This window comes from uncultured Ruminobacter sp., from assembly GCA_902764345.1.
Taxonomy (GTDB): domain Bacteria; phylum Pseudomonadota; class Gammaproteobacteria; order Enterobacterales; family Succinivibrionaceae; genus Ruminobacter.
This window is the reverse complement of the sequence record CACWVT010000021.1, coordinates 1-52,822: the sequence shown is the minus strand read 5'-3', so window position 1 is coordinate 52,822 and position 52,822 is coordinate 1. Positions and strand designations below refer to the sequence as shown.

The window sequence follows — 52,822 nt, the reverse complement described above, 5'->3', positions numbered from 1 at the left end:
TGGCTGACTTAAATAAGAATCAGCTGGCAAATCTGGCGATGAAGGCTTAATTTGGTAAAAAATTTATTTTATAGGTTTTTATAGATCCAAAATAGCGGAGGTTATTCCTACCTTGCGGTAAAGGACGGTGTGGAGTATGTTCTTAAACAGATCCATCACGAACCATGCTCATACTATCAGTTCGGTGACAAGATTCAGTCGGAAATTAATGATTATCGCAGACTGTCTGATATTGGCATCAGAATACCGAAGATGATTGAGGTTGACGTTCAGAATGAAAGAGTCCTTAAGGAATACATAGAAGGCGATACTATCTATGATCTGGTATGCAGGGATGAAATGAAGGACGACTATGTGAGTCAGGTAAAGGACATGTGCCGTCTTCTTTATCCTTCAAATACAAATATTGATTACTTCCCTACAAATTTCGTGGTGCGTGACGGGCTCATTTATTACATCGATTTTGAATGCAATAATTACATGGATGAATGGAATTTTGAGAACTGGGGCATTAAGTACTGGTCAAAGACTCCTGAATTCATGGAATACTGGAACTCCCACAGGTAAGTGCGTTTTCTGAAGGTTCAGCCCGGACGGGCTGAACACGGGACCTGAAAAAGATCAGGTGCCTTACGTCATGACTTCCGGCTGATCCGTTAACTGCGGAAACGTACCGGAAGTTTTTTTTACGTCACCGGAGTCCGGTTTATTTCCTCAATGTGACCATGTATAACGGATACGTGAGTCTTCCGTGTGCTATACTGTTACGGTTGACGTAACGGAGATGTGGTTTCTTCCGAATTCCCCGGATTCGTGAGTTGACGGATACGGCGGATTAGCCGCATGAGAATTTTACATGCTGACGGCGGTTTAGTTTAAGGGTTAACGTTATGGCTGATGCAAAGAATCAACTTATAGATCAGATATTCGAAATGGTATCGGACACGCTTGTCGGCAAGCAGATTGATAAAGATAAGCTTAAGACCGTTACTGAGGAAATTGAAAGGGTAACGGGATCAAAGCTTAATTCATACGAAGACATTCAGAAGATGTATGCCGACAATGCCATGAAGGAGCTTAGGGAATTACAGGATGCTGAACGTAAGAAGCGTATTGAATATCTTACCCAGAACTGCGAAATCAGTCCGACATGGGAATTTGAAAACATGGATCTGTCCTTCAGTCCGGAGTACCGGGCCATTGTCGAGTACTGCAAGAAATGGTGTGAGACATTTGAAATTCAGGAAAAGGGATTTAAGGATCAGGAGAGCGGAAACGTTTATACCGGCGGCTCGCTCATATGGATTTACGGTGATTACGGTATCGGCAAATCAATGCTCGCCGGCAGTATAGCCCACAGAATCATGCGTACTTATCTCGTTGACTTCATGTTCATGCAGTTTGATTCCATCAACAACAGACTCCAGTCCCTGAGCGGCTTTGATTCAAGTCAGGAGTATCAGGATTTCTGTCAGCAGCTGCAGACGAACAGACTTCTCGTAATAGATGAGGTTGCGGTTGGAGAAAGAAAGCTTACCGAGGTTCAGGGAATCAGACTGGGTGAGCTGCTGCGCTGGAGAAAAAACAACAAGCTCAATACGATAATGATATCAAATGCCTCACCGGAAAAGCTTTATGACCTGGTTGGTAAATTCTGTTACGAATCCATAAAGAATTATTCTCCGGTTATTCCTCTTAAAATGGTGGGTCCGAACAGACGCACGTCAAGCATCAACGGCTTTAATGACGCGTCAAGAAGCATGAGTCTGATTCCGAAAGGGCGTAAATAATCCGGCATCGCATTTGCGATTACTTTAAACATTCAATTGAAGAGGTTACTGATGGCTAAAAAGGCAAAGGGAGAAAGAACGGTTCTGGCATTCGATTTCGGTACCGTAAGCATAGGTGTCGCCGTAGGAACGGAGCTCACCGGTACGGCCAGCATGCTTCCGGCCCTTAAGGCCGTTGACGGAATTCCCAATGCCGATGAGCTTGACAGACTTTTTGCCGAATGGAATCCCGACATCATTGTGGTGGGACTTCCTCTTAACATGGACGGCACATATCAGGATGTAACGTACAAGGCTAAAAAGTTCGGCAACAGAACTGCGGCCAAATATAATCTTCAGGTGATTTTCAAGGACGAGAGACTGTCAACCCGCACCGCAAGGGAGCATATTTTCGGAAATCACGGATACAGAGGCCTTACCAAGGGTAAGGTGGATTCCATGTCTGCAGTGGTGATTCTTGAAGGCTTTTTTGAGGAGTGCTTCGAATAACGGAGTTCGGATAATGATATCGGTTCGGATGATGTTTTACTCTTCAGTCAGACGGCTGAGAAAGTCATTCCGGTAAGTCTGACATCTTCAAAATAATTTATTTTGTGCTTATGATTAGCAAAATCTGAAAGTGATTTTCAGGTTTTGTGTAATTTTTCTTATCCGGGTAACCGTATATATTTAAGTAAAATGTTTGCTTTTTAAAAATGCGGTTTTTTTGCGGATCCCTGTAATTACGATACGGAATTGCAATCCCGATCAAAAAATTAAACAGCCTGTAACGAATTGTCGGTTTGGCGATTTTGTGAGGAATATAAATATTTTAAGCAGGTTTTTCAGCGTTTATCCTGAAAAACTGTGAAAAGGTTTTCATATCCAGAACAACACAATTGCTAAAAAAGTTTCATTAGGTCATCATATCCCTAAATCTAATCCGGAACAAAAGGAGTTCTATTATGAGTGATATTCCTGGTGAAGTTGTAACAGCTGAACTTGATTCAGTTGAGTCCGTTGAAAGAAACGATTCCGCATCCAAGGGCAAGGCCGGCAAGGAAAAGAAGAGCCGCTGGCGAGACATCGAGCGTATCACCCGCAAGCTGAGACTCCTCCGTGACCTTAGGGAAATCAATCCTGAGTTTGATCCATATTCATCAGACGAGTTCATGCAGTTCTGACGTCACGAAATCATCAGACGGATTTACTGGATTACTTAATACCTAAATTTCAAAAGACTCTAAAGTTGTGTTTAGAGTCTTTTTTTGTGCCGCATGCTGTATTAGAATGCGGTTCGTTTTTTATTAAGGTGTGGCGTGCCGGCGGTTTCGGTTGACGGAGTCTGTATAGGCAGCCGTATATATCAGGGGAAATCATGGATAAGTACATACTGGTTGCACAGAGACTTGAGGAAATTCGCAGTGAGCTCGAGAAGCTCGGGTTGTGGGATGTCGAGAGACCCGGGGAAGAGGCTTTTACCTCTGATATTCCGTTTAACATGAATACCATGGAATTTCATGAATGGCTCAGGTTTGTAATGATTGAAACCTTTAATACTGTTCTGGAGAACAGGGCTCCGCTCCCTCAGAATGTTAAGATATTTCCGTATGCTACCGAGGTGTACAGAAACAGAATCAGTGAATATAAAGGGCTTTTGAAGGCAATTTATAATTTAGACCTGGTTTTTGCACAGCGATAATGCACCATAAGTCACAAAACGGAATATTGCTGATGGTTTACCAAAAGATAAAACTTGTGTGAAATTTGTGCAGTATACATTTATGTGTATATGTATAAAATGTTGCTAAAAGATAATTAATTGACGTTTTACAGAGCAATATACTAAATTAATTGATGATTACAGAATATTATTGTGTTTTATTATTTTTTAAAAAGTTCAATTATGAAATAACAAATTAACATTTTGTGATCGGTGTCAATTCCATTTTATTTTTTTGAAAAGTATAATGTATGCAATCAACTTGCGGGTTAGGTGGTTTAGCCGTATGCGGGTTGAAGAATTAAGTTTAATAATGTTAAGAAGGATTTATTATGAAGATTAATTGGCTTCCTTTAGCAGCTGCAGTTGCTTTTGCTGCTGGTTCAGTATCTGCTTCAGCTGTTGATTTTAATGGTTACTTCCGTGCCGGTGCTCAGCTCAATGCCGTAGGCGGTGAAGTTTACTGTGTAGGTAACGGTAACGACGGTCACAAGGTTGGTCGTTTAGGCGATGAATGTGATACCTATGCTGAAATTGCTCTTGGTCAGAACGTATATGACAAGGCTGGCAGCAAGTTCTCAGTTCACACATTAGTTGCTTACGGTACTACTGAAGGTTACAGAGATCTTCAGGGTAATTCATGGCAGGGTTTAGGTTCTGATTACGAGTTGGGTGAGACACAAGATGGTATAGTAATTAAGACCAAAAATACTCCATGGAATTCACAGCGTCTTTCATTCCGTGAAGCTTATGCTAAGTACGATACCGATGCCGGTTACTCAATCTGGTCTGGTAAGAGATTCTACAGACGTAAGGATATTCACATCCTCGATTTATACTATCTGAATGACTCAGGTTACGGTGCTGGTATCGAAGGTATCGATGTTGGTAACGGTAACTTAAACTTCGCAGTTATCAAGTGGGCTAACGACGGTACTGCAGATTACAACCGTAACGTTTACAAGTTAGACGCTCGTTGGGACGGTATCAATCTCGGTGCATTTGGTGCTTTAGATACTTCCGTAATCTATGCATTACCAGCAATCTCTAAGCAGCAGAAGGACGCCGAAGCTGGTCCACGTGCCAACACCGCTAACTCAGGTGCTTTAATCACCTTAGACTTAGGTTCTAACTTCGGTTCTACCGTAAACGTATCTAACCACTTCATTGCTCAGTGGGGTTCTAACGGTTTCGCTTACGTAGGTGCTTTCAAGAACCACGCCGGTGACAACTACACTCCAGACGTTGATGCAAATGGTGTTCGTTTAATCGACTGGGGTACTTTAGATTGGGGGTCTGACTTCGACTTAGGCTATAGCTTCTTATGGGGTCATCTCAACAGCGGTAAGAATCACGGTGTTGAATACAGCATTGTATTACGTCCAGAATACAAGTGGACTGAATACACCCGTACCACTTTAGAATTAGGTTACTCAGAAATGAAGAAGACCGGTTGGGTTGCTGATGAAAAGTATGGTAATCCAGACCTCTACAAGGTTACCCTTGCTCAGCAGTTCACCCCAGGTAAGGGCTTCTGGTCTCGTCCAGCTATCCGCTTCTACGCTTCTTACATCAACGGTGACCAGTTCTCTGATGGTTGGAACGTTCAGTACAGAAACAAGAACCACGGCAGCCACAGCTACCAGTTCACTTTCGGTACTCAGGTTGAAGCTTGGTGGTAATAGTTTAGTAAACTGTTAGTTTATTAAGTTAATAAGAGAAAGAGGGGCTTAAAGCCCCTCTTTTTTATTCTGTCTGTGAATATCAGTCTTTTGCTTGTTATGCCAATTCTTGAACAGTTTAAGCAGTCAGTCTCAAGATAAATTTTTATTTATTCGTTGTCTTCTAATCTTTGTAAGTTGTTTTCAAATAAGTCAGATGAATTAATTCCAACTGAATCTCTGTTATAAGAATCATAAGCTGTCCGGTTTCGATGAACCTAAACCGATAAGTATTTACTATGTAGTTAGATTACGATTCAAGGATGCTTTGAGTCAGTGATGTCATAGATTAAAGAAAAATAATTTTACAAGGTAGATTAAAGACTGAATTCAGTATATATGAATCTGTAATCGTCATTAGTACGCAGTTTGAATTCGTTCTTTACATTAGTTTTGTTCCGCCTGTTTAATTATTCTGACACATTTGTTTCTAGAGTTTAGTTAATGGGCGAAATCTCAGTTTTGTTCAGTGAAAATGCTTAAATTATGCTTGCTGCTGACTCAGACCTGTGTCTGATATGTTTTTATATTACGTAAATAAAAAAGGCGGATAGAAAAAAAAACTAAATTCTCCGCCTTTGTTACGCTCAATTACTATGTGAATAAGTAACGAAAAAGTCTATTACCACCAAGCTTCAACCTGAGTACCGAAGGTGAACTGGTAGTTGTGGCCGTTCTGTGCTTCTCTGAACATTCTGCCGGCCTGCCAATTACCATCATATGCACCATAGAAGGCATTGCCATTTGCAACCTGATCGCCACTTAAGTATGAAACATAGAAGCGGATTGCAGGACGAGCCCAGCTTCATTTCTGAGTAACCTAATTCTAAAGTGGTACGGGTGTATTCAGTCCACTTGTATTCTGGACGTAATACAATGCTGTATTCCCAACCTGAACGGGTATAAACCCAAGCCTGACTAGTTTTGTGCTTCTTGCCACTGTCAAGATGAGACCAGAACAGAGAATAACCTAAATCGAAGTCTGAGCCCCAATCTAAAGTACCCCAGTCGATTACACGAACACCATTTGCATCAATGTCCGGAGTGTAGTTGTCGCCGGCATGGTTCTTGAAGGCGCCTACGTAAGCAAAGCCGTTATTACCCCACTGAGTAATAAAGTGGTTATTTACATTTACGGTAGAGCCGAAGTTAGAACCTAAGTCTAAGGTGATTAACGCGCCAGAATTAGCAACATTCATGCGATTGCTACTTTCAGCTGAAATTCTTTCACGCTGATGATCTGAAATAGCAGGTAATGCGTAAATTACAGATGCATCCAAAGCACCTAAAGCTCCGAGACCTATTCCATTCCAACGGGCATCAAGCTTATATACGTTACGGTTTAACAATTCCTTGTCATCGTCCCAGTCAGTGAGCGCCACTTCGTTTGAATGATTCCAGTTACCGCCGTTTGCCCACTTGATAACGGCAAAAGAAAGAGAACCATTGCCAACGTCAATGTTTTCAATACCGGCACCATAGCCTGAATTGTTCAGGTAGTAGAAATCCATAATGTGGATATCTTTACGCTGATAAAATCTCTTACCAGCCCAAATTGAATATCCGCCGTCTGTTGAGTAGCCAGCCCACAGTTCACGAACAGAAGTGCGCTGACCACCCCAAGGACCATCACCGCCAACACCCTGCCATGAATTACCCTGAGCATCTATAGGTCTAAGCTCAGTGTCATGATAAGAGAAGCTTTCGGTTGTACCATAAGCCAAAAGGGTGTGTACATCAAACTTACTACCAGCCTTGTCATACACATTCTGACTGAAAGCGAATTCTGCATAGGTATCGCACTCATCACCTAAACGACCAACCTTATGACCAGCATTACCGTTTCCAAGACAGTAAACTTCACCGCCTAAGGCATTGAGCTGAGCACCTGCACGGAAGTAACCGTGGAAATCAACAGCTGAAGCAGATACTGAACCAGCAGCAAAAGCAACTGCAGCTGCTAAAGGAAGCCAATTAATCTTCATAATAAATCCTTCTTATCATGAAAATTTATCTGTGGCATAAATTTGCTGTAGGCTTTGTATTTCAACGGATTTGGAAGATTTTTTCTTCAGAAAATAATAATCTTGATTGAGATTGAATCAAATGTCATGACTGTATGTTTTGGTTTAAATAATTATTTTCATATTCTCATCTGCCATTCTGATAAAAATAATTTTGCTGAGGTAAACTATTTGTGAAAATTATTGTCTTATGAGTTAAAATGTGTAAATTCTTATTGGAGGATGCATGTTATTTAAGTCTATTTTTTCAGTCGGGATTACCACAGCAGTATTACTGTCTGCAGTAGGATGTTCCGCTATTTCTGAAATGTTCGTGAAACCGGCACCTTCTTTTCTGTCAATTGATAAAGCCAATAAACAGATTGACGAAGCAAAGGTCTGCTGTGAAAACAATATATTTAATGGTCAGATAATCAACGTTACCAAAACATCTGAAGAAAGCTATAAGTTTGATCTTGAAAATGCTCAGGCCTTTAATTTCCCAACAGGTAAGAGCTTTTTTAAAATTTTTCAGCTTCCTGTTAACGTAAGCTATCTCTCAATAAATTTTGAATCCGAAATCATAAATACAACCTTCCAGCCGAAGGTGGATTTTTATAATGCAAGGAAGCAGATCGTAAGCACAATAAAGCCTAATGCGTTTAAGTACAGGGACAGTGCCTTTACCGATGGTGTTCTGGCAAGTAAGATAGTCATTAACAATGCAAGTGCCAAGCCAGGAAGAGAGCTTGCATACATGGTTATTTATACAACAGACAGCAATCGTGCCGAAACTACTTCAATGATGCATCCTGAAGTAAAGAGAGCCCTTGCCCAGAATGTGGTACCTCCTCATTTTGATGATATTAAGATCCCGCATGCTCCTATAGGAACCATTACCATCAGCTTTAAGTTCCGTCAGGAGGATACCAATGCCGTTGAGGATCTTATGAGCTATCTTGACGGACCGCTGATTGGAGATGGCGCGGCGGGAGAAAACAACCGTCATGAGGATGTTGTTCTGGCATCCGGTGAGGTTTATTCCGTGTCATCACAGCGTGAAGGAACCACTGCCGTTATTTCCACCGACAGTAAGGGCAACAGTCTGGTTAATTCAAATGACATAGCCGGAACAAATCTGGAAAATGTCGGAAGAACGGCTCAGGCGGCTCAGAGTTCAAATCAGCCTCAGATTCCTATGATGAAGGAAACTGAAGAAATGTATAACGGACTTATTAAGAAGGCTGTTCAGGCAGGGGATTATGAAAAAGCAATGTCTCTGGTTGGCGAGGCTCAGAGAGCAGGTTCCGATACGGCTCAGCAGACCTTTATTGAGGCCGTAAAGGCAAAGAAGTAATACTTCCCTGAAGAATGTGTAACCCCCGGTGCCGTAAAGCTGGTACCGGGGGTTTTTTTATTCGGCTGTTATATATTCGGTGATGATTGTTTTAAAAAACTTCTCTGTCGTCTATTTTCAAGGCGGTTAATGAATATTGTGTTTTGTCTGACGGCAATTCTGAGGAATATATGATGACAGAAGTTGCTTCAGGCATATCATTAATGCGCATGTATCACATTTTGCCAAACACATGACACCGCTATGTGTTATTTGTCGTGCAGATCTCTGAATTAATCCGTGGGATTGTCATAATAATTTCAGGTGCTTTTTGGTTTGAGAGCTGGCTATGGATAAATCAATGAAAATTCTCATTGTCGATGATTCATCAACAACGAGAAAAATTGAAAAGAAAATTCTCAATGAACTGGGCTTTGAAAACATATGCGAGGCTGATGACGGTTCTACTGCGCTTCCTCTTCTTGAGAACGGTGACATTGATTTTGTTATTACGGACTGGTACATGCAGAACATGCAGGGGTTTGATCTGCTGGTGGCCATCAGGAAGAATCCGAAGCTCTGCAAAATCCCGGTAATGATGGTAACTGCCAAGGTTGAGCAGGAAGAGCTTGTTGCTGCTGCAAAGGCCGGTTTGAACGGCTTTATCGTCAAGCCGTTTGCCGGAGATGTTCTTATGGCCAAAATGCAGAGAATTTTTGAGAGAATGGGGCAATAGTTTCTTATTGGTAAACTGTGACGGCGTAAAGGTGTAAGTATGGCTTTAGACGGGGTTGACCAGGAAATACTTGAGGACTTTCTGGTTGAAGCCGGAGAGATAATAGATAATTTAGCCACTCAGCTTGTTGATCTTGAGAAAACTCCGGAAGACAAAGATTTATTAAATTCCATTTTCAGAGGCTTTCATACGGTTAAGGGCGGTGCAGGTTTTTTGAATCTGACTGATCTTGTTAACGTATGCCACGGGGCAGAAAGCGTGTTTGATGCCCTGCGTAAGGATACATGTAAGATATCACCTGAACTGATGGATGTAGTGCTTCAGGCTTATGACTGCATCTGCGGCATGTTTACCCAGCTGAAGGAAGGTAATATGCCGACACCTCCCGATTCCGGATTAATTGACAGACTTCATACCATTGCCTCCGGAGAAGCCGTGCCTGCCTCACCAAAACCGGTCATTGAAGAAAGCAAACCGTCTGTTGAGCCGAAACCGGCTTCCGGTGACAGTGATGGTAAGTCTCCGAACATAAATCACGACTTTTCCGATGACGATTTTGAAAATCTGCTGAATTCATTGAATGCTGATTCTGTCGGTGATGGAGACGATACAGCCGTTCAGAAGGAAAGCACGATTCCAGGCGACACTGTTAAGTCAGATGATTTACCTAAAGCTCCGGATGCCGGTGCTCAGGTTTTTTCTGACGATGATTTTGAGGCTCTTCTTGATTCTCTTCAGGGAGGAGCGGCTTCTGAAAACAAAAAATCTGAAGAAGATTCCGGAGCTCAGAATGAAGCAGATACCGTAAGGGATCCCGTTGATGATGATTTCGAGTCAATGCTTTCCGTCGCCGAAGCCACGCCAATATCCATTCCGGAACTGAAAAACCTTGATGAGGAGGATACTTCTGTTTCCGCTGCGGAAAAGACTGCTTCTGCTAAGGCAGGTGCCGAGACAAAGAAAACTGAGCCTGCAAAGCCAGCTGCCGTGATGCCGGATACCTTAAAGCCGGCCGCAGGAAGCGGAACAGACTTTTCAGATGATGATTTTGAGAACCTTCTGGATTCATTATACGGACAGGGAGGTTCTCCTACCGGATCCGGTTCCGAAAAATCCAGTACGCCTTCCGAGCCTAAACAGGAAATCAAAGCTGCGCCAAAGCCTCTGGGGATAAACAATTACAAAACCACCGGTTCCTCAGGCACGGCTGATAATGCCGGCGGAGTTTCTGCTTCTGCCACCGTTACTCACGGTTCCGCAGGAAATTCCGTAAGCCAGTCACCGGCCGCCACATCCGATAAACATCATGTCTCATCAGGTTCAGGTGCCGTTGCGGATACCACGGTACGTGTTGACGTTAAAATCATGGATGACATCATGAACATGGTGGGGGAACTTGTTCTTGTCAGAAACAGACTGCTGAGTCTCAGCGGAGCTCATGAAAATCTTGTCGATCATTATGAGGAAGTTCAGAAAGCCATTGCCAACCTGAATCTTATTACGGGGGACATTCAGGGACTCGTAATGAAAACACGCATGCAGCCGATTAAGCGTGTGTTCAGCCGTTTCCCTAGAGTTGTGAGGGATCTTGCACGCAACCTGAACAAGGAAATAGAACTGGTAACCGAAGGTGAGGACACGGATCTGGACAAGAATCTCGTGGATTCGCTTGCTGATCTTATGATCCATCTTGTGAGAAATTCCTGTGATCACGGTATTGAACCGCCTGATGTACGCGAAAAGGCCGGAAAGAACAGGGTAGGTAAAATAACCCTCAGTGCGTCACAGCAGGGTGATCATGTACTTCTGAAGGTTATGGATGACGGTTACGGCATGGATCCTGAGGTCATAAAGAATACGGCCATAAAACAGGGAATTCTCGATCGTGAAAGAGCCAAGACCATGACGGCAGAGGAGTCATACAATCTGATTTTTGCTCCGGGATTCTCCACAAAGACAGCTGTGTCCGACATATCAGGACGCGGTGTGGGCATGGATGTCGTTAAGACCAACATCGCCAAGCTTAACGGTTCATTTACCATTTATTCCCGCAAGGGCAGCGGTACGACAATTGAAATCAAGGTTCCGCTTACCCTGGCCATTCTGCCTACCATGATGGTTCTGGTTGGAAATCAGAATTTTGCACTGCCGCTCAGTTCAATCAACGAGATTTTTTATCTGAAGCTTGATGATATAAACAATCTGGATGGTCAGAAAACAATTGTCATCAGGGAAAAGGCTTATCCGCTGTTTTATCTTCAGGACTGGCTGGTAAGGGACAAGAACAGAATAACCCATCCGTCCGAAGCTCCGGTAATAATGGTTCACAGCTTTGGCGGAGCCGATAACATGGTGGCCTTTGTGGTTGATGACCTGATAGGACAGGAAGAGGTTGTAATTAAACCTCTTGATGTCCTGCTGAGAGGCGTTCCGGGCATAGCAGGTTCGGCAATAACGTCTCAGGGCGGAATATCCCTTATTGTAGATATTCCGGGACTGCTGCGTTCATACGCAGGAAAATACGTAAATAACATGTACAGGGCCAAACTGGCTTAAGAGATTAATAAGAATTACAATAATTGCAACAAGGGGATGCATTCATCATAAAATGATGATTTATGCTTGATTATAATGAACGTGAGAGTACTGATTGTTGATGACTCCTTCTTTTTCAGAAGAAGACTATCAGAAGCCATCGACGGAAAAAAAGGAATAGAGGTGGTAGGGTTCGCCTCAAACGGAAAAGAGGCCATTGAACTGGTTCAGAATCTTCATCCTGACGTGGTAACCCTGGATATTGAAATGCCTCATATCAACGGACTGGAAGCTTTAAAAGCCATAATGAAAAAAGCTCCGGTTCCGGTTCTCATGTTTTCAGCACTTACGACTGTCGGTGCCGACATTACCATGAAGGCTCTCGAGTTCGGAGCTCTGGATTTTCTGCCGAAGAACTTCAATGAGCTAGCAGCCCGCCGTGAGGATGTCATTGAGATTGTTACCAACAAGATTCTTGCACTGAGCAGGGCCAGAAACATTGTCAAAATAAGAACCGGAAACAGTGAGTCTCCTGTCAGGGAAAACAGGTCTCCTGAGATGTCTTCATCTGATATTTCCAAAGGGAAAGTTCAGAGGGGACAGACACCTGCCAATGAGTATTCCAGTCTTTCAAAGCAGATTTCAAGAAATACTTCCGATCTTTTCATGAAAACGGAAAAACCGGCCGGTAAGTCATCTTCCGAAAAGAAGGGTGGAGTCATGCCCGGGATTGATGTTGAACAGGCTGTAAACAAGAAAGATAATAAGGCAGCTGCGGCTGATGACATGAAATGGAAGGATGTTTCCTTTACGTCCTTTGCAAGAGATCTGCAGAGACAGACGGAATTAAGAAAAAACAGCAGCGATTTTCATAATTTTCAGAATTCGTTCAACGAAGACGGAAAGACCAGACAGCAGGCTCATGCAGGTAAGTTTTCGCAGAAGATGATTCCTGGCAAGGCTGAGATCTTAAAATCGTCTGACGAAAAGTTACGTGACCGAGTCTTGAAATCAGATGTCGGGATAATGTCAAGAGATGAAGTCAGCACTCTGATGTGCGTAAAGCGTAATCAGCCATTTGTGGACAAGTCTCTCGATATTGAAGAAAACGTGCGGCTCGAAACAGCCGTTAAAAACAGAAAAAAGGCGTATTCACTGCTGGTATTTGGAGCTTCAACCGGAGGTCCTGCCGCCATGTTCAGCATGATTGAGCATTTCCCGGCCGATTTTCCGATACCGATTATCATTGTTCAGCACATGCCTGAGAATTTTACCAAGGCTTTTGCCGACAGACTCAATCGTTCCGGGAAAATCAGGGTTTCCGAAGCGTATGACGGTCAGGAACTCCAGCCGGGGTGTGCCTATGTCGCTCCCGGAGGAATGCAGACTCTGGTTACCAGGGTTAACGGCAAGTACGTAATAAGAATCAGGAAGAGTCCGGCTGAGCTGTATTATCGTCCGTGCATTGACATAACCTTGGGCAGCCTTTCAAAAATCTATAATGACAGGGTGCTGGGAATTATTATGACGGGAATGGGGGCTGACGGTACCAGAGGTGCCGGGATTCTCCGTTCAACCGGGTCTTCGGTGTGGGTACAGGGTGAGAGTTCCTGCGTAATCTACGGTATGCCGAAATCCGTTATTCAGGCCGGATATGCCGACAGAGTCGTGGAACTTGATGATATGCCGAGAAGCATTATTGAAGAAGTGTGCGGCAGATAAGCAGTCCTGCTGAAGAATATACTGAAGGATAAATACAGAGAGTTTTGTAATTGATATGATTGTTTGGACAGTAGCAAATCAGAAAGGTGGCGTCGGCAAGACCACTTCGGCGGTAACCATGGCCGGAATTCTGGCGGCAGAAGGAAAAAGGGTTCTGCTTCTGGATACTGACCCTCACGCTTCATTAACGGCATGCTTCGGTTATGATTCCGATGAGCTGGATCATACAATGCTGGATTTATTTACCAATAATGATTATTCTTATGATACCGTTAAGGCTTCGGTAATCAGTACCGGTGAGGATAATATCAGCATTATCGGCGGCTCCATTGCTCTGGCGACCTTAGATAAAACTCTTAACAGGGACGGGGTGGGGCTTATTCTGAAAAAATCACTGCAGTTGCTGAGCGGTGATTTTGACGTGGCCATTATAGACTGTCCTCCCGTTCTTGGAGTTATGATGGTTAACGCACTGGCTGCAAGTTCAATGATTATCGTGCCGACCCAGACTGAATTTCTGGCCCTTAAAGGATTGGAAAGAATGATGAAGACCTTCGAAATACTGAAGGGAACAAAAGCAGAAGAAATGAATTACATGATAGTTCCGACGATGTATGACAGAAGAACCAAGGCTTCAAACCAGAGTCTTGAATCAATCAGACAGAGTTACGGAGCGAATGTATGGAGCGGAGTGATTCCTATAGACACCCGTTTTAGGGATGCCAGTGAGAGACACCGTCCTGCGTCAATGCTTTATCCTCACGCACGCGGGGTGGAGGCATACCGAATGCTGACAGCCGACCTGCTGAACCGGGATGGTAAAAGTCTATGAGCCGTTTAGATCAGCATGAAGCAATGGTGAATTACTTCAATTCACTGTTAACGGATCCGGCTTCTCCCGTATTGCCTCAAAAGCAGGAAAAGAAGGCAGAGCTGTCGCAGAAGGAGGTCCTGGAAAAATCCTTCAGCAGCGAGAATCTGTCGCGCATGCTGGAGAGCATTACGGCCGAGCAGAGTTCCGCTCCTGACACTGCTACTCTTACGGAAACCGTGGCAGAGGATGTTACGGTACCTGACGAAAAGCCTGATTCCGTTCAGGCTGTGACCGTCGTAACGGCTGAAAAGCAGGATCTTCAGGAATTTTCTCTGAAAACAGCACCTGCTGCCATTGCTGAAGAACCTCAGACCGCAGTTGCGGAAAAAACCGAGACGGCAGTTAAAACAGCAGACCGGGTACTGGCTGAACAGTCCGTCCGGACAGAATCCCTTAAGGCTGAACTTGAAGTTACGGAAAAGGCGGCTGAAGTTCATGAAGAAATCCGTGAAAACACTCATGAGAAAACAGAGAATGCCGAACGCTGGTGTAATATTGAAACAGACAGTGAGTTCACGGCCCTGCTTTTTAAGGTGGCCGGGGTTGTACTGGCTGCACCTCTCTTCACGCTTGGCGGCATATTCAGACCGGCAGTAATCAATAAGCTTTTCGGAAAGCCTGACTGGTATGCAGGGCTTACCTGCATCCAGAAGCAGAAGGTTTCCGTTGTTGATACGGCAAAGTGGATGCTTCCCGGGAAAAAAATCATTGATCACGAATACAAGTTCGTGATTCTCTGCAAGGATAAAAAATGGTGTCTGCAGTGCGATGAACTGCTGGGTACAAAAACCATAAAAAGAGAGGACGTCAAGTGGAGAGTATTTCACGGGGATCGTCCGTGGCTTGCAGGAATTCTGAAAAAAGACATGTGTGCACTGCTTCATATCACCGAGCTGGAGAAAATGCTGGATTCCGGACTGGACATATATTTGAATCAGCCTCCAAAGACATTAAGCAGACGCTGAGCTCTGAGAGCGTGGTAACAGTGCAGAAGTCAGTCAGGGAATCGTGACAGGTGGTTACATTCCGTTTCCGATTCCTTTTTTGTTGAATCAGTCATAGACTTAGATTTCATTTGAAAAAATAACAAGGTTAAACCATTTCTTTGTGTTATTTTTAAATCATATGGATTTTACAGGAGAACGACCTATGATGGAGAACGATGTAAAGCAGGAAAAGAAGGTTGATGACGTCTTGCGCTGGGTTACCTTCCAGCTTGAAAAGGAAGTGTACGGCGTTAATGTAATGCAGGTTCAGGAAGTTCTTCGCTATACCGAGATTGCTCCCGTTCCCGGGGCGCCGGACTACGTGCTCGGCATCATCAATCTGCGCGGTAACGTGGTAACCATTATTGATACCAGAATGCGTTTCGGTCTCAGTCCTGCGGAAATTACGGATAACACGCGCATTATCATTATCGAGGTGGACAAGCAGGTTGTCGGTATTCTGGTTGACAGGGTTTCAGAAGTGGTTGATCTTTACCAGCATGAAATAGATCCGGCTCCTAATGTCGGTATCGATGCGAATTCAAAGTTTATTAAGGGTGTGTGCTACAGAAACGACTGTCTGATGATTCTCATCGATTTGGAGAAGCTTCTTACCGATGATGAGTGGCAGGAAATAAACAATTTCAATTAATGATGAAGTTATTATAAAAAGCAATCTTTGATACTATAATAATTATTCATATCTACAGGTGTGACAATATAAAATTTATTATTTAACGATATAAAAATATATATTCTGCTTTTTTTTTGTACTTTTTTCACATTTTTTTAAATATTAGTGGATAAGTTTTTTATTTTGGGCTACTATTATATTATGAAATCGTTATCAACTGAGTGGTAACGGTTTATCTCTTCATAATAATATGATATTTGGTAATATAAATTGAGAGTTTATGAAATTACCAGCGGATATAAACACCACCATTATATCCGCTTTTTATTTGTCTAAAAATATTTTATATATAATAAATTATAAAATACATATAAACATATTGGTATAAGAGATTGCCTCATTATTCTTTGCACTGATCACGTTCACTTTAGGTGTTTATATTACGTTATCCGTGGTCCTTCATTGTCATCAGACATTGGCCTCAGTTAATATTTTCAGCACGCAGTTCTTCGATGCCGGGCATTCCGTATTTTAACGCAGGTGTTATGCCTGAGGTAAAATCACATGCAGGCTTAGTCAAAGACTGTTATAATTCCCTAATACACTGAATAATGAATTGGTAATGGTATTAAAGGGAATCTTTAATAATGAATACTGTATCTGAAGTACGTTGTTCCATTGATGAAATTGACGAACAGATTCTGCGTCTTCTGGCAAAGCGCAGGGATCTGGATATCCGGATGGCCGACATTAAATACAATAGCGGTCTGCCCGTTCGTGAACCCCATGAAAACGAACAGAGCATGCAGAGACTTATGGATGCCGGCATGAGTCTGAATCTTTCCCCTGATTTTGTTGACAGCGTCTTCCGAACCGTGTTTGCCAATTCCCTTTCCCAGCAGATTTCCTATATTCAGGGAATTGTGGGCATTAATCACCAGCTCAACAGAAAGCTGAACGTTTCATTTCTGGGAAACGTCGGTACCTATTCTTATCTTGCCACCTATAAATACTTTAATTCAATATGTGATTATATTCAGCCGAAGAACTGTACCTCTTTTGACGATATCATAAAGGCCGTGGAATCAGGTGAATGCGACTGCGGTGTTCTTCCCATTGAAAATACGTCATCAGGATGTATCAATGAGGTGTACGACCTGCTGCAGAAGTCAGACGTAAAGATAATAGGTGAGCTTACATATCCTATTGAGCATACCATACTGGTAAAGAAAGATACCGAGTTATCCAGAATAAAGCGTCTTTACGCACATCCTCAGCCATTCAGCCAGTGTTCGGACTGGCTTCGTGCCAATCTGCCTGACGTGGAACTTAAGGCCTGTTCTTCCTCATCTGAAGCCATGGAAACCGTAAAGAATCTGGATCGCGACGACTGTGCCGCCATCGGCTGCAGTGAAGCGGGAGCTCTTTATTCATTAAAGTCAATTCACGGTAACATTGCCAATCAGAAACGTAATATTACCCGTTTCATTGTTATCGGCATGAGCAACATGATCGTTCCTCAGGATATTGAGGCCAAAACCTCCATAACCTTTACCACCGAAAATACCCCGGGCTCGCTGGTGAGGGTACTTAACGTGTTCAGCAGAAACAACATCAATGTGGTCAAGCTTCAGTCAAGACCGAGAATTCAGAATAATCTTGACAGTGAAACCCGCGGCGTGTGGGATGAGACCTTCTATGCCGACATTCTTATTAACGCCAACACTCCTCTTATGACGGCTCTTCTTGCCGAGCTTAGGGAAGTTACCGGTTCAATCCGTGTTCTCGGCTGCTATGCCGTAAGCAATACTGCCGGAAGATAGTTCTTTCGCGGAAGATACTTAAATCCCCGGTTCCGGAGCATTTTCATGTGAGTGCTGAGGTACCGGGGTTTTTTTTATTCATGGTGAAGAATCAGGTGAAAAAAAACCATCACATTACTCTAATGTGATGGTTGAAATTAATGAAGAAACACATGACTCCATAGGAAACTTAATGGAGAAAACACGGGTATGATAACCTTTTCATAACAGATTGCAAATACCACTTAATATTTTTTGCATAAGCTGTCACAAAATAATAAAACCCGCTGTTCGGTTTTTATTCAGTTTGTCTTTTTTTGATGAAAATATGAGCTATAAGTTTTGCAAAGCTTTATTTTGCGGGGGTTTGGGCGTTCTCGAATAATAATGGTACCGATTATTATGTTGAGATTAGAGAATATTTAAGAAAGCAGAGATATTTTTCGGGTAAAAACGACGGTAGGACAATAAGTAACAGAGTTTACCGCGTATCTTAGCCGTTTCCACTAAAGCGGTATCTTTGACTTAAACAGACGAAAAAGGACTGTCGGCGACAGTCCTTTAAAATTCAGCAAATCATGAAATTATGAATGCTATTTGCAGGTTACGTTAACGAATGTACCTGAGAGGGCAGGAGCAGTGATTACGTTGTCCTTTACACTGCCGCCGAAGAGTGACTTCATGGTACACTTTGAGCTAAGACCAAGCTTGCCCCAGACATCATTGTTAATGGTAATCTTGCGGTCACCGGTACCTGAGTTCATTACATAAATCACCTTATCGGCTTCGTACTGCTTGAAGTCGGCATAGAGGGAGTGATCACTGTAGAGATGTACTCTCTTGCCATGAGCAAGCGCAGGATGGGTGTCTCTTAAGTTAAGAACTGCAGAAACATTTTCCTTGAGCTTCTCTTCGGCATCAGTAAGGTTGTTGACATGACCGTCGGATCTTGAAACATGGTCATCACACTGATGCAGCATGATGCAGTTCTTAGGACTCTGGCTGAATCCCTTTACGTCATCACCGGTTTCATCACCGTAGTAGACGGTTAAAGGACCGGACATTGCGGCGTTGAAGCTCATTGCAGTGAGGTGGGCATCGTAGTAGTCCCTGTTATTCTGGCCGTCAACCGTAATCTTGGCTCTCTGGAGAAGGTCACCGAAACGTACGGTGTCATGGTTGGTCAGGAAGTTGTTCATGATGGACTGTCTGCTGTAACCGTTCATCTTTTTGAGGATGTCGTCATTGAGAGACTTTGCGGGAGCCTGACAGCTGCCCGGAGTGAACGGATCCTCTCTTGTTGCCAGAACCCTTACGAGCTGGCTGCGGAGAGGGAAGTTGAATGCACTGCTTACGCCATCGTTTGCGAATACGTTCTTTTCGATTTCCTGTGGGTTTTCAGTCCAGATTTCGGCAACCGTATAACCGAGAGGAAGAACCTTCTTGCCGTTAAGAACGTAGGTATTGCTCTTCTTTGCTGATTCAGCTTCAATTGCGTCTCTGACCTGCTTCCACTGCTTAGAGTCCAACTGATAAGCCTGGTCAAGTCTCCATCCGTCAATTTTAAGTTCTCTGATCCAGTAGGTGGCAACTTCCTTTATGAAGTCGATTGATTCATCAACCTTGAAGCAGGTGGCTGACTTTAAGGTCATCTTATCATCGTATCCGCCAATGTCACGGCACATTCTGTTAAGAACCAGCTTGTTGCCCTTCGGACTTTTGGTTTTAACATTGATTTTTGCATGACCGAAAACACCGTCAAGGAATACGTATATTCCCTTTGAGTGAGCGGTGTCAACAAGCTTCTTCATGTCTTCCTTGGTGCCGAATCTCGGATCGATGGAGAAATAGTCTGAAGTGAAATAGCCGGTGCCGTCCAGTAAGTCGTCGGAATGAGACTGACCTTCAATTTTGGTGACTGTGAATATAGGAGTCAGCCAGATGGCGTTTACACCGGTAGACTTGATGTAATCAAGATTGTCAATAATACCTTTAAGGTTACCCTGATGTTTGCTTGGACCATAGGACTGCTGAACCCCAGGAGCTCCGTTGGCGCCGTGCATGAAACTTTCAACCATAATCTGGTAAATTCTGAGATCGCAGAATTTATTGTCGCTGTTGAAGCAGCCTCTGTTGTCAGTTGTTGACATGTTAAGATCTTTGGCTGAAAGATTTACTGATGCTGTGGAGCCGCTTCTTGCACAGTTGATGTTGTTCGGATTGTCATCTGTCTGCCATGCAAACTTCTTGGCAGGAGCAGTGGAATTACATCCGGCTAAAGCCATAACTGCACAGAGAACTGCTGAGGCAATGATTGATTGTTTTATCATTTATTATTTCCTTGTATGTCCATTATTGTATTTTTCATTTACACGTGTTTTTGCACTGTATCGGGACTGTTTCATGTTCTGCGGATTAGTTTCCGGGGGCGGAAAAACATTCGCCAGACCGTGAGAAAACAATCCTGAAGGAAGGTATTCATGTGAAAAAACAGACTGCACAGAGAGTCCGTTTTTGCACATATACAAACTGATAAATTTTAACTGTTTGCGTGAAATTATTTATTGTAATGCTGTTTTTTTTGTGTGAAAACGTGATGGATGACTCATGATTGCTTTTGTGATATTCATACCATAATCATGAGTCATAATGAGCAAAGAATGTCTGCTTACAGATTGTTATTTATTCTGTTTAACGGGAATATGATGACTGTATGAGGATCCTTTAAACATGTCTGTCATATATGTTGCTGAAGACAGATCCCAATGTTCCACGGACTGATTGAAAGCTTCTGCATTTTCGAACATCTCATACATGTACTTTACATTTGACGTGTTCCATTGACCTATAGGCTGGTTGAAAGCTCTTGCATTCATGAACATTGCTCCCATGTGTTGAACATTGCCAGTATCCCGGTTTTCAATCGGTTGGTTGAAGTCGGAATTAAAACGGAACATCGCATCCATGGAGGTAACATTGGAGGTGTCTCATTGTCCTATGGGCTGATTAAACGGGGTATTATATCAGACCGGAACAGTAATGCCCGTAGAAAGTTCAATCATGATAAGCAGACGTACGTTGGTTATGATTTATGTAAGTAACGTCATTTCGGAGCAGGATACAGAGCGCCCATGATGCATGCGCGTGATGCTCCCGTAATTCCGAGATAGTCCGGATCAACGCCTATTTCCGAGGTGCACGCAAGCTTCAGGTGTCCGCTTTCCGTGGCATGAGAGGCCAGTCTCCTCATCAGATGACCGTTGTGGCATCCTCCGCCGCAAACGTATATTTCACCTTTTTCGCCGAAACGGTTTATGCCGTTGATTACCGTTACTGCGGTAAGTTCAGTTACCGTGGCGAACCGGTCATTCAGGGAAAGATCCGCAAGTTTCGGACTACGTTTCAGATAATCCGCGTTAAAGAGTTCCCTCCCGGTGGATTTTGGCGGTTCCTTTTCAAAGTAAGGTTCGTTGAGAAGCTCCTCCAGTATTCCTAAGTCAACGTTTCCGGCAGCAGCACAGGCTCCGTCAAAGTCACTTGAGGCATTAAGATAAGTGCGTGCCATCAGATCAATCATCGTATTGCCCGGACCCGTGTCAAATCCTACCACCGGGTGTCCGGGAATAAGTACGGAGACATTTGAGATGCCGCCGATGTTTACTATGTAGCGGGGAACATCCGGACTGGCGCAGACTTCTCTGTGAAAGGCGGGAACAAGGGGGGCTCCCTGACCGTTCAGGGCCAGATCCATGGCTCTGAAATCACAGGTTACGTCAATTCCCGTAAGGGCGGCCAGAAGTGCGTGATTGCCCAACTGAACGGAGAACGCATTCTGCGGTTCATGTCTTACGGTCTGTCCGTGTGATGCTATGGCTCTGATGTCTTTAGGAGACAGGTGGTTGCGGCGGAGCAGTTCCTCTATGCCCTCGGCTGCCATTCTGGCGTATCTGCACCCGAAAAGTCCGGCTCTGTGAATTTCATCGTTTCCGGAAACACAGAGTGAATTTATGACTTTTCTGTCTTCTTCGGTCCATTTTTTTTCCAGTGATGCTACCTGTCTTATGCCGTGTTCCCTGCTGAAGTCGGCAAGTGCCACGTCTATTGCATCCGCACTGGTTCCGGACATTAGTCCTATGTATAACGCCATTGTAAATCCGCCTTTGTGTGTATCCGTTCTTTGTTCCGGAAAATGATTCCTTAAGGTCTGCGGGTACATGCCGTCGTATCCGCTCCGGATAATTTTATACCTTTATTTATCCATAGTCTGTGGTAAATTTTCAGTTTTCCTTTTATAATGCGGGACGGGATTTATTTTGTAATTTTATTATTTGATGAAACAGACGTTTCAGTCTGTCTTTTTATATGGAGTACAGGTGATGATTTCAGTTGATGAGGCGTTGTCAGAAATAGTTCGAGGTGCCGATTCCGTTATTTCCGTTGAAGGTTTGAAGGCAAAGCTTGAAGAGGGCAGACCATTAAGAATCAAGCTCGGCATGGACCCGACCGCTCCGGACATTCATTTAGGTCACACCGTAATTTTAAACAAGCTCAGGGTTTTCCAGAAGCTTGGTCATGAAATCATTCTGATTATCGGTGACTTTACCGCAGCAGTGGGTGACCCTACCGGTAAGAATGCAACAAGACCTCCTCTTTCAAGAGAAAAGATTCTTGAAAATGCCAAGACCTATGCGGAACAGGCATTCAAGATCCTTGATGAAAGCAAGACCAGAATCGTATATAACTCTGAATGGCTTGAGAAGCTCGGTGCTTCCGGCATGATCAAGCTGGCTTCCCGTCAGACCGTTGCCAGAATGCTTGAACGTGACGATTTCAAGAAGAGATATGCTGCAGGTCAGTCAATTGCAATTCATGAATTTATATATCCTCTGCTTCAGGCCTATGACTCTGTTCACCTCAAGGCAGACGTGGAGCTCGGCGGTACCGATCAGAGATTCAACCTCTTAATGGGTCGCGAACTGCAGAAGGAAGAAGGTCTTAGCCAGCAGGTTGCCATCATGATGCCGCTTCTTGTCGGTCTTGACGGCGTTAAGAAGATGAGTAAGAGTGCCGGCAACTATATCGGTGTTCACGATGCTCCAAACGACATGTTCGGTAAGATTATGAGTATCAGTGATGACCTCATGTGGAATTACTATGAACTCTTAAGTGAACGTTCACTTAAGGAAATTGAAGAGTTCAAGTCAGGTATTGCCGCAGGTACCGTAAATCCTAGAGACGTGAAGATTACCCTTGCCAAGGAAATCATTACCCGCTACCACGGTGCTGAAGCCGCTGAAAATGCCCATAATGACTTCGTAACCAGATTTTCAAAGAATGCCATTCCTGAGGACATCCCTGAAGTAACTGTTTCCCTCAACGGTAACGCAACCTTACCTGTTGCCAACCTTCTGAAGGAAGCAGGTCTTGTGAACTCAACCTCAGATGCAATGCGTATGATCAAGCAGGGCGCCGTAAGGCGCGACGGCGAAGCCGTGGCTGATACAAAGCTTGCCGTCAGTGCAGGTGAGGCCGTATGGCAGGTAGGTAAGAGAAAATTCGCAAGAATTACCCTTGCCTAATTCTGAGCCTGATTGTTTTCGGGACTGAGGATTTGAATCAGGCATAGCCTCCCGGCCCCGGAAAACATAATGTCAGAGTAAAAATAAGCAGACACGTGATACAAACTGATTGCGTGTCTGTTTTTTTTGCCTTAATGCATCGGTGCAGTACTGTATAATTTAATTATGATGACATTGCTGCCTTTTGTGATTTTTATTCCCATTTATAAATTTGAAATCATAGTCATTAGGTAGGCATAATAGTGATATCCGAAGAGAGTTTTTTATTATTACGGAGAAAACATGTCAGAAAACGGCTGCAGAAGTCAGAATTCCGGCTTAAATTCAGGTGCGGATTTGAAACTGGTAAAAATAGTGGGAAGGGTGGAGCCTGAGGCAGTGAACTGCATATCCGCCGTCGGCAGGGGTGAATCATCAGAAGTTTCTCACGGCGGTGGGTTATCATCTTCGGGCAAACAGTCGGCAGAGCACTCCGTATCGGACGTTTTACCCGGGAAGGATGCGCTTCTGTTTTACGCCAGAGAGCTTGACTGTCCGCACTGCTCGGCACTTATTGTTTCAGATTTAAAGAATCTTCCGTACATTGATGATGTCTCATACAATCTTCTTACGCGAACCTTGGTTCTCATACCTAAGGAAGGCTGTTCCGTTCCCGACGATATCACTGATACAGTGAGAAAAACAGTTAACGGCTACGAACCTGACGTTACGGTTGAGCGGCTTGAAGACAGTGACGAGTCCATAACCACTGATGAAGGTGAAGGCAGGAGACTGTTCGGACTGGATTTAAGAAACAGGCTGATTGCTGGATTTGTAATTTTTGTTGCAGCCCTGCCGTTATTTTATGCCGTTCAGGACAGTATGGCCGTCAGGGTGGTGTCCTGTATCTGTTTTCTTTCCGCATATCTTCTTTCAGGTCTTGAAGTACTCACAGATGCTTTCAGAAAAATCCGGGGAAGTTTCTTCAGTGAACAGATGCTGATGACAATCGCTTCACTCGGAGCCGTGGCCATCGGGGAATATCCTGAGGCCGTGGCCGTTATGCTTTTTTATCAGATAGGCGAATATTTTCAGGAAAGGGCTGTTAACCGTTCACGTGCCTCCATTAAAGCTCTGTTGGATATCTGTCCTGACAGGGCGAATCTTGAAACTCCTGACGGAATAAGGGAAATCAGAGCTGCTGATATCCGTATAGGAGACATGGTGGTTGTGAGACCCGGCGAGAAGGTGCCGTGTGACGGTACTGTCGTTAGCGGTCATGCAGGTGTGGACACCTCGAATCTTACGGGAGAATCCGTGCCGAGATATGTTTCCTCAGGCGATGACGTATATTCCGGATTTATTTCCAAGGACGGCGTAATAACCGTAGAGGCCCGGAAAAAGGCTTCCGATTCAGCAGCATCGGAGGTTATCAGACTTGTGGAGAAGGCCGCTGAAAGAAAGTCCGCAACGGAGAATTTCATCTCGGTTTTTGCAAGATACTATACTCCGGCCGTGGTGGCTCTGGCATTGATAACAGCCCTGGTACCGCCGCTTCTGTTTGGCGGCATGTGGTCCGTTTGGATTGAAAGATCACTGATATTCCTGGTTGTTTCATGTCCGTGTGCTCTTGTCATTTCAATACCTCTTACGTATTTCAGCGGTATCGGAGCGGCTTCACGTTACGGTATCATGGTTAAGGGCAGTAACTATCTCGATGCTCTCGGCAGGACCGGAACGGTGTTTTTTGATAAAACCGGAACTCTTACCAGAGGTACTTTCAGCTTTGCGGGGGTATCCTCAAACGGCACCGTTTCCGATGAAAGAATTCTGCAGCTTGCATCTTCGGCCGAGCACGGTTCGGTTCATCCGATTGCCCGTTCCGTAACTGAGGAAGCAGAGAGAAGGGGAATAGCACCGCTTAAGGTCACTGATTTTACCGAAATTCCTGGAAAAGGCATAAAGGCCGTAATTGACGGCTGTGAGGTGCTGGTCGGAAATGACGGTCTGCTGTGTTCTGAGAACATCAGCGTTCCTGTTCCTTCCGGTTCAGGAACCGTCATTCATGTAGCTTGTGACGGTGTTTATCTTGGAACGCTGATAATTGCCGATACGGTAAAGAGTGACAGCGTTGAGACCGTCAGAAATCTGAAGAGTCTCGGCATTGAGAGCGTAATGCTGAGCGGAGATAATGAGAATATTGTGGCTTCAGTGGCCTCTGAACTGGAAATTGCTGAGTATCATTCATCGCTGTTTCCTGATGACAAGGTGTCACTCGTTGAGGAAAGACTTAAGCAGAGTCATTCTAAGGGACATGCCGTGGCATTTGTCGGAGACGGTATAAATGATGCGCCGGCGCTGGCTCTTGCAGATGTCGGCATAGCAATGGGGGCCATGGGATCCGATGCCGCCATAGAGGCCGCAGATGCGGTGATTATGAGTGATGAGCCGTCAAAGCTGGTTACCGGGATCAGAATTGCCAGAAAAACACGGACAATCGTCAAGCAGAACATTGTTCTTGCTCTGACAGTGAAGTTCCTGCTGATGATTCTGGGAGCAATGGGAGTAATAGGCATGTGGTTTGCGGTCTTTGGTGATGTGGGGGTTATGATCCTTGCCGTTCTTAATTCCATGCGTATGATTTTCAGGAGATCATCCCAAAGCGTAAACATCCCGCATAAATGATGACTAAGCCCCCGAATGTCGGGGGCTTTTTTAAGAACGGCTGTTTTGCCGCATATTGTTGAATGAATGCAATCGGTGTAGTCCGTGGCTCAGTCCTATTCCTCGCCGATTTCAATTTTATAGCAGGGCTTGTATTCGTGGGACTGCAGCTTGAAGCGCCCCTGATTAACAAAGTCTGCCAGCAGTCGGTCCATGGACTTCATGATGCCGGTATCGCCCCTGATGATGTACGGGCCGTGTTCTTCTATCTGTCTGATACCGAATTCCTTTACGTTTCCGGAAACAATACCTGAGAAGGCCTGTCTCATGACGGCCGCCAGCTGGTAAGGTTCCAGATCCCTGGATATGTTGAGATTGTGCATGTTCTCATGGGTCGGAATAAACGGAGTCTGAAGTATTTCAGGTATGTTCAGCGACCAGTTGAAGCAGTAGGAATCACCTCTGAGGGTACGGTGCTCCTTTACCATTTCCAGACAGTTTTTCACGTGAATTGCCACTTCTTCCGGATCATTGATTATGATCCTGTAGCTTCTTGTTGCCTTTTCACCGAGAGTGCTCTTTATGAAGGTGTTTATGGTATTGAAGTATTCCCTGCTTTCCTCGGATCCGGTGAGAACCACAGGTACCTGCTCGTGCCTGTTTTCAGGCAGCATCTTGATAGAGAGAACGTACAGAAGCTCTTCCACTGTCCCCGGACCTCCCGGAAATACAATGATGGCATTACCGAAGCGTACAAAGGCTTCGAGTCGTTTTTCAATGTCAGGCAGAATGACGAGATCGCTAACCATGGCATTAGGCGGTTCAGCCGCAATTATTGACGGTTCGGTCAGTCCCACAAAGCTGCAGGTGCTGGAATTCTGCTTGGTCTGCCCGAAATTGGCCCCGACCATCGGAGCTTCCATTATTCCCGGACCGCATCCCGTACATATATCCAATTTGCGCAGACCAAGCTGAATGCCTACGTTGTAGGCATAGTCATACTCCTGATCGGTAATGGAATGTCCGCCCCAGCAGACAACGGTGTTAGGATTCCTTCCGGCGTGAAGAATGTTTGCTGAACGCAGAATGTTGAAAATTATGTTGGTTATAAGCTTGCCGTGGGACAGGGAAGATTCATCCATTCCGGTAGGCAGAATATGCCTTGGTGACACCGTGCTTATTTTTATTATGTCCCTGAGCACTGCGTAGAGATTGGTCTGAATGGAGGTGATTATCTCTCCGTCCACGAATGCGGATTTGGGCGGATTTATAAGTTCAAGCTTAACACCGCGTTCGTTACGTATCACGTTAATGTCAAAATCGGCGAACTTCTCCAGAAGTTCCTTGGCATTATCTGTCTGAACACCGCTGTTAAGAACGGCGAGTGAGCAGTTCCTGTAAAGATCATACAGTTCGCCGTAGGCGTTATTGGACAAGCTTTCAGCTTCAAGCTGAGAAAGTAAAGCCATCGCGTCAGGTGGCTGAATAACGGAAATCATGTTTTACCTGCCTTTTCTGTTTATTATTCTTGTGAGTCGTTTTACCGGGGGCATTCCGTACGAACATGACGAAAAATGCCGGCAAGAGATCGGTAAACATGGAGATATATTTATAATTCTATTGGATTTCACGGGTGAATTGAGAATTTTATGGCTGAATTTTGACTGACGGCGTATTTATCCGGATATGATAACCGGTTCTGATAAATATGCCGTCAGTCGGGAACTTGTTGCCGATACAGAAAAATCAGTATCGGCAGAGGCGGCCTGCAGAAACGTCAGATTTTTTTCAGAATGCTGAATTTTCTTTTCAGTTCAGACATCATGACTGCCGTTTCCCTGTCGGCCGGTTTGTAGTGAATGTTGAGATAAAGTGCGTACATGTCGGTGAATACGGCAGCATACGGACTGTTTTTTTCCGTAAGAATACTGCTCAGATGTCCGTACGTATGCCAGATTTCCACGGCCTGAGGCTCATTCTTCAGAATTGCCTTTACGGCTTTTCTCATGATAATGAGTTCAGGAGCCATTCTGATGCGCTTTTTATCTCCTGACGTAAGCATGATGATTGCGACATATGCGGCAAAGGCAAAAAGAACCAGTCCGAGAACTGCGGCGATGCTTCCTTTGAACAGGCTCTGCTGTCTTTCGGAGTCGAAGTTAAGAATGAACATGGTCCATTGCATGTCCACGAATTCTCTTATTCTGCCCAGAGAGTTTAACAGACCGCCTTCTGCTCTTATGCCGTTGCTTGCTCCGATGACGGATTCTCCCTCGCTTGTGTAATTCCAGTTGGCGATGAGTGCGGTCGGATCAAATTCAATCCATTTGTGGTTCACATAGGCCTCAACCCAGGTGTGGGCATCATATTCCCTGAGTGTCACATAGTTTTCGTCAGCGTTTACTTCGCCCCCCATGTAACCTCCGACCACGCGTGACGGGATTCCGGCCATCCTCAGCATGAGTGCCATGGCGGTGGCATAGTGAACGCAGTATCCCTGTTTGCGATTAAAGAGAAAATCGTCAAGAAAGTTTGCCCTGCCGTATCTGCCGGGGGTCAGTGTGTATCTGAAGTTTCCGGAAGAAAAGAAAGTAAGAATTGCCTGAACCTTCTGCTGGTCGTTTTCTGCATCGGCGGTAATCTGTTTTACAAAGGCCTGTGTTGATTCATTGTTATATTCACTGTAGTAAAGAGTATTGTCTGCCTGTCTGGTGCCGATTCTTTCAGTCTGTGGAGATTTGTCGGGCAGGTAGGTGAAATGATAGTACTGTCTGCCTGAACTGCTGCTGCTTGTCGTGTATACGTCCGTTGACAGGTAGAATACCCTTTTCATGTTTGTGTATGAATATCTCAGAGTTGGAATGTACGGGGTTCCTGTATTCTCAAGAATGATGTCGTAGTCTGTTGTTGCGGCAACCGGCTGCGGCTGGGCTTTGCTCGTCGGCAGATATTTATATAAATCGAGTGTCTGGCGTTTCTTTCTGTCGTCGTCTCCTTCAGTCCACCCTTCGGCACTGTATTTTTCGTAAACAAGTGCTCTGAAGTATCTGGAGTTTGGAATGTTGCCGTGGAACACGATGCGGGCAACCAGTTTATCTGATTTGGACATGTCTCCAAGTCCGTCGATGTTCAGGGATGAGCTTATGCCGGTCTGGGTTTTATCCATGTTGGGAATGACCCAGAAAGCTCCGGTTCTAGGAAGAACCAGGAACATGACAATCGCGACGGGAACGGCAGGAAATATAATTTTCAGCAGAAGCCTGAGATCTTCTTTTACGGACTGCACGTGGGTAATTGAGACAAATGCCCAGATTATCATTATGCACATCACGATAATGTAGATCATTATATAGAACTGATAGTGGAATATGAGCGGAATTATGGTGAGGAACAGCAATGCGCAGCACTGAACATAAAGATCACGCTTGTTTGCATATTCCAGAAATTTAAGAGAACATCCCATCATCAGAAGACTGATGAAGCTGTCGGCAAGATTCGGGGTAACTGCGGCGCTTACCGTCAGGACAAGTATACCGATAAATGAAATAACCCTGATGTAAAATCTGTTCAGCGGCTTAATTACGTGCGTGGCACTCATGATTCTGAGTGCAATTGCGGCAATGCAGATTACAACGACACCGATATATATGTGAAATATACTCATGAGGGAGCAGGTGACGAAGATGCTGCCCATTATTATTAATGATTTATTGTCAGTAACAAGCATAAATTACCTCTGAGTTTTATGAGGTCGGCTGGTACAGTGCCAACTCTCTCAGAATTCTCTGCCGGTGCTCGGGACCTGAATCAGGAGTAATGAAAATCTCCCTGAATCTGAAGCCGAACTGAATATTTCTCTGAGACAGATCTATTACCGCATAGGTAAGCATACTGATCTGTTCCTCAAGCTCCCTGCTTTTAATGCTGGCTTCCGTGAGATACATGTCCATGGCATCATCTGCAGAAAAGTCTTTGACCATGAGTCCGCGTCCAAGGGCAAGCTGTTTCCAGTCGATAAGATTGATGGGGTCCCCCGGTGTGTACTTTTTAAGACCGGAGATCTCGTCTCGTCCCCGGCTGTTGGATGACCTGTGTTCGCTTCTTGAGGCAGAATTTATGCCCGTCTCTTTCTGGAGCATGTATTCACAGCTGATTATCTTAGGGTAGACAAGAATCATTTCCTCAAAGAAACAGTAGGAAAAACCACGGATAAGTCCAAGCGGATAGGTAGATTCCATTCTAATCACGGGAATTTCGAAATAACCGCGCCACGGACACGGGCATGTGAGCTGAGTATGGTGCCCGGACTTAACGTCTTCAATAAAAATATCCGGGCCGAGTCCGGTCATTACATGCATTTCCCTGGTGACGTGATCATGCTTCTCATTTTTCATGTAGAGGGGAATATATATGGAATCCCCTACGTGGATGTTGTTTGGCGGATCCATGTAGGATATGCTGAGCCCTTTCATGTTCTCATAGCTGTAATATACGCTGGTTATCAGAACCGAGAGCGCAAACAACGCCACGAACAGCACCAGGTTGTTTTCATAGTTCAGACCGAAGCCGATCATCACCACGCACGTGACGATAAATATTATTCCGCTCTTATTAGGCAGAAGATAAATGCGTCTTCTGGTAAGTGCGTCTCCGCTTCTTACGGCCCAACGTTTTTTGCTTGCGTAAGACATGGTTCCGAAAGTTTCCTCAGCTAAACGTTAGGATTAATCTTATGCAGTATCTTGCTGCTGAAGGTGTTGGAACTCAGGGTGGCAAGATTACCTTTTCTCAGTCTGTGCTCGGCTACGTGCGGGAATACTGTCTGAACGTCATCTGGGGCAACATAGTCACGTCCGCGGGCATAGGCATAAGCCTTGCTCACTGCAAGGAGAGCCAGTGCGGCGCGGGGAGAAAGCGGATTAGGAATGTCCGGATCCCTTCTGGTGGCTTCGCACAGATCCATGATGTAGTTTATTATGGCATCGGAAGCATAGACGTTTTCAGCTTCTTCCTGCATTTGTATGAGTCTTGTTCCATCTACCAGCGGCGCCAGATCAATAGGTTTGCTTTCCCGTTTTAGGATTCTGATTTCCTGTTCTCTTGCGGGGAATCCCAATTCGATACGCAGGGTGAATCTGTCAAGCTGTGATTCAGGGAGCGGGAATGTTCCGGCCTGATCCAGCGGGTTCTGAGTGGCTATTACGAAAAACGGCTCGTTAATTTTGTGGGTTTCTCTGTCAAAAGATACCTGATGTTCGGCCATGACTTCGAGAAGCGCGCTCTGGGTACGCGGTGAGCCTCGGTTGATTTCGTCTGCCAGCAGCATGTTGGTAAATACCGGCCCCTTGTGAAATTCAAAGACATGATTTATTTCATTGTAAATGTTGGCTCCGAGCAGGTCTCCCGGCAGCATGTCGGCGGTGAACTGTACCCGCTGACACTCAAGTCCAAGAACCTGAGACAGGGCTCTTGCAAGTGTGGTTTTGCCCATGCCCGGAAGATCTTCAATTAGCAGATGACCTTTGGCCAGGATACAGCTTAATGCCAGTGTTATCTGTTTTTCCTTATCCAGAATGACCGTGGATACGCTTTTAATGATTTCTTGACAGTTGTTTGCCATTCGGAATCTCCTGCTGTATTGATGGGCAGACGCTTGTCTTAGGTGAGGCGGCTGCATAATTGTTCTGTGATTAGAATGCTCACTGGTTTTATTATAGTGGTTATACGGGCATGGAGGAATGAATTGATGCTGATTTTGCTACATGAAAATAGTCTTTGTCGGTAAAAGTGTCAAATGCTCTTGATTAAATAGTGATGACAGAAAAAATTTTCTCCCTGAGCGGGAGAAAAATAAAAAGGATGTCTAAGAGTACGCATGATTAAGTGTATTCACGGACTTATGATAAAGTCCTGTGAATATGGTTATGCGGCAATTGAAAGATTATCAGAGGCGTAAGCAGAGTCTTCCGTTTTTTCCTCTTCATTATCTTCTACAATCGTCAGGGTAACGGCATGCAGACCGTTATCGGTCATCTGAGCTGTATATAGAACAGGCTGACCCGGTTTGAGCGTTCTGTAGCCACTCATTTCAATGGCGGTGTAGTGTACAAAAACGTCTCCGTTGCCTTCGGCCGGTACGACAAAGCCAAACCCTTTGGCATTATTAAACCATTTTACGGTACCTTTTAGCATACAGAATGCCTCCATTTAGTGTAATAAATAAAAAATACAAAATTGGAAAGTCAAAATTCAGAATAAAAGGTCGAATTATTAACACGACTGATAATATAACAAAGCAAGTAATGTGCCACTTATAATTGTTTAGGCTAAATTTGTTTCGTAAAAATTTATCGGAAAATAAAAAATTTGAAGTTCGACACGTGTGTATATCAGAAAGGGCCTGATTGGTGTTGAGTATTGGGAATTGATAGATGTATTAATGAGCGTCTAACAGCATTGGTTATATGTTTTCAGGACTACGGGATAATTTAATATTCATGAAAATTCAGAATATATGTCTGTTTATGGAGCGATGCTCACTAAAATAGTGCAAAAAATCTGTTTTAACGTAAAAAAACAGAAGAGAACATGTGTTTCATCGGAACCTTTATCTGCATTCTTTTGGGGCGTGCCTGAAATGGGAGAGCGAAGGTGTGATTGGTTACAGATATAATAAAAAAAAGAACCGCACCGTTGTTAAACGGTGCGGCCTCTGAAAATCAATGAGTCACGTATTAAGTATTTTTGGCGATGATTCTTTCCAAAGTCTTAACACGTTCTTCAAGATCGTAGACCTTTAATTCCAGAGCCTTGTCTGCAAGCATGGTTCTGGTGTTTGCGGCCTGTTCGAGAACCTTTTCTTCATTGCCGGTCTGTTCGCCCGGTACCTGAGTGCCGGTATAGGAGCCTGATAACATGCCGAACTTGGCGGCGGTTTCAACTACAGCATTAATGAAATCATCACTTCTTTCTATGATTTTCTTTTCAAGAATTCTTAAAAGTTTGTCGTCTGCACTCGAACCACTTCCTCTTGATTCATAGGTGCTGATTGAAATTGCAGCCATATCCAGATGTTCTGCTAAATTTTTGGCGGTCACAAAACCTAAGCCAAGTCTCCATCTTTTGTATAATTCCGGACTCATAATATTTCCTTTGATGTGTATTCTTTATTAGCAATCAGACTAGATAGAATAGTTAGACACTTCGGTATTATTAAGTGCACAATTCTTTAAGTAATCAACATTTTTAGCCCGCAGCATGGCCGCGTGTCTGAAAAGGTCGTTACTTTTTTCTATGTTTTTAGGAACACCTTTTCCCGTATACAGACAGTAGGCCATCAATGCACAGGCATCTCCGTAGTCTCTGTCCGTCTCAGAAGCTTTCTCAAGGTAGGACTGGAGGTGAAACACGCATTCATTGTAATCCGGTGTAATAGGGGAATTATGAACTGATGTTCTTCTCTTTTTAGTGGCGGGCGTCTTTTCAGTGTCCGCAACGTTACCGGTCCTTCCGGCTCCTTTTTTTATTATGTTTTTCTTCGCACTGACATCATCCGCATTCATTCTTCCGTAAGTTCTCGTGAAGTATTCACTGAGTGAATCACCGAAAAAATTAATTACGGCAAGGAGGTAAATGCACTCCTGATAATCGTTGCGTATGGCTCTTTCACTGAAGTACTTGGCCGCATTTACGTTGATGTTTGTCCCCAGTCCTATAAACCTCATTCTTGCGAGATGAGGCAGTGACGGCGCAAACTCGGCGCTGAGCAGCCTTTCAAAAAGGGAAAAAGCCTTGTAATATCTGCCTTTTTTCAGACATCTTACGGCTCTGAAATAATTCAGAAAAATTCTGGAAAAACGGAAGAGATCAACCCAGTAGGTGGCGAGCAGAATGCAGACGCACAGCAGACTCTTGACAAACAGGTTGTCGCTTACGTTCCCGTAAAAGCCGAAAATTGCATAAATCAATCCGAAGGACGTTAAGGTTTTTATAATAAATAAGAACATAATTTCCCCCGGAGCGTTTTATTAGCGACTGCGGAAAACAATACGACCCTTGGTTAAATCGTAAGGGGTCATCTGTACTGTAACTTTGTCGCCGGTCAGAATGCGAATGTAGTTTTTACGCATTTTTCCTGAGATGTATGCCATTACAACGTGGCCATTCTCAAGCTGTACTCTGAAAGTGGTGTTTGGGAGGGTTTCAAGCACAACCCCCTGCATTTCAATATTGTCTTCTTTGGACATGCTTATTAAACTCTTATTATTTTTTAATATTAAATAAATTATATGTGGTGGTATTTTTCAGATCAGGATGTTTTTCCTAATCAAAAATTGAGCTGAATTGTACAATCTTTTTTATAAATTTGCAAAGAAAAAAGAGAAGTATCTCTCACTAAAATCAGTTTAAATATAAAAAAATGATAATGTTTTTCAGAAAAAATTTCCGCTGTTTTTTATTATTTGGTTATATTTTAATCAATAAAGAGCCGTATTTTAAGCTTTAATCGATCGGATTCCGCCCGGTAAGGTACTGATAATCACTGTAAAATCAATGTTGTGACGCAGTGATGCGGTTCGCATCTGTTTTCTGTTGTTTTTCAAATCCGGTAACTGTCACAACCGGTATTTTTCCGGTTTTATGCACCTTGTGGTTGTATATTTTTTGAACTGCATCATAAGACACAACTACATAACTTTTAAATAACTTTCGAATAACTTATTATTATTATCTTATGTGATTAATCTCTAGTAACATTCACCGGGTGACACAAAGTGTTAGAGTAAACCGTGCGGAATAAAGTAAACTTGCATGGATAAAGGGATAATATTCGGATTTTCCGATGATTCCCTAAGCCGGACCGCTGCAGAGCAGACAGGCTGAAAAAAGGACAAAAAACGGAACGACCTGATAAAGGTTTCCGATTATAAATATAAATAATAACTGGGATGAAGCAGTGCCTTGCATGTCGGTATCAGTTCAGAGCCATATTGAGAGTTTGGAATTGCTGCGCTGGATCGAACTTTAAAAAGAGAATTACCGGTTTTTCTGAGAATCTCTGATTGGGATTACTGGGAAGGCTGTTAATTAACGGAAGAACGGAATCTTTCGTCAGGACTGCAGGTGCAGGATTTTAAGGGTGTTTGAAATGCCAAAACCAAAAATAGTAACGGCGTTAGGTATTATTGCGGTTCCGCTTGTAATACTGTATGTTTTTCTATTTGTTTTACCGGGGCTTTCCGTTATGAGGGGGACTGATTCGGTTCTGGATCGTAAGTTTACCACCGTCGATGCGGACAATAATGTCAGGGAAAAGCCTTACATCGATGAGGCCTATCTGAATGATGCCGCTCGTAATCAGATTGCCTTTCAGCAGAAAATCGCCAGAAATGACGTTTATTATCATGATCTCGACATCAGGGAAAGAATCAACAAGAATACCGAATTCTATCCGATTGAGGCTTCTGATCCTGATGAACTCCGTGAGAAGATTGTGATGTTTGCGCCGGAAAACGCTTCAACCGGTAAGAAGAGCGTGACTAAGGTAACCTATGGTGTGGATTGGAGTCTTGAGACACGTCAGGAAGAAGGTGAATGCAAATTCTATGGTGCCAATATCGTAACCAGCGTGACCATGATGGTTCCAAAGTGGGTTGGTATCGAAGGACAGTCTGATGACGTCAAGGAACAGTGGAGCTCGTTCCTCACAAGCGTTTCCAAATATGAAGCCACTCATAATCAGATTATGATTGACGTCAGCAGAGACATCGCCAACAGAATTCGTTTCATTCCGAAACAGTCTCTGTGTTCAGATCTCATTGAAAAGGTTAACGTAATCGGTAATCATGGTCTGGACCTGGCGAAGGAAAAGATGAAGAGATACCGTTACGAAACGGCCGGCGGCAGATATTTTGGAGTTAAGATGCCGGCTTTTGCCCGCAGGGATTATGTGGAATCGGTAGAAACCGAGTAATAATGCTTGGGGCTTCCGGATGGTTTCTACTGACCGGAACGTTAACTGAAAACACGGAACGCAGTAATAATAAAAAGACAGCATAAAATTACAGAGGTCTGACCGGTGAGTCCGGTCAGACCTCTGTGTTTTGTAATACGTACGTTCGGATTCTGTAAAAATTTTCTGTCGGAAACGAAAATCATGCTTTTGCGACTAATTCAGAGGACTGTCGATGAAACCTGAGAGCATTTCCCTTTTTCTGCCGAAACCTTTGCGTTTCACAAGGGTAAAGCCGGCTTCCCTTAAATTATCTCTTACCTCACGGCATACCGTGAATGTCGCAATGTTTGTTCCTTTGGAACTGAGCTCTGCAAGAATCTTCATGCTTTGAACCGACCACATGTCACAGTTGCTTTTCGGGTTGAATCCGTCAAGAAACCATGAATCTACGGGACAATCCGTACATACGGAAGAGTAGCAGTCAGTAATGTCTCCAATCATAAGCTGCAGGGTGAATTCCGGATTGATCTCATACGTATTGAGTCCTGTGAACAGTTCTTTTGATGAAAGAGCCTCAACAAGTTCCATGCTTTCCTTTCCGATGTTAGGAAAACGGGAGTGAGCTCTTTTCATTACTTCCGGGCTCAGCGGATATTTTTCCACAGAGAGAAAAGTCACGTGGGGCAGGATGATTCTGCTTCCTGAATGTTTTTCTTCTTCCTGAAGTCTTTTGTGGAAATTCATCAGTGTGAGCAGGTTCAGTCCGGTGCCGAAGCCGGTCTCTCCCACAAGGTAATCTGAGCCGGGGGATGACTCCCCGGACTGCGCCCTGTTTCTGAGACGTTCTCTTAAGTCACATCCGTCTATGAACACATGCTCTGATTCCTCCATGCCTCCGCAGTCGGAAAAGTAGACGTCGTCGAATTTCGTACTTCTCGGTTCACCGTTTTCGGTGAATTCTATCTCCGTGAATTTCACAACTTCATGAGGCAGGGGAGAGTTTATGTTTATCATTCTGTCTGCTCCTTTAAAAGAATATGCGTGATTATTGATCATTTTGCGAAAATGAAAAAGATGTCGTGAACGTAATTGCCATTTTTGGTACATGGTGTATGAACAGTATGCATACGGATGCGTATGTAACATTTTTGGAAAATGACTGCTGCCTGATGTTTATGGGCAGGAGGCGGTTTTAGATATGTGACATTGCCTTAACTGAATTTTCCCATAACCGGCAAAAATATACTATAATGTTTCCGAATGTTGAATGTCGTCAGATGTTCTTTAGTTTGTTGGACATAAGTTTTTAGCAAGGATTTTGAACCTTTGTGCAGATCGGCGGTCTTAATACCGTCAGTTATGCCTCAGGCAGAGTAGAAAATCCAAAAAAGAGATATATAAGTTATGAGAAGAGCAGTTATTACCGGTATGGGAATTGTTTCCAGTATTGGTAACAATTTGCAGAATGTTCTGCAGTCCTTAAAAACAGGAAAGTCTGGAATTTCCTTTTCCGAACAGTTTAAGGAAGCAGGTTTAAAGTCAAATGTATGGGGAGCGGTTGATCTCAATCTCGATGATCTGATTGATCGCAAGGTTAAGCGTTTCATGGGAGATGCTGCAGCCTACGCATATCTTTCCATGCAGCAGGCAATTGAAGATTCAGGATTAAGCGAATCCGAAGTTTCAAATGAACGTACCGGTCTTATCTGCGGGTCCGGCGGTGCATCAAGCAGAAATCAGGTTGAAGCATGCGATACCTTAAGAACAAAGGGTATCCGTCGAGTAGGCCCTTATCAGGTTACCAGATGCATGGGGTCCACAACCTCAGCATGTCTTGCAACTCCTTTTAAGATTAAGGGAGTTAATTACAGTATCAGTTCAGCGTGCTCTACTTCAGCACACTGCATCGGAACCGCTGCGGAACAGATTATGCTCGGAAAGCAGGATGTTGTTTTTGCAGGTGGCGGTGAAGAGCTTGACTGGAGTCTTGCCTGTCTTTTTGACGGTATGGGAGCTTTAAGCACGAAGTATAATGAAACTCCGGAAAAGGCTTCAAGAACCTATGACGCCGATCGTGACGGCTTCGTTATTGCCGGCGGTGGCGGCATGGTTGTTGTTGAAGAGCTGGAACATGCGCTTGCCAGAGGTGCGAAAATCTACGGCGAACTCGTAGGTTTCGGTGCTACCTCTGACGGCTATGACATGGTTGCTCCTTCAGGGGAAGGTGCCGTAAGATGTATGAAGCAGGCTATGGCAACTTCAAAAAATCCTGTTCAGTACATCAATACTCACGGTACTTCAACAAAGGTGGGTGATACTAAGGAACTTGAGGCAATCAGACAGACTTTCGGTGCTGATGTTCCGTTCCTCAGTGCGACTAAGGCCATGACCGGTCACAGTCTCGGTGCTGCCGGAGTGCAGGAGGCCATATACTCATTACTGATGCTTAACAATAATTTTATTGCTCCAAGCATTAACATTGAAAATCTTGATCCTTTAGCGGAAGGTCTTCCGATTGTTACTTCAGCCAAGGATATTGAGCTTGAATGCGTGATGTCTAACAGCTTTGGTTTCGGCGGAACCAATGCCTGCTTGATTTTCAATAAGTATCACGATTAACGGAATGCCGCGGTAGCGGCAGTTCAGAAATTGTTTATAAAAATCAGGGGAAATTTTTTTCTTCTGATTTTTTTATGTCGGAGAATTTAAAATGGGCGACATGATTAGACTGGATAAATGTCTGACGCTAAATTACGGTCTCAGCAGAAAAGAGGCCGGAACGGTCATTCGTAAGGGCCGGGTTTCCGTTAACGGTTCCGTCGTAAAGGATGCTGCCGCCAAGGTGAGTGCGGAAGATTCGATTGTCTGTGACGGTGACGGTCTTGAAGTGGTAACCGAGGAACGTAAAAGATATTTCCTGATAAACAAACCGAAGGGCTGCGTCTGTTCCAATGATGATCCCCAGAATCCAATTGTTCTTACGCTGCTCGAGGGGGAGGCCGGAGGTCTTTTCTGTGTCGGCAGACTGGATCTGGATACGGAAGGGCTTCTGTTCATTACCGATGACGGTGGTTGGGCGCATCGCATAACCTCACCCAAAAAGTCTCACTGTAAAACTTATGAAGTGTGGCTTGCAGAAGACTGTCCTGAAGAAAATATCAGACTCTTTGCCCAAGGCGTAATGCTGAGAGGTGAAAAGTATGCCACCCGCCCGGCGGTTCTTGAAATAATGGAGCCGAGACATGTACTGCTGACAATTACCGAAGGCAGGTATCATCAGGTTAAGAGAATGTTTGCAAGTACCGGAAACAAGGTGGTGGGATTAAAGCGTATTGCCATCGGAGACATCAGGCTTGATGATGATCTGCAGCCGGGAGAGTACAGGGAGCTGACGGCTGAAGAAATTGCAATGTTCTAGAAAAATACGGCAATAAGGCATGATTCTCAGTAATTATATCCTGTTGCTGTACAATGAGAATAGGTGTTGGTCCAGGGAGCTTATATGACTTATGTTCTTCCTATAGTCATGATTGTGATTTTTAACATAATCTATCACATTTGTTCAAAGTCGGTTCCTGTCGGTGTTAGTCCCTTTTTGTCACTTGCGGTAACGTATCTGGTGGGATTCATTCTCAGCATTATTATTTTTCTCATTACAAGAACCGGAGAGGGTGTCGTTTCCGAACTGGGCAGGGTGAACTGGGCTGCTCCGGTGCTGGGGCTCTCCGTGGTGGGGTTGGAAGCCGGTTTTATCTACGCCTATAAATACGGATGGGAAATCAGTCGGGCGTCACTCGTACAGAGTTCCTTTCTTGCAATATCCCTTATTTTTGTCGGCTTTTTTCTCTATGATGAACCTCTGACGTGGAATAAGATACTCGGTGTTCTGGTCTGTATAGCAGGTCTTGTATTAATCAATCTCTGATTAAACGTGAAACAGATGTTCAGAAATTGGGGGGCGGAAAAACAAAACCCGTGAATTATGTGCGAAGCAGGCTCTACACGCCGTCGTCAAAACATGCTTACGAATCGTGTTCAAAAACGTCGTGTCGTACGGATTAAGGCTGTCTGAACTTTTTTATTTACGCAAAAATTCTGGATCTGAAAACAAAGAAAACCGCGCCTACCATGCATATGGCAGCCCAGAGATAGTCCCAGTTCCATTTTTCTCCGAAGAGCAGAATTGACAGAGGAACGAAAACCGTAAGGGTAATGACCTCCTGAATGATTTTCAGCTGACCGACGGTTAAATATTCATGGGCATAGCGGTTTGCAGGAATCATCAGGGCGTATTCAAACAGGGCTATCATCCATGAAACCAGGATTGCCACGTAAACCGGTTTTTCTGCAAGTTTGCTTAAATGGCCGTACCATGCGATGTTCATGAAAATGTTGCTCAGTATCAGCAGACATACGCTTCCCAGTACAACCTTTATTTCCATCATGATAATTCGTTTCCTTACGGCTACCTGTGAGCCTTAACAGCTAAAAACAACCTGAGTGCCGGGGAGGATAAAGCGGTTATCCGTAAACTAGCCCCTCAACAGAACATGCATTCTATCACAAAACGTTTTCGCCGATTGCTTTTTTTACGGCGTTAAAAATCTTCAGATAAATTTGGAGAAATGTGTTGAATTTTGAAAAATTACCCCCATATAGCTAGATGTATATTTTGTTTTGGATTTTAGGAGACGTATTTTATGAGTGAACAGGAAAAACAGCAGGATATCAATGCTGAAAACGTGGATGAAACCGTTGCACAGCAGACTCAGAATTCCGAAAGTCAGGAAGTGAAGGCTGAAGAAGCCGCAGCTGCGCAGGCTGAAAACACTGAAGAACAGGATGCCGAAGCGGAAAAGATTGAAGAAGAAATTGCTGCCATGGCTGCCAAACTGACTCCGGAAGAGTTAAGGGGTGAACTTCTTTCTGCCAGACTTTCCATCAGACAGCTCCAGAATGAAAGAAAACAGTTAAAATCTGAGTTTGAGAGAAAGCAGGCCGCTCTTCAGATTGAAAAGGCTACCGTAATGGCACAGTATGACGAATACAAGAAAAATGTAAGTGCCGAACAGGAAGACAAGCACAAGAAACTTATGGAAGTAACCCAGAAGAAGCTTGCCGAAGCCATTGCCGCCAATGAAGAAGAAATCAGCCGTATCAGAACCAGATGTGACAATGAGATTTCCAAGGCGAAGAGTTTTGCACTTGAGGGCTTTGTAAAGGATCTTATTCCAAGCATTGAACCTTTGGAAAAGGCTTTGTTTTACTCAGATCGCAACAATCCTCAGCAGAAGGATCTCATAGAAGGTCTTGAAATGACCATGGAACTTATTCTTAAGGCTATCAGCAAGAACGGCGTTGAAGTTATTGATCCTCTTAATCAGCTGTTTGACCCTAACTATCATCAGGCCATCCAGCACATCCCTAATCCGGCAGTTCCGGCCAATCACGTAATGGGAGTTATTCAGAAGGGATATGCGCTTAACGGTCGCCTGCTTAAGCCTGCTCTCGTAGTTGTTTCATCAGGAAATTAAAAAAATAAAAAAAATTTGATTTTAATCTTGAATTTGAAAAACTAGGCATTATTTAAGTTAGTGTAGAGATAAGAAAGCCTCCGGAAAAACAGAAGAGAAAGTTGTGAGGCTTAAAGATTTAAAAATAGGAGTTAGAAAATGGGTAAGATTATTGGTATTGACCTCGGTACTACCAACTCATGCGTGGCAGTATACGAAAATGGTAACGCTCGTGTTTTAGAAAATGCTGAAGGTCATCGTACCACTCCTTCAGTTATCGGTTACACCGATGACGGTGAAATTTTAGTGGGTGATGCCGCAAAGCGTCAGGCCGTAACAAATCCAAAGAACACACTGTTTGCAATCAAGAGACTTATCGGTCGTCGTTTTGATGATGTTGAAGTTCAGCGCGATATTTCAATCATGCCGTTCAAGATTATTAAGTCTCCAAACGGTGATGCCTGGGTTGACGTAAAAGACAAGGGTATGGCACCTCCACAGGTTTCTGCAGAAGTTCTCAAGAAGATGAAGAAGACTGCTGAAGACATTCTCGGTGAAGAAGTTACCGAAGCAGTTATTACCGTTCCTGCATACTTCAACGACCAGCAGCGTCAGGCAACCAAGGATGCCGGTCGTATTGCAGGTCTTAACGTAAAGCGTATCATCAACGAACCTACCGCTGCTGCAATGGCTTACGGTGAAGACAAGGTTAAGGGTGAAAAGAAGATTGCGGTATACGACCTCGGCGGCGGTACCTTCGATATCTCAATCATCGATATCGATGAAGTTGACGGTGAAAAGACTTTCGAAGTACTTTCAACCAACGGTGATACCCACCTTGGCGGTGAAGACTTTGATAACCTCCTCATCACTTACCTGATTGATGAATTTAAGGCTACCAACAACATCGACTTAAGAAATGATATTCATGCTTTACAGCGTCTGAAGGAAAGTGCTGAAAAGGCTAAGATTGAACTGTCATCCGCAACTCAGACTGACGTAAATCTTCCTTACATCACTGCAGATGCCACCGGTCCAAAGCACATGAACATCAAGCTGACCCGTGCAAAGCTCGAATCACTGGTTGAAGATCTGGTTCAGAAGTCTCTGATTCCTGTTCAGACAGCTCTTAAGGATGCCGGCTTAACCGTTAATGATGTTGATGAAGTTCTTCTGGTTGGCGGTCAGACCCGTATGCCTCTGGTACAGCAGGTTGTTTCAAAGTTCTTCGGTAAGGATCCTCGTAAGGACGTAAATCCTGATGAAGCCGTTGCCGTAGGTGCTGCAATTCAGGGTTCCGTACTTGCCGGTGACAAGAAGGACGTGCTTCTTCTCGACGTTACTCCGTTATCACTCGGTATTGAAACTCTCGGCGGCGTGATGACCACTCTGATTGAAAAGAATACCACTATTCCTACCAAGAAGAGTCAGACCTTCTCTACCGCTGAAGATAACCAGCCTGCAGTAACCATTCGCGTACTTCAGGGTGAACGTAAGCGTGCAGCAGACAACAAGTTACTCGGCAACTTCAACCTTGAAGGCATTGCGGCTGCTCCACGCGGAGTACCACAGATTGAAGTTACCTTCGATATCGATGCTGATGGTCTGATTCACGTAAGTGCCAAGGATAAGAACACCGGTAAGGAACAGCAGATTCCCATTCAGTCTTCATCAGGTCTGTCAGAAGAAGAAATTCAGAAGATGGTTCGCGAAGCTGGAGCTCACTCTGCCGAAGATAAGAAGTTTGCTGACCTGGCAAATGCCCGTAACCGTGCCGATGCCGTAATTCACTCTTACAAGAAGCAGATGCAGGAAAACGGTGACAAGATTCCTGAAAATGTTAAGACCGAACTTAACCAGGCAATCAATAACCTCGAAAATGCCGCACGCGGTGATGACCTTGCAGCCATCGAAGATGCTGAGAAGAAGCTTCAGGAAATTGCAGGCTCCTTAGCTCAGTATGCACAGCAGGCTCAGGCCGGTGCAGGTGCTTCAGGCGCACAGCAGCAGAGTGCCGGCGGTAACGCCAACAACGGTGCCCGTGACGCTGATTTCGAAGAAGTTTAATGGCATACAGGTAAAACCTGAATAACGGATAAAACGCCGTTATATGAATCTAACGGACACTGTCAGTAGACAGAGTCCGTTACTTGTATGTTATGAATAAGATTAAATTAGGGAATTGACTTTTATGGCTGAGAAGCGTGATTACTATGAAGTGCTTGGCGTTGAAAAGAATGCCGATGATCAGACTATAAAAAGGGCCTTTAAGCGTTTGGCCATGAAATACCATCCGGATCGTAACAAGGAGCCGGGGGCAGAAGAAAAGTTCAAGGAAATTAACGAGGCCTATGCCGTATTAAGTGACCAGCAGAAGAGAGCTGCATATGACCAGTACGGATTCGCCGGTGTTGACCAGAATCAGGGCGGCTTCGGTGGCGGCTTTGGCGGTGGTTTCGGAGGATTTGACTTCGGTGATATCTTCGGTGATGCCTTCGGTGACATCTTCGGCGGTGGCGGACGTCGTCGCAGCGGTCCGACCGTGCAGCCTGGAGAGGATCTTCAGATTCAGGTTTCAATCACCCTTGAGGAAGCCGTAAAGGGAATTAAGAAGAAGTTTAAGATTAACAAGCATGTTACCTGTGACTGTTGCCACGGAACAGGCTGTGAAGAGGGTTCATCAACCAAGGAATGTCCTACCTGTCACGGAGCCGGTGCAATCCTGAAGGGGAACGGCATATTCAGAATTCAGGAAACCTGTCCTACCTGTCACGGTAAGGGTAAGATTTTTGAAAAGCCTTGTAAGAAGTGTAACGGTGAAGGCAGATATCCTGGTAAGCAGGAGGTTGAGGTTGACATTCCTGCAGGTGTTGATGACGGTATGAGAATGACCATCCGTGGCGCCGGTGAAGCCGGCAGAAACGGAGCTCCTGCCGGTAATCTCTTCGTGTTCATCAGGGTTAAGCCTCATCCTATTTTCGAAAGAGAAGACATGGATCTCTACGTTGATGTGCCAATCAGCATTACCACGGCAACTCTGGGCGGTAAGGTTGAGGTGCCTACTCTCGACGGTAAGATTTCACTTACGGTTAAGGAAGGCACACAGTCCGGTACCCAGCTGAGAGCAAAGGGTAAGGGTATTCCTTCAATTCACGGTTCTGCAGTGGGCGATCTTTACTGTCGAATCATTGTTGAGGTTCCTGTAAATCTTAACAACGAACAGAAGGAACTGCTGAAGAAGTTTGATGATTCAATCAACGGAAAGGGCTCCAAATCCTCAAGCAATCTTCCTGGGGTAAAGGGGTTCATGGATAAAGTTAAGGCATTCATTGACGGTTTCGCGGATCCGAAAAAGAATAAGTAATGTCCGACGCCAAAAGTTGTGAGGGACATACAGTTATTTAATTTTTATCATGTTAAAATAAAGTAAATCCGTTGGCTGTAATGCCTGTTCATTAGACGCTGCGGAATTTTACGATAATATAATAGTTCATGGGTCAGCTGCGTACAGCGGCTGATTCAATTTTTTTTATCATTTAAAAATAGGGGAACATAATGGATAGAACTCCAATGACCGTTCAGGGGGCAGAAGCCATCAGAAAAGAGCTCGATTTTTTAAAGGGCACTGAACGTCCTCGTATATCAGATTTAATTGCTGAGGCCAGAGAACACGGTGACCTCAAGGAAAATGCCGAGTATCATGCCGCAAGAGAAGCTCAGGGCATGTGTGAGGCTAAGATTAAGGATCTGGAAGCACAGTTATCAACTGCTGAAGTAATTGACATTACCAAGGTAAAGGTTGACGGTGAAAAGAAGGTTGTTTTCGGGGCTACCGTTAAGCTTGAAAAGGATGACGGTACTGAAATCACTTACAAGATTGTCGGTGAACATGAATCAGACGTTAAGAATGGTCTGCTTTCATTCAAGACTCCTATTGCCAGAGGCCTTATGGGCAAGTACGTTGATGACGAAGTTGAAATTGTTACTCCTAAAGGAAAGGTAACCTACTACATCAACGATATTCTGTATATCTAGGACAGTCCGGATTTTAGGATCCGTTATCTGAATTTTGTTATCTGTGAAATGAAAGGGAGCCTCGGCTCCTTTTTTGTTTTGAGATTGAAAAACAATAAACAGATACCATGCAGCTGACGCAAACGTTTTGCGGAGAAAACATACCGTCCGTCAGTTGAAGATGATTGTTTGGTACGGTCGAACAGTTGACGGGAGAGCTCCCTCTGAAATTAAAATACCGGAGCTTTTCCACTGCATCTGACTGATATGGTCAGTGTCTGTCGCTTCCGGTATTGTAATTCTTGGTTTTAGGCTTTAGGAAGGCTGAAACTGCTTTCCTTCTTTTTCTGCTTGAAGAAAGTAACGTTGTTACCCATAATCTGAACAATGGTCATGTCTGCCTTCTCAGCCAGTTCGGCTGCAACGGCTTCCCTTACTTCCTTTTCCTGACCTGCAATTTTAACCTTGATTAGTTCATGATGATCAATGGAAGACTTTATTTCTTCGATAACGCTGTCGGTAATGCCTTTCTGACCAATCATTACTACGGGCTTAATGTCGTGAGCCTTTGATTTGAGATAAAGCTTCTGTTTGGTTGTAAGTTCCATAATACACATCCTTAAAAATTTTCTGCATTATACAGATTTTTATGACATCTGTGAATAAGTATGAAAAATGAAATCCTGATGTTTTTCGCCGGGAACATCTCATGTGAATCTTTATATCAGCTGACATACACTGTATAATTACTGCGGATGAATGAGAATTCCCGGAAGCCTGATTTTTCGGAGTCCGGGATTCACGTTTTTTATGTTTGATCTGAAGTCCCGGTTCATACATTCCGCCTGTTGAAGCGGATCCGCGACTTCATAATGTAGTGAACGGGAACTGTTTATGAAAGTTAAACCATTAGTTAAGGATTTTATCAGTCCTGAGTACAAGACCGAATCAGCCGGCGGTATGGACATCTATTTCCAGGAAGACGTTACCCTTGTTGCCGGAAAGGACAACATTGTGAATCTGGGGTTCGCGGCTGAAGTTCCGGCAGGTCACGTTGCTCTTCTTCTTCCACGTTCCGGAGCAGGCATCAAGGGAATCGGTTTACGCAATACCGTAGGCGTAATCGATTCTGATTACAGGGGCGAATGGATTGCCCATATCGTGATTGATGAGCAGGGAGATAATTTTGCCGGCAGGGAGATTGTATTTAAAAGAGGTGAAAGGGCCATTCAGAGTCTGATTGTTCCGGTTGCCGTTGAAACAATCGAAATTGTCGACGAACTGTCAGAGACTGCAAGAGGCGCCGGCGGGTTCGGCTCCACAAAATAGTCCGTAACCGGATTTAATCTGAAACAGTCAGTTGATGAACCGGGCTCGCAGGTTTTACCTGGAGCCCGGTTCATTTTTTCAGAGGAAAATATTTTAATCTGTAATGCCGGTTAAATAATTGCAAAAATAAAGGTGACAAAAACACTGTTTATTACATATAATAAATATGCTTATGTGTAAAACGTAATTTGAACGTAAACCTGGTACGGCCGGACGGACACAGTCCGGTTTCGCATTTTTCATTGGTTTGAGTAATGGAGCGGAAACATCAGATGAAAGACTCAGTCATAAGAATTCTACATACCTCAGACTGGCATTTGGGTAAGAGACTGCACGAATTCGACAGAAGTATTGAATATCGTAAATTTAAAGAGAACCTGCTCCGGACGATTGAAAGTGAACAGCCTCATCTGCTGCTGTTGGCGGGTGATGTCTTTGATACGATAAATCCGTCCCTGGAAGCCGAAAAATTTCTGGGAACCACTCTGAATGAAATACGCAGAAGACATCCCGGTCTTCATATTGTCATAACCTGCGGCAATCATGACAGTGCCAGGAAAATCGACAGTGTTTCCGCCTACATGGAATGCTGTGACAGACTGATGATTGTCGGTGAACTGCCTGTTGTCTATTATGAGGAAAACCCGTCGGTCTGCGATGTCGATTATGAGAAGCTGATTTATCCGGTGCGCACCGATGACAGAAAACTTCAGGCATTAGTGGTGGCCATGCCTTTTCTGAGTACGACAAGGGTTCTTAACCTTGGTGTTAACCGTTCACATGACGGAAGTGAAACGGATTATGAATCAGGCGTCAGAAATATTTATCAGGGGTGTCTGGATTTCATCAGAAACAGTGAAGAATATAAGGGAGCCGATGTTCCCATTATTGCCATGGGGCATTTTTTCGTGAAAAGCTCGACTCTTAGCGGATCAGAGGAGGACAAGGCTACGGACATGATTGGCGGAGAGCAGGGAATCGGTGTTTCTGTTTTTGACGGTTATGACTATGTGGCTCTTGGCCATATTCATCTGCGCCAGAATATCGGAGGCTGCAGGCGGGTTCGTTACAGTGGTTCCCCGCTTCCAATAAATTTTGGGGAATGTGAATATCGCAATGGTGTTGATATTGTGGATGTTTTGCCTGCAGGGAGTTCTGATGACGGCGGAAGATATGACATTGAGGTGGTATCCCGTGTTTACGAGCGTGCCGTTGATTTCATCCGAATTCCTGCCCGGCGGGGAATGGCCTGTGAGGAAGAAGTACTGCAGACTCTTAACAATATGCAGATTTCCGCCGGAGAAAAATCCATTAATGAGCTGCCTTTCTGTTCGATTTTTGCCGAATATAATCAGGAAAACTCCGGTTTTGATTGCATCAGATCATATCGTGAAATACTGGATAAAAAAATCGGAGAGCTTTCCGGAAAGGCATTCCGACTTTGCGATTTCAAGCTTATTCGTAAAGAAGGAGATGGCGGAACCGTATTCCGTCAGCAGGATGTTCAGTCGCTTGACGACATCAGTTCACCGATTGTGCTGGCTTCAAGAATGTACGAAGAAGTACACAAGGGTAAGGAAATGCCAGAGGAGCTTGTAAAGCTTCTCAGTGAGATCATTGCAGAGGCTGAAAACGGAAAAGATGACTGCAGCGGAAAGTCAGCCTGATGAAAAAATCAGTTAAGAACGGCGGTCAGACAGAAAATATATAAAAACTAAACAGAGGCGGTTATGAAAATTTTAAGAGTTGCAGGCGTTAATCTGGCGAGTCTTGATGAGTTTGATATTGATTTTCGAAAGGTTACGAGTGACAGGAACAGAATTTTTGCCATTATAGGCGATACGGGAGCGGGGAAAAGCACCATTCTGGATGCCATATGTCTGGCCCTGTATGGCAGAACCCCTCGTATTTCCCGATATGGAACTAATTCCGGTGCTGTCGAGCTTGAAGAAGGTCAAAGTGTTGGAACGGATGATTCCATAAACGTAATGACCCGCGGAAAGAATAACTGTTCCGCCACCGTTGATTTTGAGGGCAGAGGCGGTGTTTACAGAGCCGTGTACTCAGTCTGCAAAAAAAGAACAAATTTCTCCTATTCATTTGAAGTGAGACGGCTTGATGTCAACGGCATCCCGGGAGAACTTCTGGTAGACAAGGAAAAGGCGTTTAGATTAAAACCTCTTGAAGATTTTATTCAGCCGTATACAGGTCTTACCTGGGAACAGTTTAAGAAGGTCATTGTGCTTCCTCAGGGAGAGTTTGCCGCATTTCTGGAAGATGATTCCAAGGCTAAAACAAGTCTTCTTGAAAAACTTACGGGTACGGAAATATACCGGAAAATTGATGCACTCGTTACTGAACGCATAAGCGGGATCAAGACTGTTTTGGACGATTACCATAAACGGATGAATGTTATATCCGGACAGCTCCTTTCTGATGATGCCAGAAAGAATATCGGGGAAAGACTTAAAAGCTGTACCGAGGAAATAACAAAAACATCTGAAAGAATTCAGGTTCTTAATGCTTATGCAAAATACGTTGCGGATCTGAGCAGGGTGAATGCGGATATTTCCGCACTTAATGCTGAAAAGCAGAAGCAGGAGGCACGTAAGGACGATTATCGGGATGATTACAGGATAAAGTCGCTTTTTGACCTGTCCCGCCCCCTGAGGGATATTCATATAAATCTGAATAATGTCGACAGGAATCTTGAAAATCTGAGGAAGAACGGAACAGAGCTTGCGGACAGTCGGAAAGCATTGGAAGCGAACCTTCATTCATCCGAGGAGATTCTGAAAAAAAGAATATCTGAATATGAGGATCGCAAAAAGGAAAAAGATCTGAAGGCTCCGGTCATAAAGCAGGCTGAAGCTCTGGAGCAGAATAAAAATACCATAGTGACCATGTCGGAAGAGTCCAAAAGGAATGTTTCAGAAAAAAGTTCAATTCTGAAAAAACGGAAGAAGGACCTTGCTGAAGCAGAAGCAGCCGGAAATGATGTCATAAAAAGAATCAGCGAGCTGGACGAATCTTATAAAAAGAACCAGAAATATGAGTTCTTGAAGGGGAAATGGCCGGATCTCAGGGTGAGAATTACCGAATACCGGAACTGCAGTAATCAGCTTCGTGAAAAGGAGAATGCGGCTCAAAATCATTGTCAGGCAATGAATGAAAAAAAATCTGAGTGGCTTAACCGTTATAACGAATATCAGAAGCTCACCGGGGACAGCTGTCAGTATTCATTTGATGACGGGATTATTCCCGGGACTGGGCTGTATGAAGCCGCTGTGACAGATGCCGAGTCATTCAGGAGACAGGCCGGTTCCGTGGAGCAGTGTCTGACAACATTAAAATTTCAGACGGATAAATACCTTGCCGCCGCAGAAAAAACAAGGTACTGGCACGTTGGTTTTACGGATGCCTGCAGACAGATTTCCGTTTTGAATGCTGATTCCGGGCTGACCGCACTCAGGAAAAGATCGGCAGAGCTGAATGACTGCATAAGAACATGTGATGTGGCCATTAAGCTGCACGGCTATGCCGTGAATCTTAAACCTGGAGATCCGTGCCCGTGCTGCGGGTCGACCGTTCATCCGAGACTTGAAGGTCATATCGGCGGACTGGAAAGTCTGCTTGACAGACTGATAAGTGACAAAGCCACATATGAAACAGAACTGAAAAGCGTTGATGCGGATATAGACAGCCACGGGAAAAAGCTTATTGAACTGCAGGAGATGAGGAAAACGGCGCTCTCAGGACTAAAGATATCTGTCTCTGAGCTGATGTCTGCCGACACTGAAATCCGCAGAACGGTAAAGCAGTTAAAAGAATACACTGACGGCATATCGGTTTTTGCAGAACATGCGGATGAAGGAAAGGTTACATGCCTTAATGATTTACGCTCCCTGTTCCGTGATATGGGTGAGGCAGGATTTTTTCTGCCATCCTTCTGTGATGAAAAATTGTCGCCTTTAACGGAGAACCTGATGGGGATTGTGCCTCAGTTGTCTGAAGACGGTGACGGATTGCTTAAAGATGAAAATAATAAAACGTCTCAGTTTCCGGATGACCGGCTGCATTCATTTAAGGAATGCACAGACAGAATACGTGAGTTTCATGATCTGCTGAGGAGAAAGTCCGGTGAAGTGTCTGTTATTTTCGAGAATATCGGTAATGCCGTTAAGATAATTGAGAAAATCAAAAACATTTATGAAAATTTTGCGTATGTCAAAAAGGCCTTTGTCAGTGAATCGTCTCAGGCGGCACTGCTTAAGGAAAAGGTGGCAGGCCTTGATTACAGAACCGATGATGCCGGTCTTGCCCAGGCCTGGACAGCCATGATCAATGTCAATGATGACGCAAAGTTCGAAGAATATGTCCAAAAGTACAATAAGATCTGTGATTCACTGAATGATTATGACAGACACCGCAGTGAACTTGATACCGAACTTGCGGTAAAGAATACTTCCGTGGAATCCTTTAAACGCAGCGTGGCTGATGCTGAAAGCGCTCTGAAAGCCGAGGAGGACGAGCTTGCGAACAGAGAACGGAAACTTGCCGCAGTTAATCAGGAACTTTTGGATCTTACCGGCGGTGTCACCTCCAGGAAAATGACGGAGAGGCTTCAGCAGGCTATTGATAAGGCCGGAAATGAAATGCATCAGGCAGAAATTAATTGCAGTGAGGTGAAAAGCAGGCTTGCAGGCTGTCAGAATCAGCAGAAGGAAAATGAAGAAGGGATTCGTTCGGCTGAAAAGGAAAAATCCAGTCTCAGGGAGAAGCTTGGTGCAGAGGCCGGGAATATTGCATCAGGTGAAAGAAATTCAGGACATTTTTCCGTGGAGGAGATTGTTTCGGCGGCACTGATGGAGGAGAACCTGTATCAGGAAGCACTTAAAAGAGTGGAAATGCTGGAAGCCGATATTCAGAAAACGGATAAGGCTCTGATATCACGGATGGCTGTTCATGATGATACTGAAAGACGGCTTGCGGAAATCAGAACAAGAATTTCTCCTGAGGATTATGCCGAAGACGGTAACGGCATCAGAGAGAATGTCCTTGCGGAGGCAGAAAGTAAGAGAATACTTCTTGAGGAAGAAAAATCAGAACATGAAGGCAGTCTGCGTAATGACAAGAGTAATCTGGCAGAGCTTGAAAATCTTCGGAACGAGATTGAAAAAATCAGAAATAACAATAAGTCCGTGTATGAACTTAAGGAGCTGTTTGATATCAAGAGAAGCTTCAAGGAGTATGCGCAGAAGATTACCTTCGGCTATCTTGTAAGTAAGGCCAACAGGTACATTCTTGATTTTACCTCCGGCAGATATGAACTGAAGCAGGTTTCTGCAAAAACAAAAAAGGATCGTGAGCATGAGGTTAACTACCTTGAAATTGCCGTTATAGACCACGACAGAGGAGACAGCAGCAGACTGGTGAATTCTCTGTCCGGAGGTGAAAAGTTCCGTGTCGCCCTGGGGCTGGCACTGGGACTTTCAGATTTGATTGTAAGGAATGTCAGGGTCGACAACATGTTCATAGATGAAGGCTTTGATACATTGGACAACGAGAGACTAGACAGCCTCCTGAATTCGCTGTCCACCGTTACCAACCGTCAGATAGGTATTATTACTCATGTTGATCAGGTCGTTAACGGCGGAATGATTCAGTCCAGGATTCTTGTACGTCACCGTGCCGGAGACTCATCCCGCAGTGAGGTTGTTGTTCTTTAAGGAAGAAAGATAGGAATGTGGTGGCGCTCATTCCTTTGTACTTCAGAAACTCGTACTGATTCTTAGGATAAAATCCGTCACATCTTGAAATATTGCGATTTTATCACTATTTAAACAGAGGGTTAACAACTGCTTGACTAAATCTATAAATAGTTTATAATATATTTAAAATAGTTATAGGTTTGTTTGTAATGAATAAGATTATTTCAATTGGACAGG

42 protein-coding genes and 1 pseudogene are annotated in these 52,822 nt (G+C 44.2%); 27 read left to right on the top strand and 16 right to left on the bottom strand.

Annotated elements, in window-relative coordinates; all coding sequences use genetic code 11:
- Positions 1-129 precede the first annotated feature (129 nt).
- From QZU58_RS05450 to QZU58_RS05425, 6 genes are all read left to right on the top strand, one after another.
- Positions 130-567: a hypothetical protein gene (locus QZU58_RS05450; protein WP_294495582.1), complete on the top strand. Its 438-nt coding sequence runs from the start codon at positions 130-132 to the stop codon at positions 565-567.
- Positions 568-890: 323 nt separating this feature from the next.
- On the top strand, positions 891-1,790 hold the full coding sequence (locus QZU58_RS05445; RefSeq protein ID WP_294461526.1) for a hypothetical protein: 900 nt from the start codon (positions 891-893) through the stop codon (positions 1,788-1,790).
- A gap of 51 nt (positions 1,791-1,841) precedes the next feature.
- A complete protein-coding gene (gene ruvX / locus QZU58_RS05440) occupies positions 1,842-2,279 on the top strand; it encodes a Holliday junction resolvase RuvX (protein WP_294461524.1) in 438 nt (145 codons plus the stop codon).
- Positions 2,280-2,734: 455 nt separating this feature from the next.
- Positions 2,735-2,953, top strand: coding sequence for a DUF3545 family protein (locus tag QZU58_RS05435; RefSeq protein WP_294461521.1), 219 nt, complete (start codon positions 2,735-2,737; stop codon positions 2,951-2,953).
- A 194-nt stretch (positions 2,954-3,147) separates the two neighbouring features.
- Positions 3,148-3,471: a YqcC family protein gene (locus tag QZU58_RS05430; RefSeq protein WP_294495580.1), complete on the top strand. Its 324-nt coding sequence runs from the start codon at positions 3,148-3,150 to the stop codon at positions 3,469-3,471.
- A gap of 353 nt (positions 3,472-3,824) precedes the next feature.
- Positions 3,825-5,174 (top strand): carbohydrate porin, encoded by a 1,350-nt coding sequence (locus QZU58_RS05425; protein ID WP_294495578.1) that lies wholly within the window; start codon positions 3,825-3,827, stop codon positions 5,172-5,174.
- Positions 5,175-5,835: 661 nt separating this feature from the next.
- On the opposite strand, the gene QZU58_RS05420 is transcribed toward QZU58_RS05425, so the two are convergent.
- Positions 5,836-6,000 carry a hypothetical protein gene (locus QZU58_RS05420; protein WP_294495586.1) on the bottom strand — a complete coding sequence of 55 codons (165 nt, stop codon included), beginning with the start codon at positions 5,998-6,000 and terminating at the stop codon, positions 5,836-5,838.
- Positions 5,930-7,198, bottom strand: coding sequence for a carbohydrate porin (locus QZU58_RS05415; RefSeq protein WP_294495576.1), 1,269 nt, complete (start codon positions 7,196-7,198; stop codon positions 5,930-5,932). Before QZU58_RS05415 ends, QZU58_RS05420 begins: the two co-directional genes overlap by 71 nt.
- Before the next feature lie 265 nt (positions 7,199-7,463).
- Between QZU58_RS05415 and QZU58_RS05410 the strand changes: the two genes are divergently transcribed.
- The 8 genes from QZU58_RS05410 to QZU58_RS05375 all read left to right on the top strand — a co-directional run bounded on the left by QZU58_RS05410 (position 7,464) and on the right by QZU58_RS05375 (position 17,862).
- Positions 7,464-8,573 carry a MalM family protein gene (locus QZU58_RS05410; protein WP_294495574.1) on the top strand — a complete coding sequence of 370 codons (1,110 nt, stop codon included), beginning with the start codon at positions 7,464-7,466 and terminating at the stop codon, positions 8,571-8,573.
- 328 nt (positions 8,574-8,901) lie between these two features.
- Positions 8,902-9,288 carry a response regulator gene (locus QZU58_RS05405; protein WP_294461117.1) on the top strand — a complete coding sequence of 129 codons (387 nt, stop codon included), beginning with the start codon at positions 8,902-8,904 and terminating at the stop codon, positions 9,286-9,288.
- A 39-nt stretch (positions 9,289-9,327) separates the two neighbouring features.
- A complete protein-coding gene (locus QZU58_RS05400) occupies positions 9,328-11,844 on the top strand; it encodes a chemotaxis protein CheA (RefSeq protein ID WP_294495572.1) in 2,517 nt (838 codons plus the stop codon).
- 75 nt (positions 11,845-11,919) lie between these two features.
- Positions 11,920-13,545 (top strand): chemotaxis response regulator protein-glutamate methylesterase, encoded by a 1,626-nt coding sequence (locus QZU58_RS05395; protein ID WP_294495570.1) that lies wholly within the window; start codon positions 11,920-11,922, stop codon positions 13,543-13,545.
- A gap of 55 nt (positions 13,546-13,600) precedes the next feature.
- Entirely contained in the window at positions 13,601-14,377 is a 777-nt protein-coding gene (locus QZU58_RS05390; protein WP_294461121.1) for a ParA family protein, read from the top strand.
- Positions 14,374-15,384, top strand: coding sequence for a chemotaxis protein CheW (locus QZU58_RS05385; protein ID WP_294495568.1), 1,011 nt, complete (start codon positions 14,374-14,376; stop codon positions 15,382-15,384). The genes QZU58_RS05390 and QZU58_RS05385 overlap by 4 nt, the downstream gene beginning before the upstream one ends.
- Before the next feature lie 184 nt (positions 15,385-15,568).
- The gene (locus QZU58_RS05380; RefSeq protein ID WP_294461124.1) at positions 15,569-16,057 is read left to right on the top strand and encodes a chemotaxis protein CheW; all 489 of its coding nucleotides are present in this window, start codon (positions 15,569-15,571) and stop codon (positions 16,055-16,057) included.
- Positions 16,058-16,686: 629 nt separating this feature from the next.
- Entirely contained in the window at positions 16,687-17,862 is a 1,176-nt protein-coding gene (locus tag QZU58_RS05375; RefSeq protein WP_294495567.1) for a bifunctional chorismate mutase/prephenate dehydratase, read from the top strand.
- A 572-nt stretch (positions 17,863-18,434) separates the two neighbouring features.
- Here the strand turns inward: QZU58_RS05375 and QZU58_RS05370 are convergent.
- From QZU58_RS05370 to QZU58_RS05360, 3 genes and pseudogenes are all read right to left on the bottom strand, one after another.
- Positions 18,435-20,171 carry an alpha-amylase family glycosyl hydrolase gene (locus QZU58_RS05370; protein WP_294495565.1) on the bottom strand — a complete coding sequence of 579 codons (1,737 nt, stop codon included), beginning with the start codon at positions 20,169-20,171 and terminating at the stop codon, positions 18,435-18,437.
- A 348-nt stretch (positions 20,172-20,519) separates the two neighbouring features.
- Positions 20,520-20,816, bottom strand: a pseudogene (locus QZU58_RS05365) (BspA family leucine-rich repeat surface protein); the annotation flags it as partial.
- A gap of 128 nt (positions 20,817-20,944) precedes the next feature.
- The gene (locus tag QZU58_RS05360; RefSeq protein WP_294495562.1) at positions 20,945-21,988 is read right to left on the bottom strand and encodes an anhydro-N-acetylmuramic acid kinase; all 1,044 of its coding nucleotides are present in this window, start codon (positions 21,986-21,988) and stop codon (positions 20,945-20,947) included.
- A gap of 229 nt (positions 21,989-22,217) precedes the next feature.
- On the opposite strand from QZU58_RS05360, the gene tyrS reads away from it, so the two are divergent.
- Positions 22,218-23,420 carry a tyrosine--tRNA ligase gene (gene tyrS / locus QZU58_RS05355; RefSeq protein WP_294495559.1) on the top strand — a complete coding sequence of 401 codons (1,203 nt, stop codon included), beginning with the start codon at positions 22,218-22,220 and terminating at the stop codon, positions 23,418-23,420.
- A 282-nt stretch (positions 23,421-23,702) separates the two neighbouring features.
- The gene (locus QZU58_RS05350) at positions 23,703-26,084 is read left to right on the top strand and encodes a heavy metal translocating P-type ATPase (RefSeq protein ID WP_294495557.1); all 2,382 of its coding nucleotides are present in this window, start codon (positions 23,703-23,705) and stop codon (positions 26,082-26,084) included.
- Between the two features lie 95 nt (positions 26,085-26,179).
- Here QZU58_RS05350 and ppnN read toward each other — a convergent pair whose 3' ends face one another.
- The 8 genes from ppnN to infA all read right to left on the bottom strand — a co-directional run bounded on the left by ppnN (position 26,180) and on the right by infA (position 34,309).
- Positions 26,180-27,562, bottom strand: a complete 1,383-nt coding sequence (gene ppnN / locus QZU58_RS05345; protein ID WP_294460540.1) for a nucleotide 5'-monophosphate nucleosidase PpnN — start codon at positions 27,560-27,562, stop codon at positions 26,180-26,182.
- Between the two features lie 278 nt (positions 27,563-27,840).
- Entirely contained in the window at positions 27,841-29,790 is a 1,950-nt protein-coding gene (locus QZU58_RS05340) for a DUF3488 and transglutaminase-like domain-containing protein (protein ID WP_294495548.1), read from the bottom strand.
- A gap of 16 nt (positions 29,791-29,806) precedes the next feature.
- A complete protein-coding gene (locus QZU58_RS05335) occupies positions 29,807-30,754 on the bottom strand; it encodes a DUF58 domain-containing protein (protein WP_294495546.1) in 948 nt (315 codons plus the stop codon).
- 20 nt (positions 30,755-30,774) lie between these two features.
- A complete protein-coding gene (locus QZU58_RS05330; protein ID WP_294495544.1) occupies positions 30,775-31,683 on the bottom strand; it encodes a MoxR family ATPase in 909 nt (302 codons plus the stop codon).
- A 302-nt stretch (positions 31,684-31,985) separates the two neighbouring features.
- The gene (locus QZU58_RS05325) at positions 31,986-32,255 is read right to left on the bottom strand and encodes a cold shock domain-containing protein (RefSeq protein WP_294495542.1); all 270 of its coding nucleotides are present in this window, start codon (positions 32,253-32,255) and stop codon (positions 31,986-31,988) included.
- A 542-nt stretch (positions 32,256-32,797) separates the two neighbouring features.
- A complete protein-coding gene (locus QZU58_RS05320; RefSeq protein WP_294460528.1) occupies positions 32,798-33,205 on the bottom strand; it encodes a hypothetical protein in 408 nt (135 codons plus the stop codon).
- A gap of 39 nt (positions 33,206-33,244) precedes the next feature.
- Positions 33,245-34,069, bottom strand: a complete 825-nt coding sequence (locus tag QZU58_RS05315) for an SEL1-like repeat protein (RefSeq protein WP_294460524.1) — start codon at positions 34,067-34,069, stop codon at positions 33,245-33,247.
- Between the two features lie 21 nt (positions 34,070-34,090).
- Entirely contained in the window at positions 34,091-34,309 is a 219-nt protein-coding gene (gene infA / locus QZU58_RS05310) for a translation initiation factor IF-1 (RefSeq protein WP_031578628.1), read from the bottom strand.
- A gap of 902 nt (positions 34,310-35,211) precedes the next feature.
- Here infA and QZU58_RS05305 point away from each other — a divergent pair.
- Positions 35,212-36,036 carry a DUF922 domain-containing protein gene (locus QZU58_RS05305; protein WP_294495539.1) on the top strand — a complete coding sequence of 275 codons (825 nt, stop codon included), beginning with the start codon at positions 35,212-35,214 and terminating at the stop codon, positions 36,034-36,036.
- A 195-nt stretch (positions 36,037-36,231) separates the two neighbouring features.
- Here QZU58_RS05305 and mnmD read toward each other — a convergent pair whose 3' ends face one another.
- Positions 36,232-37,032 (bottom strand): tRNA (5-methylaminomethyl-2-thiouridine)(34)-methyltransferase MnmD, encoded by an 801-nt coding sequence (mnmD, locus tag QZU58_RS05300; protein WP_294495538.1) that lies wholly within the window; start codon positions 37,030-37,032, stop codon positions 36,232-36,234.
- Between the two features lie 390 nt (positions 37,033-37,422).
- On the opposite strand from mnmD, the gene fabB reads away from it, so the two are divergent.
- The 3 genes from fabB to QZU58_RS05285 all read left to right on the top strand — a co-directional run bounded on the left by fabB (position 37,423) and on the right by QZU58_RS05285 (position 39,943).
- Positions 37,423-38,637 carry a beta-ketoacyl-ACP synthase I gene (fabB, locus tag QZU58_RS05295; protein ID WP_294495536.1) on the top strand — a complete coding sequence of 405 codons (1,215 nt, stop codon included), beginning with the start codon at positions 37,423-37,425 and terminating at the stop codon, positions 38,635-38,637.
- A 103-nt stretch (positions 38,638-38,740) separates the two neighbouring features.
- Positions 38,741-39,436, top strand: coding sequence for a pseudouridine synthase (locus tag QZU58_RS05290; RefSeq protein ID WP_294495584.1), 696 nt, complete (start codon positions 38,741-38,743; stop codon positions 39,434-39,436).
- 84 nt (positions 39,437-39,520) lie between these two features.
- A complete protein-coding gene (locus QZU58_RS05285; protein ID WP_294495533.1) occupies positions 39,521-39,943 on the top strand; it encodes an EamA family transporter in 423 nt (140 codons plus the stop codon).
- Positions 39,944-40,100: 157 nt separating this feature from the next.
- Here the strand turns inward: QZU58_RS05285 and QZU58_RS05280 are convergent, their stop codons facing one another.
- On the bottom strand, positions 40,101-40,454 hold the full coding sequence (locus tag QZU58_RS05280) for a DMT family protein (RefSeq protein WP_363174818.1): 354 nt from the start codon (positions 40,452-40,454) through the stop codon (positions 40,101-40,103).
- 264 nt (positions 40,455-40,718) lie between these two features.
- Here QZU58_RS05280 and grpE point away from each other — a divergent pair, with 264 nt between their 5' ends.
- The 4 genes from grpE to greA all read left to right on the top strand — a co-directional run bounded on the left by grpE (position 40,719) and on the right by greA (position 45,566).
- Positions 40,719-41,552: a nucleotide exchange factor GrpE gene (gene grpE, locus QZU58_RS05275; protein WP_294495531.1), complete on the top strand. Its 834-nt coding sequence runs from the start codon at positions 40,719-40,721 to the stop codon at positions 41,550-41,552.
- A 138-nt stretch (positions 41,553-41,690) separates the two neighbouring features.
- Positions 41,691-43,598, top strand: coding sequence for a molecular chaperone DnaK (gene dnaK, locus QZU58_RS05270; protein WP_294495529.1), 1,908 nt, complete (start codon positions 41,691-41,693; stop codon positions 43,596-43,598).
- A gap of 124 nt (positions 43,599-43,722) precedes the next feature.
- Positions 43,723-44,895 carry a molecular chaperone DnaJ gene (gene dnaJ, locus QZU58_RS05265; protein WP_294463356.1) on the top strand — a complete coding sequence of 391 codons (1,173 nt, stop codon included), beginning with the start codon at positions 43,723-43,725 and terminating at the stop codon, positions 44,893-44,895.
- A gap of 191 nt (positions 44,896-45,086) precedes the next feature.
- Positions 45,087-45,566: a transcription elongation factor GreA gene (gene greA, locus QZU58_RS05260; protein ID WP_294463357.1), complete on the top strand. Its 480-nt coding sequence runs from the start codon at positions 45,087-45,089 to the stop codon at positions 45,564-45,566.
- 287 nt (positions 45,567-45,853) lie between these two features.
- Here the strand turns inward: greA and yhbY are convergent, their stop codons facing one another.
- On the bottom strand, positions 45,854-46,153 hold the full coding sequence (yhbY, locus tag QZU58_RS05255) for a ribosome assembly RNA-binding protein YhbY (RefSeq protein WP_294463358.1): 300 nt from the start codon (positions 46,151-46,153) through the stop codon (positions 45,854-45,856).
- A gap of 286 nt (positions 46,154-46,439) precedes the next feature.
- On the opposite strand from yhbY, the gene dut reads away from it, so the two are divergent.
- From dut to QZU58_RS05240, 3 genes are all read left to right on the top strand, one after another.
- A complete protein-coding gene (gene dut / locus QZU58_RS05250) occupies positions 46,440-46,874 on the top strand; it encodes a dUTP diphosphatase (protein ID WP_294463359.1) in 435 nt (144 codons plus the stop codon).
- Between the two features lie 272 nt (positions 46,875-47,146).
- Positions 47,147-48,541: an exonuclease subunit SbcD gene (gene sbcD / locus QZU58_RS05245; RefSeq protein ID WP_294495528.1), complete on the top strand. Its 1,395-nt coding sequence runs from the start codon at positions 47,147-47,149 to the stop codon at positions 48,539-48,541.
- A gap of 63 nt (positions 48,542-48,604) precedes the next feature.
- Entirely contained in the window at positions 48,605-52,603 is a 3,999-nt protein-coding gene (locus QZU58_RS05240) for an AAA family ATPase (RefSeq protein ID WP_294495526.1), read from the top strand.
- The last annotated feature ends 219 nt before the right edge of the window (positions 52,604-52,822 follow it).

What these genes read in the sequence shown, in the direction of transcription:
- mnmD (WP_294495538.1), bottom strand. Translation starts at nt 37,032, where the DNA reads ATGATAAACATAAACTCTCCCCTGCCTCATGAAGTTGTGAAATTCACG.
- QZU58_RS05360 (WP_294495562.1), bottom strand. Translation starts at nt 21,988, where the DNA reads ATGGCGTTATACATAGGACTAATGTCCGGAACCAGTGCGGATGCAATA.
- QZU58_RS05405 (WP_294461117.1), top strand. Translation starts at nt 8,902, where the DNA reads ATGGATAAATCAATGAAAATTCTCATTGTCGATGATTCATCAACAACG.
- QZU58_RS05325 (WP_294495542.1), bottom strand. Translation starts at nt 32,255, where the DNA reads ATGCTAAAAGGTACCGTAAAATGGTTTAATAATGCCAAAGGGTTTGGC.
- QZU58_RS05305 (WP_294495539.1), top strand. Translation starts at nt 35,212, where the DNA reads ATGCCAAAACCAAAAATAGTAACGGCGTTAGGTATTATTGCGGTTCCG.
- QZU58_RS05395 (WP_294495570.1), top strand. Translation starts at nt 11,920, where the DNA reads ATGAACGTGAGAGTACTGATTGTTGATGACTCCTTCTTTTTCAGAAGA.
- QZU58_RS05445 (WP_294461526.1), top strand. Translation starts at nt 891, where the DNA reads ATGGCTGATGCAAAGAATCAACTTATAGATCAGATATTCGAAATGGTA.
- ppnN (WP_294460540.1), bottom strand. Translation starts at nt 27,562, where the DNA reads ATGATTTCCGTTATTCAGCCACCTGACGCGATGGCTTTACTTTCTCAG.
- QZU58_RS05410 (WP_294495574.1), top strand. Translation starts at nt 7,464, where the DNA reads ATGTTATTTAAGTCTATTTTTTCAGTCGGGATTACCACAGCAGTATTA.
- QZU58_RS05400 (WP_294495572.1), top strand. Translation starts at nt 9,328, where the DNA reads ATGGCTTTAGACGGGGTTGACCAGGAAATACTTGAGGACTTTCTGGTT.
- yhbY (WP_294463358.1), bottom strand. Translation starts at nt 46,153, where the DNA reads ATGGAACTTACAACCAAACAGAAGCTTTATCTCAAATCAAAGGCTCAC.
- dut (WP_294463359.1), top strand. Translation starts at nt 46,440, where the DNA reads ATGAAAGTTAAACCATTAGTTAAGGATTTTATCAGTCCTGAGTACAAG.
- fabB (WP_294495536.1), top strand. Translation starts at nt 37,423, where the DNA reads ATGAGAAGAGCAGTTATTACCGGTATGGGAATTGTTTCCAGTATTGGT.
- QZU58_RS05330 (WP_294495544.1), bottom strand. Translation starts at nt 31,683, where the DNA reads ATGGCAAACAACTGTCAAGAAATCATTAAAAGCGTATCCACGGTCATT.
- QZU58_RS05240 (WP_294495526.1), top strand. Translation starts at nt 48,605, where the DNA reads ATGAAAATTTTAAGAGTTGCAGGCGTTAATCTGGCGAGTCTTGATGAG.
- QZU58_RS05340 (WP_294495548.1), bottom strand. Translation starts at nt 29,790, where the DNA reads ATGCTTGTTACTGACAATAAATCATTAATAATAATGGGCAGCATCTTC.
- QZU58_RS05335 (WP_294495546.1), bottom strand. Translation starts at nt 30,754, where the DNA reads ATGTCTTACGCAAGCAAAAAACGTTGGGCCGTAAGAAGCGGAGACGCA.
- QZU58_RS05385 (WP_294495568.1), top strand. Translation starts at nt 14,374, where the DNA reads ATGAGCCGTTTAGATCAGCATGAAGCAATGGTGAATTACTTCAATTCA.
- tyrS (WP_294495559.1), top strand. Translation starts at nt 22,218, where the DNA reads ATGATTTCAGTTGATGAGGCGTTGTCAGAAATAGTTCGAGGTGCCGAT.
- QZU58_RS05390 (WP_294461121.1), top strand. Translation starts at nt 13,601, where the DNA reads ATGATTGTTTGGACAGTAGCAAATCAGAAAGGTGGCGTCGGCAAGACC.
- QZU58_RS05375 (WP_294495567.1), top strand. Translation starts at nt 16,687, where the DNA reads ATGAATACTGTATCTGAAGTACGTTGTTCCATTGATGAAATTGACGAA.
- QZU58_RS05380 (WP_294461124.1), top strand. Translation starts at nt 15,569, where the DNA reads ATGATGGAGAACGATGTAAAGCAGGAAAAGAAGGTTGATGACGTCTTG.
- QZU58_RS05350 (WP_294495557.1), top strand. Translation starts at nt 23,703, where the DNA reads ATGTCAGAAAACGGCTGCAGAAGTCAGAATTCCGGCTTAAATTCAGGT.
- QZU58_RS05315 (WP_294460524.1), bottom strand. Translation starts at nt 34,069, where the DNA reads ATGTTCTTATTTATTATAAAAACCTTAACGTCCTTCGGATTGATTTAT.
- QZU58_RS05435 (WP_294461521.1), top strand. Translation starts at nt 2,735, where the DNA reads ATGAGTGATATTCCTGGTGAAGTTGTAACAGCTGAACTTGATTCAGTT.
- grpE (WP_294495531.1), top strand. Translation starts at nt 40,719, where the DNA reads ATGAGTGAACAGGAAAAACAGCAGGATATCAATGCTGAAAACGTGGAT.
- QZU58_RS05415 (WP_294495576.1), bottom strand. Translation starts at nt 7,198, where the DNA reads ATGAAGATTAATTGGCTTCCTTTAGCAGCTGCAGTTGCTTTTGCTGCT.
- dnaK (WP_294495529.1), top strand. Translation starts at nt 41,691, where the DNA reads ATGGGTAAGATTATTGGTATTGACCTCGGTACTACCAACTCATGCGTG.
- dnaJ (WP_294463356.1), top strand. Translation starts at nt 43,723, where the DNA reads ATGGCTGAGAAGCGTGATTACTATGAAGTGCTTGGCGTTGAAAAGAAT.
- QZU58_RS05320 (WP_294460528.1), bottom strand. Translation starts at nt 33,205, where the DNA reads ATGAGTCCGGAATTATACAAAAGATGGAGACTTGGCTTAGGTTTTGTG.
- greA (WP_294463357.1), top strand. Translation starts at nt 45,087, where the DNA reads ATGGATAGAACTCCAATGACCGTTCAGGGGGCAGAAGCCATCAGAAAA.
- infA (WP_031578628.1), bottom strand. Translation starts at nt 34,309, where the DNA reads ATGTCCAAAGAAGACAATATTGAAATGCAGGGGGTTGTGCTTGAAACC.
- QZU58_RS05425 (WP_294495578.1), top strand. Translation starts at nt 3,825, where the DNA reads ATGAAGATTAATTGGCTTCCTTTAGCAGCTGCAGTTGCTTTTGCTGCT.
- ruvX (WP_294461524.1), top strand. Translation starts at nt 1,842, where the DNA reads ATGGCTAAAAAGGCAAAGGGAGAAAGAACGGTTCTGGCATTCGATTTC.
- sbcD (WP_294495528.1), top strand. Translation starts at nt 47,147, where the DNA reads ATGAAAGACTCAGTCATAAGAATTCTACATACCTCAGACTGGCATTTG.
- QZU58_RS05370 (WP_294495565.1), bottom strand. Translation starts at nt 20,171, where the DNA reads ATGATAAAACAATCAATCATTGCCTCAGCAGTTCTCTGTGCAGTTATG.
- QZU58_RS05430 (WP_294495580.1), top strand. Translation starts at nt 3,148, where the DNA reads ATGGATAAGTACATACTGGTTGCACAGAGACTTGAGGAAATTCGCAGT.
- QZU58_RS05285 (WP_294495533.1), top strand. Translation starts at nt 39,521, where the DNA reads ATGACTTATGTTCTTCCTATAGTCATGATTGTGATTTTTAACATAATC.